The organism is Parvularcula lutaonensis, assembly GCF_014651915.1.
GTDB lineage: Bacteria > Pseudomonadota > Alphaproteobacteria > Caulobacterales > Parvularculaceae > Parvularcula > Parvularcula lutaonensis.
Genome location: NZ_BMXU01000002.1, coordinates 428569 through 481424, shown reverse-complemented (window position 1 = coordinate 481424; position 52856 = coordinate 428569). Strand labels below are relative to the sequence as shown.

The following is a 52856-nucleotide window of genomic DNA, read 5'->3' as shown; positions in this document are numbered from 1 at the left end:
CGGAATCGATGAGGAGGTCACCTTGCGGGCATTGGCTTCGAAAGCCTTCAGGAGCCGCTCGGCGAACTGGATCTCGGTATCGACCCGTCCTTCGAGGAGCACGAAGCTTCTGTTCCGCACCGAGAACGTGCGCGTTGCGGCTTCGGTCTTCTGCTGTCTCACCCTCTCGGCGATATCGCTTTTGGAGATCGCCTGAACACTGGCGGCGCGGAGAAAAGCTTGGCTGAGCGGGCTGGTGAGCGAAAGAGCGTTCATCGTCTCTATCCTTTACTGGGCACTCTTCTGAGTGGCGGCTTGGTTTCCATGCCCGTCATAATTGTCTAAAAATGTGAACATAACGGTATAAAATCACGTCGCCATCGTTAAGGCCCCATTCATCTTCGCATCCAAGGCGCGAAGCGACTTCGGCGCCTGCCAAAGCGGAGGTCGGGCGCAGAGGCCGGATTCGGTTGGGAAACCTTCTCGGCCACCGGAGCAACGTCATTCCCTATCGATGACCGATGCGCGGCGAGGTGGTGCACCGAAAGATCCACGAGGGGATCCTCACGCCCGCGCTGGGGACGTTAATAATTGAGTCTCGAACCTGTCGGGAATCAGCGCCTAAGGTAGGGTCATGCGCGCCTATCACGACCTCCTAGAACGCGTCCTGAGGGACGGGATCACCCGCGACGACCGCACCGGGACGGGCACCAAGTCCGTGTTCGGGCACCAAATGCGCTTTGACCTGCGCGAGGGCTTTCCGCTGGTCACGACGAAGCGGGTGCATCGGAAATCGGTGATCCACGAGCTTCTCTGGTTCCTCCGCGGGGAGACCAATGTCCGCCCGCTGCAGGAGGTGGGCGTCAGCATCTGGGACGAGTGGGCCGACGAGGATGGGGAGCTCGGCCCGGTCTATGGTGCCCAGTGGAGATCCTGGCCTGACTATGATGGCGGTACGGTTGACCAGATCGCCAAGGTGCAGGAGCAGCTCCGCACGAACCCTCATTCCCGCAGGCACATCGTCAGTGCATGGAACCCCGCGCTGGTCGACGACATGGCACTGCCGCCCTGCCATTGCCTGTTCCAGTTCTACGTGGCTGACGGGCGGCTGAGCTGCCAGCTCTACCAGCGCTCGGCGGATATTTTTCTCGGCGTGCCGTTCAACATCGCCTCCTATGCCCTCCTGACCCATATGATGGCGCAGGCCACCGATCTAGAGGTTGGAGATTTCGTGCACACACTGGGCGATGCGCATTTGTACCTGAACCATATCGAGCAGGCGGAGCTGCAGCTCTCGCGCGAACCCCGCGCGCTGCCGACCCTGTCGCTGAACCCTGAGCGGCGGGACGTTCTCGAATTTCAGTACGAGGACATTACCGTCGAAGGCTACGACCCCCATCCGGCGATCAAGGCGCCGATCGCTGTATGATCGGCGACACGGGAAGCGCCAACGCCCCGGTCAGGGTGGCGATCGTGGTGGCCAAAGCCAGGAACGGCGTGATCGGCAGGGACGGCAAGCTGCCATGGACGATGAAGTCCGACCTGCGCTGGTTCAAGAGCGTGACCACCGGAAAGCCGGTCATCATGGGGCGGAAGACTTTTGAATCGATCGGCAAGCCGCTCAAGGACCGGACCAATATCGTCATCACCCGGCAAGGTGACTACGAGGCCGAAGGCGCACTCGTCGTCCACGATTTAGACCGCGCCTTGAGAATTGCCGAAGTTGACGCCGGACAGAACGGACAGGACGAGGTCTGCGTGATCGGCGGTGGGGAGATCTATGAGCAGGTGCTCCCGCTGACCGGGCGGATTTACATGACGGTCGTCGAAACCGAAGCTGATGGCGACGCCGTTTTCCCGGACCTTGATCCCGAGGAATGGCACATCACCCAGGCCGCACAGATCGAGAAGTCGGATAGGGACGATCACGATGCCCGGATCGAGGTCTGGGCGCGGGCACAACCTACCTAAGCCCCTAGCCCCGCCCTCCGAACCAGTTCGGTGTGTTCCGCAGGGCCTCACGGGCATCTCCTGAGGCGAGCGCGGCTTCGGCCTCGTTGAACCGCTCCTGGAATTCGCCGGCCCACCGCGCGTTTGGATTGAGGGCGAGTGTTTCGTCTCTCAGCATACGGAGTTCCTTGATGACGAGATCGCGGCGCTCTCCCTCGGGCAGGAAGGCTGCAATCTCTGTCAGGACTGTCACGAGGTGGAGCGCTGCGTTGCGGTCCGCCGCGGCATAAGGGCGTGAGCGCCTGAAGGCCCGGTCGATGAAATCCGCAAAGGTCACTTCGCTGATCCGCACACGGAGCGGACTTGTACTGTCCTCGTTCTCCTTCTTGCCGAACCCATTGGCGCCGGCGCGAAGCCAGTCGAAGCAGGCTATGGCCGTTTGGGGATCGTTGATGCCTGGCGAGAGAGCCCGCGCCGCAATTTCCACGAGCGTGTCCACCAGGAACAGGACGTTCTGTTCAGGCGTCCGCTGCTGCCCAACGCTGAAGGTTCCCTGCAGTCGCGCCAGTGCATCCTCCGACAGCGGATCATCCTTATTCGTGTAAACGTCCATCAGGACGTCCTCACGGGTGATGAAGTCTCCCGGCCGGTATTGGAGGTCGATCAGGAGGTCTTTTTCTGCCGCGATCTCTTCGATTTGCCTGACGGCAATCGTCGTGATGTAGCCATCCTTTCCAGCAGTCACGCGGCGTCTCTGGCGCCCAGCGCAGGCGACGTCGAACGCCTCCGGCACACCGTGGGCCGGCTCCTCTCCGTCATAGTCATTGGGGAACAGACGGCGGACATCCTCGCGCAGCTCACGCCCGATCTCCGTGGTCAGGTGCTGGATGTCGATCGACTCCGGCACGTGGTGGAAAAAATAGATCAGCATCGCGATCGAAAGGATCGCCAGCATGAGGGTAACGAGAAGCGAGAGATAGGGAACGAAGACCTCATACCCGTCCTCCACGCCGCTGGCGTCGCGAACAGTACCAAGGACGAGCAGGCAGTAGACGAACGTTCCGATGAAGACGCCCAGCGTCACCTGGTTGCCACGGTCGCGCATGAAGTTGCCGATCAGCCGGGGGCCGTAATTCCCGCTGGCGAAGCTCACCGTCGCGATCGTGATCGAGAAGGTGACACCGGCCACACCTATGATGGAACCGGCAATCGTCGTCAGGATCGCCCGCGCACCAGTCGGCTCGGCAACGGAAAGAGGGCCGAAGCCGCGCATGATCGAGGGGTCGAGACGGATATCGATGGCATGGGTCGCATAGGCCAGCACGAAAGCCGCAAAAACCATCAACGACGGCAAGAACCAGTAGCTCGCGCGGAGGTCCTGGATGAACTGCAGAAGGGCACTCCTCATCGCCGGGATGTCTCCCTGCGGAAGGATCAGTCAAGCCGCGATGCGTTCACTCGCTCGGGATCAGGTGCAGCCTCGTCTGTCGTCCATCGAGATAGCGAACGCGCTCACCGTCGAAATAGGCGTCTTCCTCGGCCCGGAACTCCACGTCCTGCCCGCCCCATTCAGGCACGCTGACCGTGGTGTTGAGCTCGATCGACCATGCGGTGTGCGGGCGCAGGGGGCGCTGCCCCATGGGGTGATCGGTGGACTGATCGTCCCACCAGCCGATGGGGCTACCGCCGCCATGCCCGTGATATCCGATGCCATGGGAATAGTAGGAAGGCCGCAGACCGTCCGCGATGGCGGCGTTGCGGGCGAGCGCGAGGATTTCATTGCTCGTCAGGCCCGTCCTGAAAGCCTTGGTCAGGTGGTCCGTCGTTCTGTTCAGGGCGGCGAGCCCTGCGCGGAGACCTTCGGGTGCTTCCGTTTCGCCCGGTCGCAGGACATAGGCGTGCTGTTGCGTGTCGGTGTTGAGGCCGAGATAGGTGATACCGAAATCGACCCAGAGGAGGTCCCCGGGCCTGATGACATCGCCATTGGGAAGGGTCTGGCCAGAATCTGTCGGCGTGTACTGATCGGTGCGCTGGATCTGCACCGAGGGATGGAACCAGACCTCCATGCCAAGCTCGGTCACCTTGTCCCGCATCCACCAGCGGACATCGTCAGGAGTCGTGACACCGGGCGTGATGACCGCGCTCGAGAAAGCCTCGTCAATGATGTCATGGGCGATACGGACAATGCCGGGATAGACTTCCATCTCGGCCGCCGACCGGGTCTCGAGCCAGCCGAGGGCGAGGTCTTCCGCGCTTACCATGCGTCGGCGGTAGCGGCGTGGGAGCGCCTTGGAAAGCTCCTCATACTGCGTATGAGCGATGCCGTCCGCAAGGGAATGAAGAGACGAGGTGTTCACCGCGATTGTCTCGGGGTCGGCCTCCACGATCAGGTCGGCGAGGCGCTGCCACTGGTCGGGCTGCTCCTCGGGATTCCAAGCGGAGGAGAAGAGCGTGCCGACAGGATAACGCGCAACGGCGAAGCGCTCGACGGTTTCTCCGTTATCGGAGAAAACGAGAACCGTCCGTCTGCGGGCCGAAAGCCAGGTCGCAGGCAGCATCGTCTCGACGACGGGGTCTTCGTCATACTCACGAGCAACGAGCACCCACATGTCGATGCCGTATTCGCGCATGAGCGAGGGCACGAGATGGTCGAGGCGACTTTCGAGCCAGGCATCCTCGAGCGCCGCCCTGTCGCGCTCGGTCAGGATCGGCATCCGCTCGGCACGCTCACCGGTGGTGGCTCCCTCGGCATGGGCCGGAGCCATCGCCGCTGCGATAGCCATCAGGAATGAAACTGTTGCGGTGCGGATCATATGCCACCTCCCTGCCCGAATCCGCTGACGCTAACACTGCTCGCCGAGCGGGCAAATGCGGGCGCTCAGGGGATGGCCAGCGCCTCGCGCTCGTGCATGGTCGTGAAGATTTCCGCTTCGAGGAGCCACCTGCCATCGACCTTGCGCCATTTCGCCGTGTAGTCGCCGCCGACCTCGCTGCCGTCAGGTCTCTCGGGCCTGCCGACCCATCTCCCGATTTCTGTCGCGATCGGCTCGACTTTCGAGGCTGCGATGCAGAGCGGCGTTCGCTGGAAGACGATCCTGTTCGGATTCTTGAAGTCCTCGCGCCAGATGGCGAGCTGGGCGTCACGGCCCGAGATCACGCCGCTGTCGGTCCCTGTCACCAGCACGACGTCCTCATCGAGGAGACGTTTGATGACGCCGGTTTTCTTCTCGCGGATCGCCCGGTTGAACGTCGCGCGGGCCGCTGCGGCCGGGTGATCGGTGGAGCAGTCAAAACCCTGGGCAGCGGCAGCGGCAACGAGAAGTTCAAGCATCAGGTCCTCCCGGCGGGCTTCCTAAGCTCAGAGGCCTGTACAGGTGAACCTCACCGCTTTGACCCAAACCGGAATCTTGTGCGGAAGGTTCGGCGCGTCCGACACGACCTGCTCGGTCTTGATGCAGTTCGGGTCGGTCCGGAACGCCAGTTCGCCACGATCATCGCGGATGCGGTAGCGGCAGAAGACTTCATCGACCTGGAAGCACTGATTGCGCAGCGCGAGGGTTTCGATCTTCGACAGCGGCTCGGCAGCGGCGCGGCCCGGCATCGGGCCATAGCTGTCGTCCGGGACAGCGATCAGCGTCTCGCCCGGAAGAGCCCGCAAGACGTCGAAAGCGTCATCGTCATTGGTTCTGAGCCGCTCGTCGAAAATCTTATCGTCGATCTCCCACCGGTTCGAATAGAACTGGATTCGCTGCCAGCGCTCGGTGCCATCGGGGCGCAACTCGACGATTCCGACATAATAGTGCGCGTCGCGCGCGACGAGCTCTGTTTCGACCCAGCGCCGGATGTCGGGGCGGAGGGCGTAAATCACGGACAGCACGCCTGCGACAAGCAGGACGGACTGTCCGATTCCCTGCAAAAACCTCAGCATCTTTGCCCTCCCCAGAGCCCCAAGACCGCGAGGTTATAGCAGATGAAGCCATGAAGCCATCGGATCGATAAAAATGGGCCCTCGCGGCGCATCGGCATCTTCCCTACCGCGGTGCACTCCGCTATCCGCCGGGCCATGGAATTCTTCACGACCCGCGATTGGGGTAATCCGCTCTTAGGCGCCACAACGACGCTTCTCCAAGCGACGATCCTGCTGCTCGCGATCCTGATCAGCCTCGCCTTCCTCCTGCTGTTCGACCGCAAGGTCTGGGCAGCGGTCCAGATGCGCAAAGGCCCGAACGTCGTAGGGGCGTTCGGCCTGCTTCAGTCCTTCGCCGACTTCTTCAAGTTCGCCTTCAAGGAGGTCGTGATCCCCGACGGGGCGGACAAGACGGTGTTCCTGATCGCGCCGATGCTGAGCTTCGTGCTCGCGGTCATCAGCTGGGCGGTGATCCCGGTGGGTGCGGGCCTCGTGGTCTCCGACATCAATGTCGGCATCCTCTATCTGTTCGCCGTCAGCTCGCTGGGTGTCTACGGCATCATCATGGGCGGCTGGGCTTCGAACTCGAAATACCCCTTCCTCGGCGCCCTGCGCTCGGCAGCGCAGATGGTCAGCTACGAGGTCTCCCTCGGCTTCATCATAATCTCCGTCCTGCTGCTCGTGGGTTCGATGAACCTGTCCGAGATCGTCATGGCGCAAGACCGCCCCGGCGGGTTCCTGACCTGGAATTGGCTGCCGCTGTTCCCGCTATTCGTGATGTTCTTCATCTCGGCCCTCGCCGAGACGAACCGCCCGCCCTTCGACCTTCCCGAGGCCGAATCGGAGCTCGTGGCCGGATACCAGGTGGAATACAGCTCGACGCCGTATCTCCTCTTCATGATCGGCGAGTACATGAACATCGTCCTGATGTGCTCGATGACGGTCATCCTGTTCATGGGCGGCTGGCTCTCGCCCTTCGGTAGCTTCCTGGGCCTCGATGCCGCATGGCTCGGACCGTTCTGGTTCGCCATCAAGGTGGTCTTTATCTTCTTCCTGTTCGCGATGGTGAAGGCGATTGTGCCCCGGTACCGCTATGACCAGCTGATGCGGATCGGCTGGAAGATCTTCCTGCCGACATCGATCGCGTATCTCGTCCTTGTCGCCGGCGTGCTGCTCGCCTTCCCGGGCCTCGCCGACTGGTTCCACGGCTGGAGAACGTCATGAGCCGCGTCGCCCAAGCGCTGAAAGGCGCTCTTCTCACCGACTTTCTCGGTGCCTTCTGGCTCGGCCTGAAATACTATTTCCGGCCGAAGTTCACGGTGAACTATCCCTTCGAGCGCGGTGCGATCAGCCCGCGCTTCCGCGGCGAGCACGCCCTGCGCCGCTACCCGAACGGCGAAGAGCGCTGCATCGCCTGCAAGCTCTGCGAGGCTGTCTGCCCGGCCCAGGCCATCACCATCGACGCCGAGCCGCGCGAAGACGGCAGCCGCCGCACGACGCGCTACGACATCGACATGACCAAGTGCATCTATTGCGGCTACTGCCAGGAAAGCTGCCCGGTCGACGCGATCGTCGAAGGCCCGAACCTCGAATTCGCCACCGAGACCCGCGAAGAGCTCTTCTACAACAAGGAAAAGCTGCTCGCGAATGGCGACCGCTGGGAGCGGGAAATTGCCCGCAACATCGAGATGGATGCACCCTATCGCTGATGGCGTGCGGCCAATTGCCTATGCGGGCGTCCCGAACCGGCAGGATAACCGCTGGCGGCGGCATCCTCGCCGGCCTGGGAGCTGTGATCGGGTCATCGTGCTGCTTCCTGCCGGTTCTGCTGGTCAATTTGGGGCTTTCGAGCGCAGTGGTCGGACACCTCGCCCTGTTTGCGCGCTACCAGGAATGGTTCCTCGGTGCCGGGGTCATCTTCGGTGTCTCAGCGCTGGCCTTCGCGGCGGCATCGAAACAGCCGCTTCGTCCCTGGCTCGTTGCAGCCGTCTTCGTCATCGCGCTGCTTCTTGCAACAAGCCTCATCCTTCCGAACTATGAGGGACAGCTTCTGCGTTGGGCATCAGGACGATGAGCACCTTCGAAACACATTCCACCATCACATGCCCCCTCTGTGGCCATGCCTCGAAGGACGAGATGCCGACGGACGCCTGCCAATATTTCTATGACTGCAAAGGCTGCGGGGAAGTCCTCAAGCCTTTGCCGGGGGACTGCTGCGTATACTGCAGCTATGGTGACGTGAAATGCCCGCCTATCCAGCTCGGCAATGACTGCTGTAGCTGATCTCAAGCTCGCCGTCGACGACCTCGGCGGACCGGAGATCTTCCGCTCGTTCCAGGGCGAAGGGCCGATGGCTGGCCGCGTGCGGACCTTCATCAGGCTTTCAGGCTGCAACCTCCACTGCCGCTGGTGCGATACGCCTTACACATGGAACTGGCAGGGTACGGACTACCGCCACACGGACGGCGTGAAGTTCTCGCCTGCCAAGGAGATGACAAGGCTCGACCTGCCCGAGGCGCTGGAGCGGATCATCGCTTTCAACGCTCCCGGTGTCGTCATCACTGGCGGCGAGCCGCTAATGCAGCCACAGCAGGTCCTCGCCCTCGCCCGGGCGATCAAGGGCACGCGGGCTGACCTCTCCGTCGAGATCGAGACCAATGGCACGTTCGCTCCGCACCCGGATCTTATCGAGAGCGCCGACCTCTTCATGGTGTCGCCTAAGCTGAAGCACTCCGGCAATGATCCGGAAGTCCTGTCCCTCGGGATCGAGAACTTTCGCGACATCGAAAACGCGCAGTTCAAGTTCGTCGCCAAGCGCCAGACCGATATCATCAGGGTCAGCCAGGCGACGCGCGGCATCGACTCCCGGCGGGTCTGGATCATGCCCGAGGGCCGGAATGCCCGTGCGCTGAACAATTCATTGCGGAAGATCACCCGGGCCACGCTTCGGCGCGGCTTCAACCTCACAGACCGCCAGCACATCCGCCTCTTCGGCGACAGCCGCGGGACCTAGCCGGACGTCGCCGCTACGGTGCTGGCGGTGGTCGCGGCGATGAGTGCGGCCTGAACTGCGGCGATCGCGGCATGGGTCGCGGACGTGGCGAGGTGCTCGCCTTGGGTGATTTCCTTGATCCGCCGCTTGCGCTCCCCGATCAGGTCCCTGCCGAAGGTGCGGTGGAGGATCCCTGCATGTTTCACCAGCGTGATGAGGACAGCATCGCGTGGCGAGACTTCGCCCTCGCTCGTGATCGTCATCTTGATGCGGGCCTTCACCGCCTCCTCCGCTGCGCGATCCGCAAGCGGATAGACAGTGTACGAGAAGAGGCCGAGCGCCTTCTTCCTCTCGCGGCGGAGGATCCCCTTGTCCACCAATGCGCTGCGGAGGTGTTCGAGGAGCCTTCCTTTTCCGCCAACCGCAGAAACGAGGCTTTGCGGGCTCTTGGAAAAACCGCGGTCATTCATCACGTCGAGAACTGCCGCGAGGTAGGGATGGTCCGGGCGCGATGGATCGACCAGCTCATAGCGCTGCTTTCGGTCCTCGCCAGTGACGGCCACGCGCTCCTCGAGTGCGAACTCGGCCAATGCCGCGCCTGCGGACAGATAGCTGACGAGGGAGGCCCGCTCGCGCCCTGTGTCATCATCGAGGATCAGGAGCAGGAGCTCCTCGGGAAGGTTGAGTTTGTCGCGCATGACGGCTCTCCTGTTGGTGTCTCAGATAACGACCCGGCTGCCTCAATGCGAGATTTGACCTTGCAAGCCCCTAGAAAATAAGCAGTTTTTCGCCGTTGCGCCTCCCCCTGCCACTGGCTACATCCCATATCGATATTCAAGAAATCCCGCCGGTGGGGCGGGAAGGAGGAAGTGCCCGTGAAACGTCTTCTCACCCTTGCAGGCAGTGCGGTGGCCCTGGCGGCCAACGCCTTTGCCCAGGACATCGACATCCCCTTCGAGAAGTTCGAGACCGACAACGGCCTGACGGTCATCGTGCATGAGGACCGCAAGGCCCCCGTCGTCGCAGTCAGCGTCTGGTACAAGGTCGGCTCCAAGGATGAACCCGAAGGCAAGACGGGCTTTGCCCACCTGTTCGAGCACCTGATGTTCAATGGCACCGAGAACTACGACGATGAGTGGTTCAAGCCGTTGCAGGAAGTCGGCGCCACGGGCCTCAACGGCACGACGAACCTCGACCGCACCAACTATTTCCAGACGGTGCCGACCCCGGCCCTCGACCGCATCCTCTGGATGGAATCGGACCGCATGGGCCACTTCCTCGGCGCGGTGACGCAGGAGAAGCTGGATGAGCAGCGCGGCGTCGTCCAGAACGAGAAGCGGCAGGGCGAGAACCAACCCTATGGCCGCGTCTTCACCAACATCCTCGAAGGCCTGTTCCCGGAGGGCCACCCCTACAGCCACTCCGTGATCGGATCGATGGAAGATCTCGATGCCGCTTCGCTCGAAGACGTGAAAGCCTGGTTCGAGGAGTATTACGGCCCGAACAATGCCATCCTCGTCCTTGCCGGCGATATCGATGCGGAACAGGCCAAGCCGCTGGTCGAGAAGTATTTCGGCGATATCGAACCGGGTCCGCCGCTGACCAAATGGGAGAGCTGGGTTCCCGACCGCGAGACGGTCAGCCGCGAGACCATGTATGACCAGGTCCCGCAGGCCCGCATCTACCGCGTCTGGGCAGCTCCGGGCGATGCCGATCCTCAGTCAACGGACCTTGCAATCGCTGCTTCGATCCTCGGTGACGGCAAGAACTCGCGCCTTTACAAGGAGCTGGTTTACGATCGCCAGATCGCAACCGACGTCTCGGTCTTCAACTTCGAGAACATCATGTCGTCGATCTTCGGCGTGGTGGTCTCGGTGAAGGACGGCGAGAGCGTCGAAGAAGTCGAGAAGGCCCTCGACGCTGAAATCGAGAAATTCCTCGCGCGTCCTCCGCGCAAGGACGAAGTCGATCTCGTCTCGACCAAGACCCGCGCGAGCATCATCCGTGGCCTTGAAGAGGTCGGGGGCTTCGGCGGCAAGGCCGTGACGCTGGCCCAGGGCGAACTGGTCGCAGGCGATCCTGGCTTCTTCCAGACCGAGCTCGAAGAGCTCGAAGCCGCCACGGTCCGCGGCGTCCAGAGTGCGGCGCAGAAATGGCTGAAGGACAACTACTACCAGCTCACCGTCTTGCCTTTCGAAAAGGGCGAGGTTGCAGCGACGGGCGTCGACCGTTCGACCGGCCTGCCCGATGTTACCGGCGAGACCGAACTGGACTTCCCCGATGTTCAGACGGCGGAACTGTCGAACGGCGTGAAGGTCGTGCTCGCGCAACGCGACACGATTCCTGTCGTGAACATCGCCGTGCAGTTCGACGCTGGCTATGCCGCGGACCAGGGCGGAAAGCTTGGCCTTGCCAACTTCACCGCGCGCATGCTCGACGAAGGCGCAGGCAAGTATGACGCGCTCGAGCTGGCCGCCGAACTCGAGAAGCTCGGCGCGACACTCGGAGCGGGCTCTAACCTCGATGCGACCACCGTGCAGATGTCGGCGCTCAAGGAAAACCTCCGGCCTTCGCTCGACATTCTCGGCGACGTGATCCTCCGCCCGAAGTTCGACGAAGAGGAGATCGAACGCCAGCGCACGCAGATCCTGACCGGCATCGCACAAGAAAAGTCGAACCCGACTTCGATTGCCATCCGTATGCTGCCGAGTCTCATGTATGGTCCCGACCACGCCTATGGCATGCCGCTGACCGGCTCGGGTACGGAGGACGACGTCCAGTCGATCAGCCGTGACGACCTCGTCAGCTTCAAGAACCGGTGGATGCGGCCCGACAACGCGACGATCTATGTCGTCGGCGACACGACGATGGACGAGATCCGTCCCCTTCTCGAACGCACCTTCGGTGATTGGAAGGCCTCGGGTCCGAAGCCGGAGAAGAACATCGCCGAGGTCGGTTATGCAGAGCCGCAGGTGGTTCTCGTCGACCGTCCCGGCTCGCCGCAATCCTTCATCCTCGCCGGCCATATCGCGCCCCCGACGGGTGTCGAGAACAACATCGAAATCACGGCCATGAACGAGGTCCTGGGCGGTAGCTTCAACGCACGGATCAACTCCAACCTGCGTGAAGAAAAGGGTTGGTCCTATGGTGCCTATTCGACGCTCGTCGGTGCCGAGGGCCAGCGTCCGTTCATCATCATCGCACCAGTCCAGACCGACAAGACCGCCGAGTCGATCGCGGAGATCCTCTCGGAACTGAACGGTTTCATGGGCGAGAACCCTCCCACCGAGGAAGAGCTGAACCGGGTCATTCTCGACAATGTCCGCTCGCTGCCTGGCCAGTACGAAACGTCGCGGGCGGTGCTTGGCAGCCTCCTGTCGAGCGGTCGCTATGGCAGGGATTACAACTATCCGGAAACCCTGCCAGCGAAGTATCGCAGCCTCGACACAGCGGCTATCGAACGGGCCGCTGGCGAGGTCCTGCGGCCTGAAAAGCTCGTGTGGATGATCATCGGCGATGCCGAGAAGATCCGCGACGATATCGAAGCAGCCGGCATCGGCCCGGTCACGGTGATGAGCCTCGACGAACTCTGATACTCAGACAACTGAGAAAAGAGAAGCCTGCCAGGGAAACCTGGCAGGCTATTTTTTTGGCCTGTGCGGCTTGGCGGCAACCGCGGACATTCCGTCAGGTCACGACGCCGCCAGTTCGAGCTCCTGCAGCTTCTTGATCTCGTCGCGGAGTTCTGCGGCCTTTTCGAAGTCGAGATCCGCTGCGGCCTCGCGCATCTGCTTCTCGAGGGCCTTGATGTGGGCCTGCATGTTGGCCCCCGGAGCATATGCTGCACGCTCCTCTGCCATGGCGCCCATGCCACTGGTCAACTTCTGCGACGTGAAGGTCGTACCGGCGGCGGCCTTGGCGCCCTCGTCATCGCTATCGACGATCTCGGCAATCTTCGCCTTCACGGTCTGCGGGGTGATGCCGTGCCTCTCATTATGGGCGAGTTGCTTCTCACGGCGGCGGGTCGTCTCGGCCAGCGCACGTTCCATCGAACCGGTCATGCGATCCGCATAGAGAATGACACGCCCTTCGACGTTGCGCGCAGCGCGACCGATCGTCTGCACCAGTGATGTTTCCGAGCGCAAGAAACCTTCCTTGTCGGCATCGAGAATGCCGACAAACTGGCACTCGGGAATATCGAGGCCCTCGCGCAGAAGGTTGATGCCGATGAGGACATCGAAAACGCCGAGGCGGAGATCGCGGATGATCTCGATACGTTCCACCGTATCGACGTCCGAGTGCATGTAGCGCACTTTCACGCCCTGGTCGTGCATGTACTCGGTCAGCTTCTCCGCCATCTTTTTCGTCAGTGTGGTGACAAGAGAGCGGCCGCCATTCTTTGCGACCCGTTTCACCTCGTCGATGACATCGTCGACCTGGCTGAAGCCGTCCTTCGAAACCGGCCGGATTTCCACCGGGGGGTCCACAAGACCGGTCGGGCGGATGACCTGTTCAGTAAAGACGCCGCCAGTGCGTTCGAGCTCCCAAGGACCCGGCGTGGCCGAGACGTGGATCGTCTGTGGTCGCATGGCATCCCATTCTTCGAACTTCAGGGGCCTGTTGTCCATGCAGCTCGGTAGGCGGAAGCCATACTCAGCCAACGTCCGTTTACGGGCATAGTCGCCCTTGAACATCGCGCCAATCTGCGGGATCGTCACATGGCTTTCGTCTGCAAACAGAAGAGCGTTCTCCGGCAGGTACTCGAACAGCGTGGGCGGCGGCTCGCCCGGCTTGCGCCCGGTCAGGTAGCGCGAGTAATTCTCGATCCCCTGGCAGGAACCGGTCGCCTGCATCATTTCGAGGTCGAACTGGACCCGCTGCTCGAGGCGCTGGGCTTCAAGGAGCTTGCCTTCCTGGTGCAGGATCGGCAGCGTTCGCTCAAGCTCCGCCTTGATCTCCTTCATCGCGCGGGACAGCGTCGGTCGCGGCGTGACGTAGTGGCTGTTCGCGTACAGACGGACCTTCTTGAGGTTCTGGATCTTCTTGCCTGTCAACGGATCGAACTCGACGATCTCCTCGATCTCATCGCCGAAAAGCGTGATGCGCCAGGCAGCGTCTTCATAGTGGGCCGGGAAGATCTCGATCGTATCGCCCCGTGCACGGAAGGTCCCGCGCTGGAAGGCGGCGTCGTTCCGCTTGTACTGCAAGGCCACGAGGTCAGCGAGCAGTGTCTTGCGATCAACAGTCTCCCCTTCCTCGAGGTCAAAGACCATGGCCGTGTAGGTTTCCACAGAGCCGATACCATAGATGCACGAGACCGAAGCGATGATGATGACATCGTCCCGTTCCAGCAGCGACCGCGTCGCGGAGTGGCGCATCCGGTCGATCTGTTCGTTAATCGTCGATTCCTTTTCGATATAAGTATCCGTACGCGGAACGTATGCCTCCGGCTGGTAGTAGTCGTAATAGCTGACGAAGTATTCGACGGCGTTGTTCGGGAAGAACGCCTTGAACTCGCCATAGAGCTGGGCGGCAAGCGTCTTGTTGTGCGCGAGGATCAGGGCGGGCCTCTGGGTCGCCTCTATGATCTTGGCCATGGTGAAGGTCTTGCCCGAGCCGGTCACACCGAGCAGCACCTGGTCGCGCTCATGCAGCTTGACTCCGTCCACCAGCTCTTCGATCGCGGTGGGCTGGTCGCCCGCGGGCTCGTAGTCCGAGACGACCTCGAATTTCCTTCCGCCCTCCATTTTCGAGGGGCGGGACGGCCTGTGCGGCGTCCATTCAGCCGGTTTGAGGCGGCCGTGATAAGTGGCGATGGCTTCCGAGAAGCCCTGGTTCTCCGGGAGGATCTGGTCCGTCATCCGGCCCATTTAGGACCGATCACCTTCTCGCGACAGGGACCAAGAGCTGCACCTTACGAGAAACGAAGAGTTTCGCCCGGTGTTTGGTCACCATGGCCGGAATGGATCCGGCGCAGCCCTTTCTAGGAGGTTTCTCATGCTCGGATGGGCCCTGACCTTTCTTATCATCGCTCTCGTCGCCGCTGCCCTTGGATTCGGCGGTATTGCCGGCGCTGCATCGCAGATCGCCATTGTCCTTTTCTGGGTATTCCTCGCCCTGTTCGCCATCTCGCTGATCATGCGGGTCGTCAAGCGCTGACATCTCTCGATTTTGACGCAGGTGAGAGGCGGAACTTTCCTCGAAGTTCCGCCTTTCCCTTTCACAGGTTCCCAAAAAACGAGGAGGCCCCATGACCGCAGCCCATAAAATTGACCAGCCTGAACACGTCGTCGAAAGCGGCCTTGAGCGCGATGACCGCAAAGAGCTCTGCGAGATGCTCGGTCAGGCGTTGGCGAGCACTTATGTGCTGTATCACAAGACGCACGCCTACCACTGGAATGTCACCGGTCCGCTCTTCTATTCGGTCCATAACCTGACCGAGGAGCAATATCAGGATATGGCGACAGCCATCGATGCCCTGGCTGAGCGCATCCGGTCGCTTGGCTTCGCTGCACCCGTTGGTCTCGCTGGTTATGTCGAACAGAGCACGATCAAGGATGTCACGGGCACGCCAGACGCCGGCACGATGCTCAAGGAACTCGCACTGGACAACCAGCACATCGCCCGTTCGATGCGCCCGATTGTCGAGAAGGCGGAAGAAATCGGCGACACCTTCACCGCTGATTTCATCACCGATCGGATCGGCACCCATGAAGAGTTCGGCTGGATGCTCTCGGCACTCGCCATGGGCGATGATCGCGCGCCGACGCCGTAAGCGCAGCGCCATAGACAACAAGAAAGCGGCACCTTGCCCCGGTGCCGCTTTTTTGTTCGCTTTGCCCGGAACAAGCCAGCAAGCCTTCGCCGGCGCGGCGCAAACCCGGGAGTCGTCATCACGAGAGAGGCGATAAAAAAACGGCGCCGCGGCGCCGTCCAGATCGAGGGGAGTGGTGCTCACGCAGGAGCGGCGATCGATTTCGGCCGCCGCTTGGCGAGAAGCCGATCGATTTCGGCCTTGAGCTCTTCGTCCTTGTAGATCTCGTCCTTGACCGCTCGCAGGTCGAAATTGTTGCGCAAGTAGCGTGCTGCGCGTTCAAGTGGCAGGTCCCTCTCGGCGAGGAACCTCTCCACTGCAATTCGGCGCTCTCCGGACAACTCGCCATCAATATAGGCGTGGACGTCCTGTTCGGTGATCAGGTGGACCTTGTTAGCCATACCTCCATTTACACGGAGGAGGCCATCGAGGTTCCCTCTGTTTCCGAAGTTTCGAGAAGTTCGCGAAGGCGCGAACGGGCGCGGCTCAGGCGAGAGCGGACCGTGCCGACAGGGGCCTCGAGAAGTTCAGCGGCTTCTTCGTATTTGAGCCCCTCGATCGCCACCAGGGAAAGAACGACTTTGTCGTTGTGGGGCAGTCGCCCGAAGCATTCGACGACATCCTGGTAGTGCATCTTATCCTCCTGGAAGGCACTGATCGAGAGTTTCGATTGAGGAGCGTCATCCATGTCCACCGGAATGCCGCGGACCTTGTCCCGACGGATCTGGTTGAGGAAAACGCGGCGGCAGACGGTGAACATCCACGAACGCAGGTTCTGTCCGTCGAAAAGATGTTGCTTCCGCAGGCAGCGCTCCACGCAGTCCTGGACCAGGTCTGCAGCGCGGTCATCATTGCGGGTGAGCGTGTAGGCGAACCGATACAGAGCCGGGAGACACGCGTTCAGCTCGCTCGTCGTAATGGTCTGTTCAGTGGTGTTCATAAGTAACTCCGTTGCCTCAAGTATGAGGAAATGGTTACCGGCCGCTACTCCCCCAGTCAAAAGTTATCGCGTGATGAAACTTAACACCTTCACCATCACCCAACTGTTATTCCACTTCATCCCATCACTGCTCATGCATATGAACACTGTTATGCACTCCATGGTGCTGATGAGGACTAATTGTATTCTGATGCTTCGGACAGAGATGCACAACATGAGTGACATACTCATGTCACTCATGCCGGATGGCAGGGCTGCCGGAACGACGGAAGCCCGGCCGACGTTCCCGGTAAGCTGCTACAGAAGGAAAACCAGCATGACTTTCTTTGGACGCCTGCTCGCCGCCTGCCTGCTGGTAGCCGGCCTTTCGGCCTGCGAGACCATCAAAGGCGCTGGCCAGGACATCGAGAACATCGGTGAAGAGATCGACGAAGAGATCTGAACAAGAGGTAGGGGGCGACAACCCGCCGCCCCCTAATTCTCCAGGCCGGTGATCACGACGGTGAGCCGGTCGCCGTTCTGCTCCCACCGCGCGCCGCCATTGAGGTAGTTGCGAGCAAACAGCTTGATGATGGTCAGTCCGAAGCCGTCGGAGAATTTCTGGTCGGGCAAATGCCCGCCGTCTTCGGTCCACGTAACTTCGAACTCGCGGCCTTTCTTCTTCCAGGAGAGACCAACCGAGCCATCAGCGCCTGACAGCGCGCCGTATCGAACCGCGTTGGTCGCAAGCTCATGCAGGATGAGACCCAGCGCCGAAGCCTGTCCGCCGGAAAGCAGCATCGGCTCGTCACAAATCGTTAGCCTGTGCCCCTCGGCCCGGAAACGGGCGAGGACGCCTGCGGCAAGATTCTGCATCTCGATCGTCTGACGCAGGAGGTGCGGGTTCGCTGGATCGATCCCGGTGTTGGAATAGGCGATGTTGAGCGCCTGGATCCTGCCAAGGGTCGAGGCAGCGAACTCATCCACGTCTTTGGCAAAACGGGAGGACAGCGTGATCAGCGCCGTTACGACCGACATGATGTTCCGCACTCGGTGGTTCAGCTCGAGAACGGCAGTGTCCGCACGGTGGTCAGCGGCTTGGATCGCAGCTGTTGTAGGGCGTAGCTCAGGTGAGATATCGCTGCAGATTCCGCGGATACGCCGCTCACCGTCTCGCTTGTAGGTCTGGGCCCGAACAAGAACCGAGCGAGTGGTGCCGTCATTGCCGACGATCGGAACAACTGCGTTGAGACGGGTCGCGCCCGACCCGAGGCGCCGCACCATAGGCGCAACGGCAAGACGCGCGTCGCGCGAAAGGCGATGCCACAGGCCACGGACAGAGACGGGCTCGGACTGATGCAGTGCATTGAGGGCGAAAGGGTCTTCAACCTTGGCCGACCAGGCGAGGGGTAGGTCGAAACTCGCTATGTCGAAGTCGGAAGCGGTTGCCATCACGCGACCTCGACCATTCAGCTTGAGCTTCGCAGGGCCTTGAGCTTCTGCTGAGCTTCGTCAGGACGCTCCGCCGTGAGCGTCAGGCCGAGCGCGATGAGCTCGCGGACTGCCGATGAACGGTTCTCAGCGCGGTTGTCAAAACGCCAATCGTCAATGTTCTGCAACTCGCTATCGGTTACGAGGATCTGCAGCTTCGAGAGACGCTTTTCTTGCGACGGCATGCGAGAGGTTCCCCTCCTGGGACCAGTTCGATTCGGAAAAGTTCCGTGGTTGGTTGTGATCTCAGGCCCTGCGAGCGTCAAGGCAATGCACGACGGCTGCCCTCACGTTCTCGGGGGTATAGGGTTTGGAGATGACGAAATCGGGTTCGATTTCATCGCCCTGCAGGACGCGGTCTGGAAAGCCAGTGATGAACACCACGGGACAGTCTTGGGACTCGTTGATTTCAACGACAGCATCGATGCCGGTGTTCCGCCCGTCGAGGTTGTAGTCCGCGAGGATGATGTCCGGCTTGCTCCGCGTCGCGACCTTCACCGCCTCCTCCGCGGAAGAAGCCTCTCCGGCAACTTCAACGCCCAGACGCTCGAGAATTCCGCGGATGTCCGCCGCGATCAGCGGCTCGTCTTCCACGACGATGGCACGGGCCTGTTTGTCAATCCTCAGGTCTTCCCGAGCAAGCTTGAGGACCGTCGCCGGGTTCTCGCTGACGCCGACCACTTCGGCGGCCTGCTGCGGCGTCAGCCCCATGACGTCGACAAGCAGCAACAAAAGGCGGGCATCATCGGGCGGCGCCGGCAATGCGTCGATCAGCGCGGCATCGGAAAACAGGACCGGACGGGACGGACGCTCCTGCAAGGCCATGCGCCAGGAGTGCAAGAAGGCGGACATCACATCAACAACGGAAGAAGAAGAACTCGCCGGGTCGATCGAAACGCGCGCCATGGTCATGCGCATGAGTTCGTCACCAATCAGCCGGTCAGCGAACACCGCCCGGGAGAACTGGCGAACAACGCCCAATGGCGGACGGGTCATGATGTTCAACACGCTGGCAACGCCTCTACGACTCGATACTGCGAACGGACCAAATAGAGCTGAGTTCCAGAATGCCGAAGCTTTTTTCAAATCGGAATGTCAAGCGTCCGCCCTTTCCGTCAGCCTCGAGGTAAAGAGGAAGTCTCTTGTTGCGAGCAAAAGGACCCGCACATCCTCTTCATCCAGACCCATGATCTCCGCAGCATCCGCGATCTCGAACTCCTCGATCACCACCAGCGCAAAGGCTACGCGCTGATGGTAAGGAAGAAACGAAAACCGCGCTACGATCGAACGGGGCGGCAGGCCCATGTAGCTCACCGCATCATCTTGCACGGCGTCGAGATGGGACAGCAACTGCCGGAAAGCTTCTCGGAGGATCAGCTCCTCGCCCCCGGAAGCCAGGGGTGTCACTGCTTCCAGCGCATCATAGGCATGACTGCTTGACGGCGCGATGCAGAGAGCGAAGCGGCTCAAACGCGCAAAGATACTGTCCGAGCCCGGATGCGGAGTTTGCTGCATCGTCCCGACATAGGAGAGATGTCCCTGTACGACCAAGGAAAAAGTACGTTCAATCTGAAAGACCTTCAGCTCGGAGCCGTACATTTTCAGGATTGAGATGCAGGTAGAGGGTGCTGAAGTTCGCCAGTTCCTCAAGCGCGGCGCGGTCCTTGAAGGTCACCCGCGACCGGCTGCGCGACAGGAGGTTCGACTTCTCAAGAAAGCTGAAAACGCGGCTGACGTGGACGTAGGACAGGCCGAGCGCGTCGGCGACGTGCATCTGGCCGATCGGCATGTCGAAGCTGTCGCCTGAAGCCTTGCCGATGATGGCGAGGCGGGCATGGAGTTCGAGAAGCAGGTGCGCCACCCGCTCCCGCGCGCTGCGCCTTCCGTTGCGGACGATCTGCTCACGCAGGATCGCTTCTTCCTGCACCGTCGACCACCAGATCCCCGGCGCCAAGGGACTGCCTTCCTTGAAGAGCTTCAGCACCGCGTCGCGGGACACCGCCGCGACCCCCAGCTCGGTGAGAGCGGTGACCGTATGGTCCGCTTTTTGGCCGACGAAGACCTGCAGGTCGAAGAAATCCCCTGGCAACATGAAGTTGACGACCTGTCGACGCCCGTCGCCGAGGTCGATCGATCGCGATGCCCAACCCTCGCTGACGACGAACGCGCTCTCGGGCTTGGCGCCGCGCTCGATCACGGTCTCACCGGGTTCATAAGTGCGTTGCTCGGCGCACACCATCTCCAGCACCTCGGCAAGATCCGGCGAGAGGTCACTGTAGTGGGACAGGCGCTTGAAGAGCGCATCGGTGCGCAGCGGCATCGTGGATCGACTCCAGTTCGTACCGGGAGGGAACACCCGGGATTGCAAATAGGTCGCAGCGCACGGCTGGCGCGCCTTGGCGAGTGGACTTGTCAAAGCAATTTCATCTGATTTGGCAAGAGCTTCGCTCAAACTGCCTTATGATAAGGAAGAAGCAGCACTGCTTCCAAACCGCCCGATAAACCATTTGTGAGAAGGAGCTCCCCGGCATGAGCACGCGCCACGGCACCGGCGATGGCAAGGCCGAGCCCCGTTCCCCTCTCTGCAGAATTTCGCGCGGGGTCGCCGCGCTCGAACGGTCTCTGCAGCCTTTCGAGATCGGCTGCCGCGATACCCTCGCCTTTGTCGCGAATGACAAAGGCGACCATTCCGCCGGGCCTTTTCTCCACGGACAGCTCGGCCTCTCCGCCGTAGCGAAGAGCGTTGTCGAGGAGGTTGCGCAACGCGCGGAGCAAGGACTGCGGCGACGCACGAAGCTGCAATGCCTCGACAGGCCCTCTTGAAACAGGTTGTCCCCGGTAGTCCTCGAGCAGCCGGGCCACGAGAGCCTCGGTACGGACCTCTTCCAACTGGTCGGCGGAGACGCCTTTCGAGAAGGTGAGGATATCGTCGAGGGCCTCGGCGAGTGCTTCGATGCTTGCCGTCATCTCCTCGCGCAGCGTCTCGTCCGCGACGGATTCCACGCGGATGCGCAAGGAGGCGAGCGGTGTGCGCAAGTCATGGCCAAGCGCCCCGAGCATGGCCGCCCGCTCATCCAGCGCTGCCAAGACCCGTTGCTCGAGCTTTGCGATCGCCGATGTCAGGGCACGGATATCCGGCGGACCGCCCTCGGGGAGCGCTGCACCGTCCTTGCCCGTGAGAATGCTGTCTGCGGCGCCCGTGAGCTGGCGCAGGGGCGTGGCCACCGCCCTGCCGACCCAAATCGCGGGAATGATGAGGATCACGCTGAGGATCAGTGTCTGGACAATGATGGGGCCCCACGGGACGTCGCCGCCGGGCGGGAGTGGCCTGCGGTAGGACAGCCACGACCCGGATGAGAGCTCGATCGCACCAATCATCACCTGCCGCTCCCCGCGCTCGACCAGACGGACCGCATGGCCCCTGCCCTGAAACCCCGCTTCCTCCATCGCCTGCCGCAGGGTTTCCTCGGCACGGGGCAGGACCTCACCCGCCGGAGGCGGTCCTTCCTCGAGCCTCACCCCGGGGCGGCGTGCCAGGTTAGGCCCGAGCCGCGGAGCTGCTTCGATGAAGCGGGCACCCTGCACCAGCCGTTCGGCCATGACGGCCTCGGCCCGCTGCATACGGAGGGTTTTCTCGGCAGTCGCCAGAAGGCCGGCATTGACCAGCTGGCCGATAAGCAGCAGCCCCACTGTCAGTATCGTCAGGCGCGTGGCGAGACCGACGCCGCTGAAACTCATCGCGTCCTGACCTTGGCCGCAAGGCTGTACCCGCCGCCCCTGATGGTCTTGATGAGCGCGGGGTTCGCGCTATCGCGCTCGACTTTCTTCCGTAGGCGGCTTACCTGGTTGTCGACCGACCGGTCGAAGACATCGGCGCGCCTGTTCTGGGTCAGCTCAAGAAGATCATCACGGCTCACGACCCTGCCTGCGCGCTCGGCCAGCACCTGCAGCAGGCGGAACTCGCCGCCAGTCAAAGGGATCTCCTCGCCTTCGCGGCCGATGAGCCGCTGGGTCGTCAGCTCCATCGTGAGGTCATCGAAGAGCATCGCTTCAGGCATGCTCTCTGGTGCCTGACGGGCTCCGCGACGGAGCACGGCCTTGATCCGTGCCGTGAGCTCGCGCGGGCTGAAAGGTTTGGTAACGTAATCGTCCGCACCCAGCTCAAGGCCAATGATCCTGTCTGTTTCTTCTGTCCGTGCCGTGAGCATGATGACCGGCAGGTCCTGGGAAGCGGTCAGGAACCGAGCGAGGCTCAGGCCGTCCTCGCCCGGCATCATTACATCCAGAAGTGCCACATCGTAGCGCTTCGAGGCGGCGAGCTTCCGCGCTTCGGAAGCGTCCGCCGCCTCGTCCACCGTGAAGCATTCGCGGCGCAGGAACGAAGCGAGCGGTTCACGGATCGATGGCTCGTCGTCAACGAGGAGGATCTTCACCGCCGATGACGAGACATCCTGCATCGCTTATCCCCTGCGGTCCTTGAAGCGCTTGCGCATTCCTTCACGGGCCTCGGCGCGTTCCTCCTCGGTCAGGATTCCGTCGCCGTTTTTATCGGCCCGATCAAAGCGGGCTTCGGCCTCGGCCTCGAGTTCCTCGAGACTGACGAAACCGTCGCCGTTCTCGTCCTGACGTTCGAACATCCGCTCGGCCATGCGGGCACGGCGCTCTTCGCCGGCCGATGCGACCTCGTCCAGCGAGAGATAGCCATCACCATTGGCGTCGAAACCGGCGAAACGCTCCGCAGCTCGCTCCAGCATGTCTTCCTTGGTGACGTCGCCTTCCATCACGGGCTCGCCGCGCGGAGCAGCGGTCGCGGCAGCGGAGAGAGCAGCAGCAAGGGCCGCGGCGGGGATCAGGGCCATTCTGAGAGTCATGTCGTCTTCCTTCCATTTTCGCGGAACCGAAGCTCCGCCGACAAGACCCATCTTGGATGCCCATGTCACCGGCGCGTCCCGAGAACGGGGGGAAGTGTCGCAAAATGTATCGCGGAAGCTGGTAACGAGGCGATTGACGAGACCGAACTCTCGCGCCATATGCGAGCGCTCTGGCGGAGTAGCTCAGTTGGTTAGAGCAGCGGAATCATAATCCGCGTGTCGGGGGTTCAAGTCCCTCCTCCGCTACCAAAATTCCCCTTTGTCTCGCCTGGGCCATGCTCTCTACCCATGGAGATCGTGGCCGCGAGGCCTATCTCCGCCGCGCGCCATTTTCCTCCCTCATCGGCACATCCTGCAACGCGGTGTGTTGGAGTCTTCATATACAAGGGGTCGCACGCGGCCCGGCTTTTGCTATGGTTTCACTATGGTTTCGACATTCGCCAATGCAGCAGAACGGGCCCACACCGCGGTGGAGGAAATCTGGCATGCCGCCACCCACGGGATCGGCATCGTGCTTGCGGTCATCGCGCTGGTCTTTCTCGTTCTGAAAGCGACCATGCTGGGTGGCGCCAAGGAGATCACCGCCGTCTCGATCTATGGCGGTTCGGCGGTCCTGCTCTACCTCGCTTCGACGGTGTATCACGCAGCCTTCAAGTCGACTTTCCAGCCCTTCCTCGAAGTGGTCGATCACGCCGCGATCTATCTGAAGATCGCGGGCAGCTACACGCCTTTCGCCCTGATCAGCCTGCCGACCGTGTCCGGGACCGCGATCCTGATCACGGTCTGGGCAATGGCCGCGATTGGCATCGTCTTGAAGTTCGTGACGCACTTCATCAGCGACATCCGCAAATATGACTGGATCAGCCTCGCCGGTTATGTCGGCATGGGCTGGGTGGCGATCTTCGTGATCTGGCCGCTGTTCAAGAACCTGCCCCTCGCTGGCTTCCTCTGGCTGGTCGCCGGGGGCGTCTGCTTCACGATCGGGGCTGGGTTCTTCGCTTGGAAATCGCGCCGCTACACCCACGCGATCTTCCACGTCTTCGTGCTGGCGGGCAGCGTCTGCCACTTCGTGGCAATCTACGGCTACGTGCTCGGAAAGCCGCTGTCGTTCTCTGCCTGATTTTAGATCAGGCCCGCCAGCGACAACCCGACGAAGGCGCCAAGAAACACGAGAATGACTGCGGCGCCCTGCAACAAGATGCGCGCCTTGGGCGAATGCGTCGGCCGTGGTCGCAGCGAAGCATCAACCATCGGCGTCACCGACGGGAAGGCAGCGAGCCGCTGCGCACCGGGAAGCTTGCGAACGGCGCGGACGACCGAACGGAGTTTGGACTGCTCGCCTGCCGGCACGTCGATGGCGAGCACGAGCGGCATGCCGTCGCGGCGGTCGAGGGAAACCATTCGGTAGCTCAATCCAGCCTCGGCCAACTTGGCCAGGACCGGCGAATGATCCTTCGCATCCCGCCCGACGGTCGGGATGGAATAGAGAAGGCGCGCATAGGGATAGGGTCCCGAGGCGGGCTCGAGGCCCTCGGCGCGGCCCGCCAGGCCCGGCGTCCTGCGCAGCGGTCCCTGTTCAACCGAATCGTGGCGAACCCGCGGCTTGCGGAAGAACCTCTCGACAGACGCGATGTCATCGGACATCGGCTCACCGCGGGAACGCTCGTCTTTCGGACGCGCGGCGGTTGCGATGAAAGACGTGCGGACCCTGTCGGCTCCGGCCATCTCCGCCTCGAGCACCTTGTAGTCGCTGTCGAAACTGTAGCCGCCATCGCCGAGCGCCTTGTCGAATGACAAGAGCACGCCAATCAGCGGCTTGTTGTGGTTCGCGGCCTTCACCTTCGAGGTGCGCTGCTGGCCATTGGGGCCATAGCTGGTCGAAACCTCGCGGTTCGGATCAAGAAGCCGTGCCGCCTGGGCGAGGCCCTCGCGATAGACGTCATGGCCATCGGGGATGACCTGGACATCGACACCCTTGGCGCGGAGACCCTCGATCGCGGCCGCGCAGTGGCGGATGGCATCGTTGGACGCATACACTGTGCCGACGCGACCGCGATACTTGCGCTGCTTCTCGGCGTTCCATTGGAATGCCTTGGTGCCCGACGCATCGAAACTGTCAGTGAAGCCGGCCTGGTCGATTTCGTGGATGAGATCGGTCGGCACCGCGAGAACGTAATTGCTCTCGGCAACATACTCGCCCAGCACCTGCTGCGGAAAATCCATCAGCGCGCAGAGCGTGTCCGTGTTGAAGCCTTCATGCTCGTCGTAAAGTGGCAGGACGCCGACCTGCGCCTGGCCGGAAACCACCGCCGCAGCGGTCGATTCGGCTGACGCGCGGGGGCTTGTCCACGTCTTGAAGGCCTGGGCAGTGGCCGTGGCGGCAGCAGCCGGCGCTGCGGCCGCGTTGCCGAAGCTGCGCCGCATGCCTGAGCCCATGAGGCTCATCGAAAGATCTGCAGAGCTTATCGGGCGCCCGGAGAGGTCCTGGGACGCCGTGCCTGCCTTGGCCGCGACGCTGTTCTGCCTCTGACGCGCAGGGTTCCGGAAGAGATCGGCAGCGATCTGTTCGGCGACCCAGGCCCCAAGGCCATGACGTTCATCCATGAACGCGACGAACTGATTAGCCACGACGCTGCCCTCCAACCTGAGTGGACAAGTTAACGCGTGAGAAAGGTTTGCGCCAGCCCGCCATCACCGAGGGCTGTTCATTTCCGCAATGGTGCGGCTTTCGACCGTCAGTGAGCGGTGCGGCATACCCCCATGGGGGATATCTGTCGGAGATTATGAGTGAATTTCGACAGCGCCGCGATTCATGCATTGAACGCAACAGAGCTTTGCGTTAACTTCTGTCATTAGAAGAGGGGAAAGCCGCCTGGCGACAATCCCCTCCCGGAAGTCGGAAGACGCCGGCTTCGACGAGAGGGGACCGGCGGTTCGTGGGGGGAGCGGACCGCCGTTTTTTCATTCCATCAGGTTTTTGGCCGACCGACGATGATGACCGGATCAAGCTTGTTTTCGTCTGGAATGGGGCGGAGGAAGAGCCGGCTTCCCTTGAGGTCGATTGCGAAGGCATGGGCTGCCCAGAAGTCCGCGCCAAGGATCACAAGCGGTTCGACATCGCCGTCCTCCGGAATGAAGGCGGGCAGGTCCGCGATGGTCATGGACGCTCCCTGCCAGTCCTGCCCTCCGATCCGCAGGCGGTCAAAGCGGGCCTCTAGCCGAGGCTCAAAGCTCCCGATCGCGCCTTCGACTTCCCAGCGGCGCTGGAGCCGGCGCCGGGCCAGACGCAGGATCGGGTTGGCCCGGACCGCATCCCAGTTCGCGAAGCTGTTCGATGCCCCGGTGTCGACCACCGCGGGCACCGGTCGCCCGCCCATTCTCATGGTCACGGTCGCAAGACGCTTGCTCCGACCCTCCGGAATGCGGCGCTCGAGCCGCAGTTCTTCCCAGTTGGCGAAGGCCTCCGGCATGAAGACGTCATTCGGGATGAAGGTGAGAAGCCCGGTTTCCGGCCGCCAGACCATCGCATATGCGTCGAGAAGATCGAGTCCGACCAGACCTGCAAGCCCCGGCGTGGCACCTGACTGCTCGAGGAGGACTGCCGGGACGTTGAACCGCCTGGATTGCCCGAGGGTGATTTCACCGATCCTGACGACCGGACGCTCCTGCGCTTCGGCAATTCCCCAGACGAAAGCGCGTCCGTCGATCCGGGGCTCCTCGGCAAGAGCGGCAACCGCCCGCGGATAGAGCGCGGTCGCCGTGCTGCCGGTGTCGACGATGAATGGCAGCTCGGGCGAGCCGTCGATGCTGACGGGCACGGTGAAGGCAAGGTCGCCCTGGCCGGAGAGCAGCGAGAAAGCGCCCTCGACGCTGACGGCCGTGTCGACATCGGGACGACTGGCACAGGCCGAAGCGAGAACCGCCAGAAGCTGAACCACTGGCGCCCACTTCCTGCCGGCTTTCCGCCCTCCTCCCATCCATGACCTCACCAACACCGCGATGGTGAGAAGGCAATCGCAGGGGCGATGCCCTCAACGCGGAAGATGACTTTTCTCGCCTGAAGGCAGTTTGGAAAGCTGCACGAGCAGTGCCGGATGCGCGAGCGCTAGAGGATGAATTTCGAAAGGTCCTGCGAACCGGCGAGTCCTTCGAGGGCGTTTTCGACATAGGCGCGGTCGATCGTGACCTCCTCGCCGCTCCGGTCGGCAGCGGTGAAGCTGACTTCCTCCAGCACCCGCTCAAGGATCGTCGAGAGCCTGCGGGCACCGATGTTCTCGACACTCTCGTTCACACGAGCGGCCATGTCGGCAAGGGCGTCGATCCCGTCTTCGGAGAATCTGAGCGTCACGCCCTCAGCCCCGATGAGCGCCTCGTACTGCCTGAGGAGGCTGGCTTCTGTATCCGTCAGGATCGCCCGGAAATCGTCGCGGGTCAGGGAACGTAGCTCGACGCGGATCGGCAGGCGGCCCTGGAGCTCTGGCAGGAGATCCGATGGCTTGGCGAGGTGGAAGGCGCCCGAGGCAATGAAGAGGATATGATCCGTCTTCACAGCGCCGTACTTCGTCGGCACCACCGAGCCTTCGATGAGAGGGAGCAGATCGCGCTGGACGCCCTCGCGACTGACATCGCCTGATCCGCGTTCGGAGGATTTTGCCACCTTGTCGATTTCGTCGAGGAAAACGATGCCGTCGTTCTCGACCGCTTCGAGGGCCTCCTGCTGGATCTTTTCATCGTCGAGGAGCTTGTCGCTCTCCTCCTCGATCAGCGGCTTGTAGGCGTCCTTGACGAACATCTTCCGCTTTTTCCTCTGCTGGCCAAAGGCGCCCTTCATCATGTCCGAGAGGTTGATCATGCCGACCGAGCCACCAGGCAGGCCGGGGATGTCCATGCTCGGAAATCCGCCGCGACCATTGTCGACGACCTCGATCTCGACTTCGGTTTCGTCGAGAAGGCCGTCGCGGAGCTTGCGGCGGAAGCTTTCCTTCGTCGCCTCGCCTGCGTGCTCACCGACCAGTGCCTCGATCACACGAGCCTCCGCTGCGTCCTGCGCGCGGGTGCGGACTTCCTCTCTTCTCCGCTCACGGACGAGCTGGAGCGCCACTTCCACGAGGTCGCGCACAATCGAGTCGACGTCGCGGCCGACATAACCCACTTCGGTGAACTTGGTCGCCTCGACCTTCACGAAAGGCGCACCGACCAGCTTTGCGAGGCGGCGCGAAATCTCGGTCTTGCCCACCCCGGTCGGCCCGATCATCAGGATGTTCTTCGGCGTCACCTCATTTTTGAGGGAGCCCGTGAGCTGTCGCCGACGCCAGCGGTTCCTGAGCGCCACGGCGACGGCGCGTTTGGCGTCTTTCTGGCCGATGATGAAGCGGTCGAGTTCGGAAACGATCTCGCGGGGAGTAAGGTCAGACATGTTTGTTCCGTACCAGTCCTGTTCAGCGCGCGGATGACAATGCGCGGTCGAGAATGAACGCCAACCCGACGCCCAGCGTGTAGGCCACCAGGTCGAGGGGATCATAAGTGTTGCCGAGCGCAAGACGCGCCCCACGTCCCTCGCCAAGGCCAAGTTGGCCGGCGAGGTCGATGACCTGGCCAAACTCTATCCCGAAGGCGACGATCAGTGTCAGGACGGCTGCCAGGGCCTTCGGCATCATGGTGACAAGCCGGATGAGGGCGTAGAGCCAAATGACAACGAGAAGGTCGCCGCCATGGGTGCGGACGAGACCCTCACCGAAGACAGCGATGGCCGCGAGGATGACCGAAAGGATGCCGACGACGAGAAGATAGAGGAGCCTCACGACGCGATTACCTCGACCGTGTGTTTGTCATTCGTATAGACGTCGATCTTACCCGCAAGAGCGAGCCCCTTCCGGACGATCTCTTCGGCAGACAGGTCCGTGTTCTGAAGGAGCGCAAGCGCGCCTGCGAGGGCGAAATTGCCCCCGGACCCGATGGCGATGCAATCACCCTCCTCCATGTTCTCCGGCTCGATGACGTCGCCGAGGCCCGAGAGCATCAAGGTCGTCTCCTCATTGGCGACGATGAGCAGCGCTTCCAGTCGGCGCAGTGCCCGGTCGGTGCGCCAATCCTTGGCAAGCTCGACACAGGCGCGGGTGAGCTGCGTCGGATACTGCTCGAGCTTTGCTTCGAGGCGTTCGAGAAGGGCGAAGGCGTCCGCCGTTCCGCCCGCGAAGCCCGCGATGACCCTGCCGCCTGCGATCCGGCGCACCTTGCGCGCATCGCCCTTGGAAATGGTCTTGTCCATCGACACCTGGCCGTCGCCCCCGACTGCCACCTGCCCGCCGCGCCTCACCGCTAGGATCGTCGTCATGGCTCGGGCTCCTTCCCGTTAACGCTTTGAACTGGCCCTCAATTGGGATGGCCGATGCGATTCGCCAGCCCTTCGGGACAAAACGGCCCCTAGCGCCCCTGCAGAAAAAATGCAGCCCGCTCGGTTTGTTTTTCAAACATGTCTCTTGAACCTCCGATTGGTTTGTTTTACAAACTACATTGCGACAACGAGAGGAGACCCCACCATGATCGCTTCCATCCTGTTCCTGATGGCCCCGCTGACCGTCATCGTCGAAGATGTTCAGAGCACCGAAGGCCAGATTTACGTGTCCGTGCAGACCGAAGCGGATTTCGGACAGCAACGCGGCACCGCAGGCACCATCGTCGATCCGGAGACTGGCAATATGCAGTTCGACTTCGACGTGCCCGTCGGCACTTATGGCGTCTCGATCTGGCATGACGACAACGCCAACGGCCAGTTCGATTTCCAGGAAAACGGCTGGCCGCTTGATGCCTATGGCGTCTCGAACAACGGTCAGTATACGTTCGAGGACGCCGCCGTCGAGGTCGGCGAGAACGGTGCGATCGTCCGTATCGACATGACCTACCCCCGCCAATAGCCGCCGGTCCCGGCACCTTCTCGGGGAGGTGCCGACGGTCGACTGCCTCGGCTTCAAAGGCCCTCGCGATCGTCGCAGATCAGCCAAAGCGGGCGGGGAAGACATGCTCCCCGTCTGCCCCAAGCTCGAGCGGCTCGGCCCAGACGACCTCGTCCCGCCTCAGCTTGCGGTAGAGATGCGGGAACAGGGCCCCGCCGCGCGAGGGCTCCCATTTAAGGTCCTCACCGAAATCGTCAGCCTCCAGAGCGACGAGCATCAGGTCATCGTAGCCGGCAAAGTATTTGGCCACGGTCTCGCGGGTCTGCTCGGCGGCGGAGATATGGATGTAGCCGTCCTGAAGGTCGATCGGTGCTCCGGCAGTCTCGCCATCGCGCTCCAGAGCTTCCCACTCGGCCCTGCGGAAAATTTTATAGATCAGCATTGCCCCTCCTCTCTCTGACTGGCCGATGCGTCAAACATAACTGAACCGACAGTTTGGAGAGCGCCGCGACGCAGACTAGCCTTCACTTATGATCGAGCACCGCCAGAAGACCTTCGTCGTCACCGGGGCGAACACCGGCATTGGCTACGGAACCGCCAAGGCCCTCGCCAGGACCGGCGGCAAGGTCATCATCACCGCGCGCAGCAGCGATAAGGGCGAGGCGGCGCTAACCCGTCTCAAGGAAGAGACAGGCCACAAGAACTTCGCGTTGCAGCTACTTGATCTCGGCGACCTCGCCTCGATCCGGGCCGCTGCCGAAGCGCTCAAGCACGAGGACCGCATCGACGTCCTCGTCAACAATGCCGGGCTCGGCACGGCGAAGGGCGGCACCACGAAGGACGGTTTCGAGCTCATCATGGGCGTGAACCACATCGGCACCTTCGCCTTCACCGAAGCCCTGATGCCGAAGATCCGCGCGACCACGCGGGAGAGAGGCGAGGCCCGGATCATCAATCTCAGCTCCGCCGCCCACCAGTTCGCGCGCAAACTCGACCCCGAGAACCTTCTGCCGGAGAAGCGCGGGATCTCCCGTGATGCCTACTCCGAGAGCAAGATGTGCAACCTGCTCCATGCGCGGGAGATGGCGCGGCGCTACGGCATGGTCGGGATCCGCGCCCATGCGGTGCATCCGGGCTTCGTCAACTCGGACTTCGGCCGGAAGAACCACTTCCCCGGTGCTTGGCAGGCGCTGTTCCTGTTGACCAAGCCGATGCAGATCACGCCCGAAAAGGGCGCAAAGACGACGCTCGCAGCCGCCCTCTCCGATGATGGCGCCTGGAACAACGGGCTCTACTGGGAGAAGGAAAAGCCGGCCACCCCAACCCTGCCGAGTGATCCGGATCGTGTCGCCCGCGCCATGTGGGATGAGACCGAACGCCTCCTCGCCGAAAAGGGTTTTGTCATCGAACACGAGGAAGACGAGGACGAGGCGCGATTTGCGGGCCAGACCAGCTCGCTCTTCCCGAACGGGCTCTGACCAGGCTGCGACTTGAGGGCGCTGGGCAAGGCGCCGAAAAAGAGTACCCTTAGTGTTGTCATCTTCGCGTGCCAGAATGCGATGCAATCAAGGGCTCTCGTGGAGAACACAAGGCCTGAACCTCGGGAGGTCGCGCCTATGTTTCGACAGAACGTCGCTTTTACGGCATTCGTCCTCACGCTATGCGCATGCGCCAGCATGGCGCCTCAGAAGAACGCGGCCTTGGCCGTCGAAACCCTCGAGGCGCTGCCGCCACAGAGCTACGCACTCCAGCCCGATACCGCCCGTATGGGCTTCCAGGTGCGCTCGTTCACGCCGGGCGGGGTGAAGGGCGAGTTCGAGGCCTTCTCGGGCGACGTCACCATCATCGACGCCTCGGCACCGGAGGTGTCGGTTCGCGCTGTCGTCGACCTGGACACGATCGAGCTTGGCAGCGAGATGTATGAGAACATCGTCAAGTCGGAGGCGTGGTTCGACGTGGCCGCGCATCCGCAGGCGATCTTCGAGGGCGTTCTGACCGAGTGGCGCGAAGGCGGCATCGGCTCGGTGGACGGGCAGATCACCATCCGCGGCATCACCCAGCCTGCAGCATTCGATATCAGCCTGTCCTGCGATGGCGTCGCGGCCTGTCCCCAAGAGGCCGTGGGCTTCGGAGGCGAGATCGAAATCAGCCGCTCGTCCTTCGGCATGAAGGCTTTTCCTGGTGTCGTGGGCGACCGCGTGAGGCTGTCGATCTCGGGCGAGCTCAGCGCCGTGGCCGCGGAACGGCTGGCAGCGGCGCCCTGACACGCTGGACCTTGTTCATTTCCGTCTGCTAGCAGCGCTCTCTCCTGAAGGAGCGTGAGCAAGTGACCGGCACCCCGCGTACCGCTGAGCGGCACCGCAAGACCAAAGAGACCGACATTACGGTCCGGCTGAACCTCGATGGCGAGGGCAAGGCCGACGTCCAGACGGGCATCGGTTTTCTCGATCACATGCTGGAGGGCTTCGCCAAGCACGCGCTCGTCGACCTCCACGTCCGCTGCAAGGGTGACCTGCACATCGACGGTCACCACACGACGGAGGACGTTGGCATCGTCATGGGCCTCGCGGCCGCGGACGCGGTGGGCGACATGAAGGGAATCACCCGCTTCGGCCATGCCTACATCCCCATGGACGAGACGCTGACCCGCGCGGCCATGGACTTCGCCATGCGGCCCTACCTGGTCTGGAAGGTGGATTTCTCGCGCGACAAGATCGGCGACATGGACACCGAGCTCTTCAAGGAGTGGTTCCAGGCCTTCGCCACCAATGGCGGCATGTGCCTGCATGTCGAGAATCTCTATGGCGAGAACAACCACCATATTGCGGAGAGCTGCTTCAAGGCGTGCGCGAGGGCGTTCAAGATGGCCGTGAGCCTTGATCCGAGGCAGGCCGGTGCCGTGCCTTCGACCAAGGGATCGCTCGGCTCCTGAACTTCTGCCCAGAGCACAAACTTGCGCTTGCATGATGGTTAACGCGAGGTATGGTCCGCTTGCTGCCGAGGGGCAGTTAGGAAACGCCAAAAGGGATAACCTCCACCATGTTCGCATCGATCTTCGCGTCGCTTCTTGCGATGGCCACCGTTCAATCTGCTGACGATCTGGAAGCAGCCTGCCAAGCCTACCAGGCCGAGTATGGCGGCGAGTCGGACTGCAGCTGCCTCGCTGAGAAAGCCGCTGGCGACGAAGACCTGCTCGCCGCTTTCAACGAGATCCAGTCACCGGAAGACCTGGCTGACGCACCGTCGGAAGTGATGGAAGCGATCGAGGACTGCTCGTAAGCACTCTCCAGAGGCGATACGCCTCGGGAGGCGCGCCGCTTATCGGCGCGCCTTTTTTCTTGCGCCGCAGCGAGGGCGCGCTAACCGCTCGGCCATGCCTGTTGTCTGCCTCATCGACTATGGCGCCGGTAACCTCCATTCGGCGAAGCGCGGCCTCGAGCGCGCGGCACCCTCGCCCGACTGGCGGGTGGAAGTCAGCGCCGATCCCGAGACCCTACTTGCCGCTGACCGGCTTGTGCTGCCTGGCGTGGGCGCCTTTGCCAGCTGTGCTGCCGGACTGCGCGCACGCGACGGGGTCGAGCAAGCCATCCACGAAGCGGTCTCGAAACAGGCAAAGCCCTTTCTCGGCATCTGCGTGGGGATGCAGCTCCTCGCCGATCGCGGTCTTGAGCATCAGATCACGGAGGGCCTTGGCCTCATCGCCGGAACGGTGCGCGCCTTGGACGCCAAGGGCCTGCGCGTGCCGCACATGGGTTGGAACGATGTGCGGGCGCGCAAGGAGCATCCCGTCCTGCCTGCAGACAGCGACGCCTATTTCGTTCACTCCTACGTCTTTGAATGCGAAGACGAGGATGCCGTGATCGCCACCTGCGACTATGGCGAGACCTTCCCCGCCGCCGTGGCCAAGGACACGGTGATCGGCGCCCAGTTCCACCCGGAGAAAAGCGGCGCATACGGGCTATCCTTCCTCAAGAATTTCCTGGAGTGGCGACCATGACCGGATTCCAGCTCTGGCCAGCCATCGACCTCAAAGAGGGCAAGGCCGTGCGGTTGCTGCGCGGTGACATGAACACGGCCAAGACCTATGCGGACGATCCGGCACAGCAAGCCTGGACCTTCCGCGATGCCGGATTTGACCGCCTTCACATCGTCGATCTCGACGGCGCTTTCGCCGGCAAGCCTGCCAATGCGGAAGCGGTGGAGCGCATCCTGCGCGAAACCGATGCCACGGTGCAGCTCGGAGGCGGCATCCGCGACCTTCAGACGGCAGAGCGATGGCTCAAGCTCGGCGTGACCCGCGTCATCCTTGGCACCGCTGCCGTAAAGAACCCGGAGTTCGCCCGACAGGCTGCGGAGGAGTTCCCGAACCGGGTTGTGATCGGCCTTGATGCCAAGGACGGCTTTGTTGCCACCGAGGGCTGGGACGAGGCGAGCCAGGTCACGGCCGAAGAAGTCGCGAAGCGCTTCGAAGACGCACCTGTCGCAGCCATCGTCTACACCGACATCGCCCGCGACGGCGCACTCGAAGGACCCAATATCGAGGCCACACGGGCCCTCGCCCGCACCACGCCCATCCCCATCATCGCCTCGGGCGGTATTTCGTGTGCGGAGGACATCACGGCGCTATCCGAGTGCTACAATGACGGTGTCATCGGCACCATCATCGGCAAGGCCCTTTACGAGGGCCGCGTCACGCCCCTCGGCGCACGGGAGGCGGTCAAGGCATGACGCTGAAGACCCGCCTGATCCCCTGTCTCGACGTCAAGGACGGCCGCGTGGTGAAGGGAGTCAATTTCGTCGATTTGCGCGACGCAGGCGACCCCGTCGAAGCCGCCGCAGCCTACGCCGCCGCGGGTGCGGACGAGATCTGCTTCCTCGATATCACCGCGAGCCACGAGGATCGCGGCACCCTGCTCGAGACCGTCACCCGCACGGCAATGGAAGCCCTCTGCCCCCTGACGGTTGGCGGCGGCGTTCGGTCTGCGGATGATGTGCTGGCCCTTCTCAAGGCAGGCGCCGACAAGATTGCGATCAACTCCGCAGCGGTGCGTGACCCATCCGTGCTGACCGAGGGCGCCATGGCGGCGGGCAGCCAGGCCGTGGTCTGCGCCATCGACGCGAAGAATGTCGCCCCGGGCAAGTGGGAAATCTTCACCCATGGGGGGCGGAAGCCGACCGGCATCGACGCCGTCGAATTCGCGCGCGAGGCGGAGCGCAGGGGCGCGGGAGAAATCCTGCTGACTTCGATGGACCGGGACGGTGTGAAGACCGGCTATGACCTCGAACTCCTCCGTGCCGTGACGGACGCAGTCAACATTCCGGTCATCGCATCAGGCGGCGCAGGCGAACTTCAGCATCTCAGCGACGCCGTCACCGAAGGCGGCGCGTCTGCCGTTCTTGCCGCATCGATCTTTCACTTCGGGACGTACACGATCGAAGAGGCAAAAAGAGCCATGCAGGAGGACGGCATTCCCGTGCGTGTCACATGGTAGGCAAGATCGGTCCCGCCCTCGACGCCCTGACCAGGCGCATCACTGCGCGCAAGGGTGATGATCCGGAAAGCTCCTACACGGCGAAACTCCTGTCCGATGGCCGGGAGAAATGCGCCAAGAAGCTCGGCGAAGAAGGCGTCGAGGCAGCCCTCGCCGGGGCCAAGGGTGACAGGAAAGAGCTCGTCGCAGAGAGCGCCGATGTTTTCTATCACCTCGCCGTCCTGCTCGAAGCCAATGGCGCGAGCTTCGATGACGTCGCCGACGAGCTGGACCGTAGGGCAGGCGTGTCGGGCATCGCGGAAAAGGCTTCGCGCAAGCGCCGATAGGCTTTGCCGAAAAGGCTAGGCGCAGCCGGATCAGGCGTTAGGCTCTCCTTCCAGGGAAAGAGAGGTGGCTGTGCTGCGAGCGAGCTTTGTATCCGCGATGCTTTTGTTGGTCGCTTGTGCGACGGAAGCTCCTTCGCAGAAGGCAGATGAGCGCGATCCGGCATTCGCCGTCTTCACGCCCGCGCCAAAGAACACCTCGGACCTCGACTATGCAATCGTCGATGAATTCCTGACCGCTTATGTCGTCGAGACCGGACGCTCCTTGCGGATCCGGGCACCGTCAGTAGACACGCCGACGGGCACAAGGGTGCGCTATGGCCACACGTCTCCCTTGCGTCTTGAAGGAAACAAGATCCTGTTTTCGGAATTTCTTCCGACCACGAAGCACAATGTCGCCGACTGGGTAGAGAGCCTCGTGGAGATCGGCAATACGCGCGACCTGACCGCACTGCCGCGCAACGAGCAGCTTGCCTACTGGTTCAACCTGCACAACCTGCTCGTCATCCGTGAGATCGCACGGACCTACCCCGTTCGTTATCCTTCCCGGATCGAGCCTCTGGGTGATGGTGCCAGTTTGCACGACGCAAAGCTGGTGACGATCAAGGGGGTACCATTGTCGCTGAGGGACATCCGCACAAGGATTGTCTACACCAACTGGTCAGACCCCCGCGTGATCTATGGCTTCTTCCACGGCGACCTCGGTAGCCCGAACATCCGGCGCGAGGCGTGGAAGGGCGCGACCATGTCTGCTGACCTCACCGACAATGCGAAGGAATTCGTCAACTCGCTGAGGGGAGTGCAGAACACCTTCGGTCCGACACTGGTCTCACGCCACTACGCCGAGGCACGGCCCTATCTCTTCCCTGACTGGCCCGAAGACCTGCGCGACCACCTCCTCGCCTATGCCGAGGAGGAGGTGGCGGCGATTGTGCGGACAACGGAGGAGTTCGGATTTGCCGAGTATGAAGACCGGGTTGCCGACCTCATGGGCGGCATGAACGGCCCGGTGGTCGAACCGCTGACGGACAATCTCGATGGCCTGGGCTTCGGACCGCCGGGGCAGCAATTCCAGAAGCAGTCGATGTACCGGGAGTACAGGGAAAAGCAGATCCAGCTCATCCGGAAGTTGCGTCGCCGGGGCGCGACAGTCACGATCGTCGATGAACGGACCACCGACCCCGGCGAGGAAGTTCAGTAGGCTTACGCGACGAACCCGTGCTCCTCGGCCAGCTCGCGGAGGTTCTTCTCCGGGCGTGCGCCGTAGTGGCTGATCACTTCCGAAGCCGCCAGAGAGCCCAGCCTCCCGCACTCTTTCAGAGGCATGCACTTGGTGAAGCCGTAGAGCCAGCCCGCCGCATACGCGTCGCCCGCGCCGGTCGTGTCGACCAGTTGCTCCGGAGCGATGGCGTCGACCTTCTCGATCTCGCCTTCAGGGCCAAAGACGTAGGAGCCATCGCCGCTCATCGTCACGACGCCCCACTTCGACAATTCGCGCATGGCCTGCGCCGCTTCGAGCGGGTCGGACTTTCCGGTGAGCTCGATGGCTTCGTCCTTGTTGGCGAAGACGATGTCGATCTTCTCGCTGATGAACTGGCGTAGCGGTTCGAGGTGGCGCTGGACCATGCCGCTGTCCGCCAGTGTGATAGCCGTGAAGCGGCCTGAATCCTTGGCGCGGTTCGCGGCTTCGACACAGGTGGCACGGCTCGCTTCAGTTTCGAAGTGATAGCCTTCGATGAAGAAGACCTGCGCCTCCTCCACGTCACCGGGCTGGAGGTCTTCGATGCGAATGTCGCCGGCGACGCCGAGAAAGGTCTGCATGGAACGCTCGGCGTCCGGGGTGACAGCGATCAGGCAGCGACCGGTCGGCGTATCGCCCTTGCGCGCTGGCGTATCGAACTTGACCCCGACCGAGCGCATTGATTCGCGGTAGGTGGTCCCAAGCTCGTCATCGGCGACAGTGCCGATGAAGCGCGCGGAGCCGCCGAGGCTCGCAATGCACGCCAGCGAGTTGCCGGCCGATCCGCCAGCGACCCTGTGCGTCGTCGCGCCGAACGCATCGGTGAGCATCGCCGCGCGATCTGCATCGATCAGCGCCATGCCCCCGCGAATGATGTCATACCTGTCGATAAACGCGTCATCGACCTCGCCGAGGACATCGACTATCGCATTACCAAGTGCAGCGACCTGGACTTCGCCCATGATGGATTCCCTGTTTCGAAACCCGCGGATTAACGGCGGAGCATGGCTCCTGTCCATGGCCCTCGTCCTTACGGCCTGTGCAGGCTCGGGGCGCGATGCGGGCGGCTCGGATCCCCTGGGCGCGCTCATCGGCAGGGAGACAGGGCAGCAAGGCTCGTCCGCGGGCCTGCGGCCGGGTCCGGACGCTTCGACCTTTATCGGTCGGGAAGTCGCGCAGCTCGAGGCCCTTGTGGGTCGCCCGGCCCTCATCCGCCGCGAGGGGCTTAACGAATTCCGCCGCTATGACCTTCCCCGTTGCCGCGTCATCGCCATCGTCGCCCCGGCAGGCGGCATGGTGCAGACCCTGACCACCGGCCCGCTGGTTTCAGGCGATGCGCCGCCCAGCTTCCCCAGTTGCACTGCCGGGCTTTGACGGCCCGGCTCTCTCCAGATTTTTAAACAGCGCGAAGCCAAGCCGGGCTAGGTTTCCGGGATGAGCGAAACCCAGGCAGCCGCAGCCCCCGCCGAACATCCCGACAAGGGTTGGTTCTGGCGCACCGTTCGCCCCTACACGAAGCCCGAAATGGCGGCGATGCTGATGCTCGGCTTCGCCTCGGGCTTGCCGCTTTATCTCGTCTACCAGAAAACCGCGTTCTGGCTGCGCGAGGAGGGGGTCGAGCTATCGACCATTGGGTACTTCTACTGGCTGGGGCTCTTCTATTCCTTCAAATTCGTCTGGGCGCCGATCATCGACAGGTTGCGCCTGGGACCGCTCACCGATCGGCTGGGCCACAGGCGGTCATGGATGGTGACGTCGATCCTCGGAACAGTCCTCGGACTCATCCTTATAGGCACCAGTGACCCGTCCGAGGGCCTGACCCAGACTGTCCTCGGTGCGATGCTGCTCGCCTTCTCGGGCGCAACGCTGGACGTCTCGATCGACGCATGGCGGATCGAAAGCGCGCCGTCCGAAGCGCAGGCCAGCATGGCCGCCTCCTACTCGCTCGGATACCGCGGTGCCCTGATCTTCTCGGGCCTTGCACTCGTCATAGCAGGGATTGCATCGTGGCTCGTCAGTTACCTGGTCATGGCCGCAGCCATGGGCCTCACCGCGGCGCTGGTTCTCATCATCCGTGAGCCGAAGTCCATCAAGAAAACGGTCCGGCTCGGCGAGCTGCCGCTTTTTGCAGGCCCGCCACAGGCCGTTGCAGTCGCGCTTGGGCTCTTCGCGGTCGCCAAGGTGCTCGCGTGGATGAATGCATGGGACATTCTCATCAACGCAGTGGCGTTCACCGCCCTCGCAGGACTCGCGCTCGGGCGCTCCGTTTTCAAGGGCACCAGAACGCCACTTGCGTGGCGCGCGCTCATCGCGGGACTTGGCGTTCTCACGGTTTATTCTGGGCCTGTCCTGGAGGGCCTCGGCGTGCTGCCTGAGAACGAGCAGTTCGCCAAGCTGGTCGTCGTCCTGCTGACAGTCGCGGCGATCATCGGGCTTGCCTGTGCGGTCGTCGGTGCCTCGCGGTCGGCCGGTGGCCAGCTCTCACTGACTGACGAAGGCATTCCGCGGGGACGTGTCTTCGTCCTCTATGCCACGCCGTTCCTTCAGATCTGGGACAGGTTCGGAAAGGTGCTGATCCCGATCTTCATCCTTGTCCTGATCTACAGGCTTTCCGATTTCACCATGGGCGTGATGGCGGTGCCGCTCTACGCCGATCTTGGCTTCGAGAAGGCTGTGGTGGGCGGCATCCAGTCGGTGCCAGGCGTGATCGCGACCTTCTTTGGACTGTTCCTCGGCGGCGTCGCGGCGACAGCCTTTGGCCTGACCCGCAGCCTCGTCCTTGGCGCTGTCCTGACCCTCGTCACCAATGGTGCCTACGCCTGGTTCGCAGGGGTGGCGACGTCGGAAGATGTCGATCTTCTTCTTTATGCGATCTGTGCGGACAATATCGCTGGCGGCTTCGTCACGACGGTCTTCATCGCCTATCTCTCGAGCCTCGTGGATCCCGCCAATGCAGCGACGCAGTACGCATTGTTCAGCTCTGTCTACGCCATTCTCAACAAGTTCGTGGCAGGCTTCTCGGGCATGATGGTCGAGGCGCTTGGCTGGGTGAATTTCTTCCTTCTCACCGCAAGCTACGCCATCCCCGCAGGACTGCTCGTGATCCTCGTCGCGCATCTCCAAAAACGCTATCCGCCCAAGGAGATCGTTGCGCCGGAGCCTGAGACCGCATGACCACCCCCGTCGTCGGAAGCGTCGAGACCGGCGCAAAGCCGCGCCGTTCCCTGCCTGCGCTGTTCAACGGCGCAGGGCTGTTCGTCATGGTCGGTTTTGTCCTCTGGATCGGGCAGGGCGTCCTGATCCCCCTGGTCATTGCTGCTTTCCTCAGCTTCCTGATCGTTACCGTGAAGAGGCGCATCGAACGCCTCCCGGTGCTCGGCGCACTGCTGCCGGAAGGCGCAGCTTTCACACTGGCCTTCGCCGCGATCGTGTTCGTGCTTTTCGTGCTGGTTGCAATCATCAGGACCAATATCGAGGCGGTCATCGCGGCAGCACCGAGCTACAATGCCCGCCTGGTCGAGATCTGGTCGGGGTTCAACGCCTATGCGATGAGCCTGCCTGGCATCGGCCCGGATCTCGAAAGCGCCCTCGACACTCTGCAGGATAACGCAATAGCGGTCGTCCAGGGCTATCTCGGCAATTTCGCTTCGATTGCGAGCGGTGCAATCGGCAGCCTGGTCACCGTTCTCCTCTACACGGCTTTTATGCTGGTCGAGCGGGGGCAGTTCATGAAGAAAGTCACGCGGATCGCAGGCCCGCACGGTGCCGAACGCCTGGTCTCGGATGTCATTGACGATATCGGCCGCCTCGTCCGCGAATATATCTCCGTGAAGACGCTCACAAGTCTGATGGTCGCGATGATCTCCTTCATCATCATGACCTTCTTGAGCATCGACTTTGCAGGTTTCTGGGCGCTACTGATCTTTGCGCTCAACTTCATCCCGGTCATCGGTTCGATCATTGCCGTGATGCTGCCGACTGTCCTGGCGCTGGTGCAGCCAGGTGGCGGGGTGACCTTGTTCATCCTCACTGGTGTGCTGCTCACCACGGCACAGCAGGTCGTCGGCAGCCTGATCGAGCCCAGGATGATGGGGCGGTCGCTGAACCTCTCGCCGCTTGTCATCCTCCTCAGCCTTGCAAGCTGGGGCTCCCTATGGGGGATTGCCGGGATGTTCCTCTGCGTACCGATGACGGTCGCGATGATGATCATCCTGGCGCAATTTGACGCGACCCGCCCCGTGGCCATCCTTCTCTCGGACGATGGCGAGGTCGAACCGCTCAAGCGCGGCGAGAGCCGCTAGGCGTCCCGGCGCTCACCCAGCGCCGCCAGGGTCAGGCCGGGAAGCGCCGCGAAGTTGCTGAGATAGCGCGACCGCACGGCAGGTTCCTTCACCGCCCGGTATGCCCACTCAAAGCCGGTTCTTGAGAGGATCTTCGGCGCGGGGACCGTATCGCCGGAGACGTGCCTGACCACCGCGCCGAGATGGGCCAGGACCGGAGCGTTGAGCCTGTCGAGATTGCGCTCGATCCACGCTTGGGCCTTCACGGCACCGAGGGCGAGGACGAGCATGTCCGCCTCCATGGCATTCAGGGCTTCGATATGGCGGTCAGCACTCAGGTCATCGACTGATCCATGACCCGGATTGTACCCTCCCGCACCGATCAGCGGCGTCTCGGACCGGTTGAGAGCCTCAGATGCCCTGACGGCTTCGTCATTCTCCGCCCCGAAGAAGCCGATCCGCAAAGCGCCGCCTTCGCCGGCCATCAGTCGCTCGAAGATCTCGACCCCCGTCACCCGGTGAGGGAGAGGCTTCCCGGCGAGTCGGGAGAGAATCATCACCGGGGCACCATCACAGGTGACCAGGTCCGAATTCATCAGTGTTCGCCTGAAATCCTCATTGGCCCGCGCCAACACGACCCAGTCGAGATTGGCGGTGGAGATCCACAGCCTATCTTTCCTCGCGGCAGCTTCGGCGATCCGTTCACAGATGGCCTCGCCCGACAGGTGGTCGAAGGGGATGCCCAGCAGCTCCGTCGTTTTCCTGTCAGTCACGGGACACCGCCTCGCTCAACACCGGGGCCAAGGCCTCCGCTTCCGCCGCCCTACGCTCTGACCGGCGCCAGGCAAGTCCGAGATCCCGCGAAGGGACAGAACCGTCGGGATCGCGGATCGGCACGATGGCCAGCCCTTCGGCCAAACCCTGGTCGAGGGCGAGTTTCGGGAGCAGGGTGATGCCAAGCCCCGACTTCACCATCTGGACAAGCGTGAAAAGAGAGGTCGCTGCAAATGCGCCCCCTGCCTGCCGCTCGGGCAACCTGCAGGCGGACAGCGCGTGGTCGCGCAGGCAATGGCCATCTTCGAGCAGCATCAGCGGCTCTCCCAAAAGTTCATTCGTCACCACCTTCTCACGGTCCGCAAGCGGATGGTCTTTCCTGCAGACGAGGTAGAACGGATCCTCGGCAAAGACGCGGCAGTCGAGCCCCTCGCTTTCCACCGGCAGGGCCAGGACGGCCGTATCCAGCTGCTCGGTGCGAAGGAGCTCCACCAGGTTCGCTGTCAGATCTTCGCGCAGGAAGAGTTTCAACGCCGGAAACGCTTTTTCGATCGCGGGCATCGCATCGGGAAGGAGGAACGGCCCGATCGTCGGGATCAGCCCGAAGCGATAGTCTCCCTCCAGCAGTGGCTTCGTGGTGGAGGCGGCGCGGACCAGCTCACGGGCATCGGCAAGAAGGTCTTCTGCCTTGCGGCGCACCGCCTCCCCGGCCTGGGTCAGGGCAAAGCCTTTGGCCGAGCGATCGACCAGCGTGGTTTCGAGGGTCGCCTCCAGTTCCTTGATCCCCGAGGACAAGGTGGACTGCGAGACGAAACACGCCTCTGCGGCCCGGCTGAAGCTCCCGGTGCGGCAGAGTGCCTCGAAAAACTGGAGTTGGCGAAGGGTCGGCAGGTGCTGCATGCGCTATCGATAATTCCGATGAAGTGGGACAGCAATATCAATTTGCCTCTCGCCCCCGCTTGGACCATTTCATGGCCACGGGTCGGCGCAGCGTCGGCCCCGAAACGAACGCAATCAAAGCGCAATCATAATGGAGACCCGAATGCTCGGTGTTGGTGACCGCATCCCTGACTTCAAAGTCGTCGGCGTGAAGCCGAAATTCATGCATCACGAAGAAAACGGTGAGAGCGCCTTCGAGGACATCACCCAGGACAGCTTCCCGGGTAAGTGGAAAGTCATCTACTTCTACCCGAAAGACTTCACCTTCGTGTGCCCGACCGAGATTGCCGAGTTCGGCCGTCTGGCGAAGGAATTCGAAGACCGTGACGCAGTGGTGATGGGCGGCTCATCGGATAACGAATTCGTCAAGCTCGCATGGCGCCGTGACCACCCGGACCTCGCAGAGCACCCGGCCTATCAGTTTGCCGACACCACTGGCAGCCTGATCGATGGCCTCGGCATCCGCTCGGAGGAAGGCGTTGCCCTTCGCGCGACGTTCATCGTCGACCCGCATGGCATCATCAACCATGTCTATGTGAATAATCTCAATGTCGGACGGAACCCGCAGGACACTCTGCGCGTTCTCGATGCACTTCAGACGGACGAGCTCTGTCCCTGCAACCGCCCTGTCGGCGGTGAGACGCTCTAACCCTCTGAAGCCATAGACCGGTTCGCACCTGCCCTGCCCCTTAGCGAGCCCGGTTCTGAGCGCTGGCCCGGATACCTTCCCCCCTGCCCTGATGTCCGGGCCAGCGCTGCCCCCCTCTCACACACGTTTTCCTGGAGGTGACACATGTCGCTCGAAGCCCTGCGTGAGCAGCTCCCTGACTACGCCAAAGACATCAAACTCAATCTCGGCAATCTCGCCAGCGAAGACATCCTTGACGAGCAAAAGCGCTGGGGTACGTTCCTGTCCTGCGCCATCACGGGCCGGAGTCCGGACGTGATCAAGGCTATCGCGGCCGAGGCCGAATCCAGGCTCTCGCCCGAGGCGGTCCGCGCCGCAAAGGCCGCTGCCGGCATCATGGCCATGAACAACGTCTTCTACCGCTTCGGTCACGAAGCCGGGAACGAAGTTTACAAGACCATGCCCGCAAAGCTCCGTATGACGATCATTGGTAATCCCGGAGTTGACAAGGTCGATTTTGAGCTCTGGTCGCTCGCTGTTTCCTCGATCAACGGCTGCTTCATGTGCGTCGATTCCCATGAAGCGATCGTGCGCAAGGCAGGCGTGACATCGGAACAAATCCAGGCAGCCGTCCGGATCGCAGCGGTGGTTCAGGCCGCGAGCACCATCATCGAGGGTGAGAAGGCCCTTGCCGGCTGACGGTTCAGGCCCTCCCGCCTAGCGGCCTTCGGCGCCGTTCGCTCCGGAGGCCATGATGCCGGTAGGCGACACCGGCTCGGCGAGCGCACGCGCGAGGCGCGCGGATCCCTCGTCCGATGTTTCCGCAAGGATCATGCCCGCCGTCGCCGGAGGAAGTTCGGACAAGACAGCCGCGGCCTCGCTGACCGGGAGAGCTTCGAGAAAGCGCGCGGCCTTGTGGGGAGGCATGGAAGCCGCCATCGACCGGATTTTCCGGCGCTGTGCAGCATCCGCTTCCGAAGGCCCGTCCTTTTCCGTGACGCGAGGCTGTGTGACACGGGCAGGCGCCGCAAGGGTTACTCTGCCAGATCGATCCTCTGTAGGCCGACCTTCGGGAGAGGGATCAATCTTTATTTCGACATAGGGTTCGCTCGCCGCAGGCTTACCCATCAGAATACCTGCCATTCGCAGGGGTCCGCCGAGGTGACTCACCGCAGCCACGATGAAGAGCGCCGCGATAATAGCGAGGATATCCGGCCTATTCACCGACAGCCCTCAGGAACGGGTTATTGGAAAGCGAGCCGGTGGCGGACGCAGCGTCAGGGGCCGTGCGCAGGTTCAACCCGCTATCCACCGGGCTTTCCTCGCCATGCAGGCGACGGAGCCTGGTCGCCACCTCCAGCGCCTTCGTCAGGGCGTGGATTTCCATTTCAGCCTTGTGGACCAGAGGCGTGAGTGCCTGTTCCGTGAGCTGACGGGCTTCGGTGCAGCGCCGCATGTGTTGCCCCATCTGCCCCTCGATCGCATCGAGCAGATCATCCACCTCCTGGCGTTTGACCTGGAGATCACCATAGCGGGCATCGAGAGCGGCTAGGCTTTCCTTCACCTGGTCCCGGATCTCCGCTGCCGCGCTCTGGGAGAGCCTGGTCGCCTCTGTCAGGCGCTTGATCGCCTCTCCCACGCCGCGATCGGCGCGCTGGAACCGCTTGAGCTGCTGGTGGAGGCGCAGGCAATAGAGCGCCGCGCCGAGAGACGCCATGACAAGAATTGCGTCCGTGTAAAGAGCGAAGTTCTGTTCCATCACCAACCTCAAAGAACAATAAATTCGGTAATCAGCACGCCGCGGTAGGCATCGCCGAGGACATCCTGGGCCCGGGATTCAAGGGCCGAGCGGATCATCGGGAGACCCTCGGTCGACCGGAGCGCGGCCGCGTCGATGACCCGCATCGCCGCGATGAAATCGTTGCGCAGAACAGGCTTCAACTGCTCCGCTGTGTCAGGATCCACCGTCATCACCGCCACGCCAATGTTGAGCCTGGGCAGGGCCGGGCGGATGTCCCGACTATCAGCCAGTGAGACGACGAAGACGTCGAGGTTGACGATCGCGACCTGTTCTTTCGCTTCCGCCTCGACAATCACCTCTTCACCGGCTGGCTCGCCGCCTGCGATCATGCCGGGAACGTCGAAGTAAAACGCCGCTCCCGCCGCCGCAGCAACGAGCGGAAGGCCGAACAGGAGCGGCTTCATCAAGCCTCCGCCTTTTTTGGGTTCGTCGATTTCGGCCTCTTCGGACATGGCAACCTCACCTGTTCACCATGCCGGTATTGCAACCATAGGTAAACACTCTCTTAAGAATTTGGTGACCATATCCACCTCAGGTTGAAGGTGCTCAGGGTATGGATACTCTCCTCGAACGATTCAAAGGCTGGACTCTCCGCCAACGAATTATCGCCATTGCCGGGGCAAGCGTCGCGCTGGTCCTGGTTGCTGTCATGGTGCGCATGGTCAGCAAGCCGGACATGGCTCTCCTCTACGCAGGCCTTGACGACGCGGCGGCCGGTGACATTGTCGCCGCGCTCGACGCTGCGGGGACAAACTACGATGTCAGGAATGGCAGCATCTACGTGCCCGCCAAGGACCGCGACCGCCTTCGTCTGACGCTCGCCCAGCAGAGCCTGCCCGCCCCGGCGAACGAAGGCTACGAACTCCTCGACAGTCTCGATGGCTTTTCCACGACCTCCGAGATGTTCTCCGCAACCTACTGGCGCGCCAAGGAGGGCGAGATCGCCCGCACACTGATGACTATTCCCGGCGTCAAGGCCGCGCGCGTTCATATCGGCACACCCCAGCGCGGGGCTTTCGGCCGCCGTGATGACAACAGGACGGCATCTGTCACCCTCACCGCGCCCGGCGGCCTTTCAGACGGGCAGGTGAGGGCCATCCGCTACCTCACGGCTCTCGCTGTGCCGAAACTTGCCGCGAGCGATGTCGCAGTGATCGACGTGGCCCGCGGCCTTCTAACTACGGATGATGCCGAGGTCGCTTCTGGCTCGGATCGCCGCGCCGACGAGCTCGAGCGGAGCCTCCTTGCCCTCCTGGAAGCCCGTGTCGGACCAGGCAATGCACGGGTGAGCGTAGCCATGGACATCATCAGGCGGCGCGAAGAGATCGAAGAACGCGCCTATGACCCCGACAGCGCCGTCGTGACTGCGCGCAGTCGCGAGGAAGCGCGCAGTACCGACGAAAACCGCAATGGCCCGGTCACCGTCGCATCCGACCTGCCCGAGGACGTTGTGGAACCCGAAACCAAGGCATCGGTGGACCAGGAACTCCGCGAGGAGGTCGCCTTCGCCGTGAGCTCCACGGATCGGCGCATCGAGCTCATGCCTGGCGGTATTGAGCGCCTGTCGGTCGCAGTCCTCATCAACCAGCCCGTGGACGAAAACGGCGAACCGCTTCCACGCTCTGCGGAGGAAGTCGATGCCCTGAGAGCATTGGTTGAAGCTGCTGCCGGGATCAACGAACAGCGGGGCGATACTCTGACCGTCCGTTCACTCCCTTTCGAGGCTCCTGTTCTGGACGAACCCGTCGAAGCCCCCGGAATGCTCGCACAGTTGCCGGTCTCCCGCATGGTGGAAATCGGCGCGGCCAGCCTGACCCTCCTCGCCTTCGGCCTGTTCGTCCTGAAGCCGATCATGACGAAACCCGGAGGATCCGCATCTGCTGAGATCATCGCTGGCGAGCTGGACTTCGAGAGGCCCTCCTCGGCCGAGCAGGACCCGCTCCTTCTCCTCCGTAGTCGGAGCGCTGAGCGGCCCGATGCTGCAGCCACCCTTCTCAATGCCTGGCTCGACGACAAGGAGGAAGCCGCATGACTGCTGAACCGAACCCCGCTCCCGAAACCCCTGCACTCCCGGAGAACATCTCCAGCCTCAAGATTGAGCTTTCGGTCCGGGTAGGGACGAGCGTCATGTCCCTCCGTGACCTGACGTCGCTGTCGGAAGGTGCCGTGGTCGCCCTTCGGGAAAGTGCGGATCGTCCGCTGGAGCTCTGCGCCAATGGCCACGTCATTGCCCGAGGCGAACTGGAAGAGGCCGAGAATGGCGAGGGCTTGAGACTGAGGATCACTGAAACGAAAGGGTTTCCGAGACAATGAGGTGGTTCCTGCCGATCATTCTCGCGTTACTCGCTGTCGGGACAGCAAACGCGCAGGAAGCGAGCCAGCCAGTGGCATCCGAGGTCGAAGCGTTCATTGAAGACAGCCGGTCGCTGAGGCAGACGCTGATCCCGACTGTAGCCCTGGTGACGCTGCTGTCGGTCGCGCCGGGCATCGCCATGATGATCACATGCTTCCCGTTTATCGCGATCATCTTTTCCTTCCTGCGTCAGGCGCTGGGTTTGCAGACGGCGCCGCCCGCCATGATGATGACCAGCCTCGCTATTTTCCTGACCTATTTCATCATGGAGCCAGTCTTTTCCGACGCATGGACCACCGCGGTGAAACCCGCGCTCGACGGGGAGCTGAACGAGATGGACGCCGCCGGCATTGCTATTGTTCCGTTTAGGGATTTCATGGAAACGCGCGTATCCGAGGACACGCTCTTCCGACTGGCTGATGCGGTCGAACGCCCCATAGCAGACGTTCCTTCTGCTGATCTTTCCCTGCTCATCCCGTCCTTCATGTTGTCGGAGATCACGCGGGCCTTTCAGATCGGGTTCGCCATCTTCCTTCCGTTCCTGGTGATCGACCTCGTCGTTGCATCGGTGCTGATGGCAATGGGGATGATGATGGTACCGCCCGCCGTTGTCGCCCTGCCCTTCAAGCTTGCCTTCTTCGTTTTGGCTGATGGCTGGGTGAACATCACTGAGGCATTGTTGAGAGGATACCTGCCATGAGCGAGACATCCCTTCCTGCCGAGCCCCAGCGAAGCGCTGTTCCCGGCACCATTCTACGCGGACCGGAGCGCGCCGCCGTCATCCTGTCGCTGCTCGAGCCGGAAGTGGCGCGCGGACTGGCCGCCCATTTCGATGAGGGACGTATCGAGCGCGCTGTGGCGACGTTCGAAAGCCTGGGCATGGTGGCCAAGCGCGATCTCCTCGAAACCGTTGCGCAGTTCATAGCCGCACTTGATGGACCTGTCCCGGTGGTGGCTGGTGGCCAGAAGAAAGCCCGCGCCCTCGCAAACGCCCTGACCGCGGCCAATGAGGACGATCCGCAGGCAAAGCAACTCGACAAGCCGGAGCTCGAAGGTTCCCTGGCCGATGCTTCCGACGCCGAGGCCGTGTGGCAACATGTCCGGCAGCTCTCGCCAGAGCAGCTCGCGGCGCTGCTCAAGGGGGAGCGGCCTGCCCTTCTCGCTGCGGTCCTGCAGCGCGTCAGCCGCCTCGCCGCTGGCACGGTTCTCGAGACGCTTGATCCTGCTGTCGCCACGGAGGTCGTCCGCCTGATCATTGACGGCAGGACACCCGCCCCGCGGACATATGACGCCATCGCCCATGTCCTGAAACGACAGGCCGACAGGATCACGGGTCCTGTGGAGGAAGCACGCGACGCAACGCGGGAGCTGGCCGAAGCGTTCAACACCATGCCCGCAGCGGCGCAGGATGCGATCCTCCAGCCTTTGCGCCAGGACCTGCCAGACCTGACCCAGAAGCTCGAGAACCGCCTCCTGCGCTTTGCCATCCTGCAGGAACGCCTGCCAAAAACCGTCGTGCCGACCATCTTCCGCGAAATCGACGACAAGGTCATCGACAAGGCGCTCAAACATGCCTTGCAACACCATCCGGATACAGCGGAGTTCCTGCTGGCCAGCATCTCCCAACGTCTCGCCGAGCAGATCAGGGAGCGCGTCGAGGAACTGCCGCCAGTCCCGCCCGCTGAGGGCGAAGCAGCGCAGACCGAGATCATGCGTACACTTATCAGGTGGGCGGAGGAGGATCGCTTCACCTTCAAACCGCCTCCCGACGAAGCTATGGAATGACCACCCGGACGAGGCGAGCCTGGCCGATCACGCCGTCGAAGTGGTTGTCTGCCGAATCGCGGAGGCTGAAGGTGAGATTCTTCCGGGCTGCCCTTGTCGCCCCGACGGTCATCCCACTCGGTTGGCCTCGGGCCAATCGATTCGTACAAGGATCGGTTACCCAGGCATGGAGACCGTAATGGGTGATCGGCAAGGAACCATCCGGTGACAAGGGGACCGAGAAATCAACTTCCGTATGCCTGAAGCGACGAGACAACTGGTTGATCTTGGGAAGATCTGCCGAAGCGGCGATCGCGACCAAGGACTTGGCGTACTTCATGCCGTTGGCTCCGTCCTTGACTGGGTCCACGCCTCGATGTCGTCCCGCAGGACCGCAGGCGCGTCTGTCGTCGAAAACATGACAAGGCCGAAGAGCGCCCCATCGATCTTCTTGTTCGGGCTCACCCGCTGGTCACCGATCACAAGCTTCGTCGTCCGTGTCGGGACGGGTGCTGCCAGGGCTTTCTGCTTCGATGCACCACCTGCAACGGAGAGGTGCTGGTGGGTAAGCGAGCAGCGAACCGTCAGACTGGCATTATCAGACGGCGCCGAGGAGCTCAGGAAGCTGCTCGAGCCGTTGGTCATCGGGGTGTACATGGACCAATTCGGGTTCGATCGGGCGAAATAACCCATGGACGGTTGCCCGCTGTCCATGGCACCCAGCATCACGCCGTTGCCAAAGCGCTGCATACCTACAAAAATCGAGAACTCCGGTCCCATTGGCAACGGGTCCGTCACCAGCGTGTCGTCTACGCCGTCAAAACGCAGTCCGACCTGGCCACCGATAACCTCGAGCCGCGGTCGCGCCGCATCGCTTCCGGCCCGCGCATCGAGGCCGTTTCCAGAAAGGTCGCGGATCAGTCCGACCACGTCACCGACTTGCGGCGAGGGCCCGGATCCGTCGCGCGCAATCGACATGGAGGAGAGATCTGAAGGGTCGTACCAGACGCCCGTCTCGCCATTCTGGAAGAACGGATTTGGGGGAGGCGGGGGTGGAGCGGCAGTTGGCAGGCCTCGGCCAGCGCTGAACCCGTGGGTCAGTCCAAGGCGCATCACGCGAGGCCGACAATACCTGTCGCGGTCGTTCCTGTGGCAAGGATTCGCGTGGCTAGAACAGCGTACTGAACACCTGACTGGAGACTCGGAAGGGTGGCAGTGTCACCGCCCGTCGTCATCACGGAAACGTCACCGCCGGTCGTGACCATCAAGCCACGGATGGGCGTGATGAGGTCAGCGGCGTCGTCGGGGCCCACACTGAAAGCACGGCTGGGCGGACTCTCGAGGCCCGGCCGGAGGGTTGTGAGGTCGGTCATAGGTTATCCCTGCTAAAATCTTCGTCGGCACACAGCCTAACTGCGCTGGATCGGGCGGGGATAACTCTTGCGCGTATAGGTCGCTCAGGCGTCGAGGAGCCTCTGCACACGCGCGTCGAAGTCTGGGGGCGCTTCGTCGATGGCGAGGGTCTTGTCGCGGGAGGTCTGGCCCCTGGCGACGGTGACGGCGCGCGGCGGCAGGCCCAGCGCCTCGGCCACAGCCGCGCAGACGGCCTTGTTCGCCTTGCCGCCCTCGGGAGGCTGGCTTACCCGGACGATCAGTCGCGCGCCGGAGGGCGCATCATAGCATCCGCCCACGGAAGGCCTCTTCGCACCGGGCGTGACACGGACGGGGAGAAGACGGGCAGCCATGGCGGGTCCCTACGGCAACAACAATCGCCAGGCCAGAGCCCGGCGGGTTCGGCCTCGAGGGGGATGACCCCCTCTTGTCCGCCCCGCCGGCACGCCGTGCCTGAGTTGGGCTCATGGACCAGCAGGCGAACAAGGAGAAAGGGACCCCTCCGGCGTATCCGCCGAACCCCGCTCCTGCTGACACTGGGAGAATAGCGCAGGTTGGTGGGGCGGGGATAAGTTATTACTCGGGGATTAGTCGCTGCGAACGACTTCTAGCTGAAATTTGCTACCAGAGGGGCCGCTCAAGCGAATTCACGCACAGGCATCTCATCCCAAGTTTGGCCTCGATACTCCCGACCAGTCTTCTTTTTGTTCACGCCACCCCATTGCTTGAAAAAGAAGCTCACCCCGGACGCTCGGCACAAGTCGTAGATTCGATTGACCCAAGCCTCACTCATTGGGCGGGAGTTGGGGCCCGACTCGCCACCAACAATTGCCCAATCGATTCCGCTGAGGCTTACACGCCCAACATCCCCGATCAGTGGCTCAAAGGAAACGAACCGCACTTCTGCAGGGCATTGGCGAAGAAAACGAATGCGATCTTTCACACGAGCGTCTTCTACCGAAGTGCCTATCCAGACGTTGCGCGCGACTGCGCGTTGTCGGCTAATCAGAAACTCACGCATTCTGTCTGGCCGCTTGGTTAGAAGCTGGAATGTGTGGCGGCTTTCAACTTCCATGACTGACCACACCTGTTCGATGAATTCGAATGGGACATTCGGATGGAACAGATCTGACATCGAATTTACGAACACGATCCGCGGCTTTTTCCACGAACGCGGCAGTTCGAGCGCATGCTCGACTAGGTTGACATTTCCGGTCCAAACATGTCGCCGACCAGATTTTCTTGTCAGATTACGATAACTTGGATGGTCCATCGACTGCAATCTTGCCGCCATCCGCATCGCGTAGCAGTTGGTGCATCCCGCCGACATGATCGAACAGCCTGTCACCGGGTTCCAAGTAACTTCAGTCCACTCAATGTCAGATATCGTTGCCATCACGCGTTCTTATAGACTGCACTGACCAGTCTTCGACAAAGTCCAATGGCTTTCGGTTCCGGATTCGCCGAGGCAAAAATCAATGAGTACCAATGCCGTCCATTAGGACCAAGCGGTAGCCAGCCATCGTGGACATAGCCCGAGAATTTGCTCTGTATACGCTCAAGCATATACTCAGTTGCTGAGTCTGGCGTTACGAGCCTTTCGGACTGGTTAACAGATCCGAACAAATCCTCAACCTGCGATTCTCGCGTGAAACGCTCAGCCCAGTCAGAAGTTCCGTATAGAGAGTTCAGCGAGTCCACGTGAGTGGGATGGATCTGACCATCACGGGACACTTGACGAAAAACGCCCAAGCCCGCTGGAAACAGGTACCAAAGATCGATCGCCTTGGTGTCAGCGATCATCTCCAGGGTTTCGAACGAAATCTGATTCCCATACGGATCGAAGAACATAACAGTTCTTGTCGTCCTGAAATCAGTGCTTTGACAGAAATCACGGACAGCTTCATTGGCGTCTTTCCTGAGCAAGGTGCTTTTTTCCGACAAGCCAACGTCATCGACACGCTGCTTGAGCGCCGTCAGTTTCCGGCCGTTCTTTTCAGAGAACACGTATCGATCGAACGCCGGGCGTGTTTGCAGTGCCCGCTCTGCCGATC

The 52856-nt window shown here is 62.2% G+C and carries 66 protein-coding genes and 1 tRNA gene (2 of these 67 only partly in view); 32 read left to right on the top strand and 35 right to left on the bottom strand.

Features of this window, described 5'->3' with window-relative positions; genetic code table 11:
• A protein-coding gene (locus tag IE053_RS10675; protein WP_189575800.1) for a hypothetical protein crosses the window boundary here: on the bottom strand, nucleotides 1-255 show its 5' end (the start). 1002 nt of this gene lie to the left of the window's left edge; only the first 255 of its 1257 coding nucleotides appear in the window; its start codon is at nucleotides 253-255; the stop codon falls past the left edge of the window.
• Nucleotides 256-613: 358 nt separating this feature from the next.
• Between IE053_RS10675 and IE053_RS10670 the strand changes: the two genes are divergently transcribed.
• Nucleotides 614-1408: a thymidylate synthase gene (locus tag IE053_RS10670; protein WP_189575798.1), complete on the top strand. Its 795-nt coding sequence runs from the start codon at nucleotides 614-616 to the stop codon at nucleotides 1406-1408.
• Complete coding sequence (locus tag IE053_RS10665) at nucleotides 1405-1950, top strand: dihydrofolate reductase (protein ID WP_189575796.1); 546 nt, start codon at nucleotides 1405-1407, stop codon at nucleotides 1948-1950. The genes IE053_RS10670 and IE053_RS10665 overlap by 4 nt, the downstream gene beginning before the upstream one ends.
• A gap of 4 nt (nucleotides 1951-1954) precedes the next feature.
• Here IE053_RS10665 and IE053_RS10660 read toward each other — a convergent pair whose 3' ends face one another.
• The 4 genes from IE053_RS10660 to IE053_RS10645 form a co-directional block, all read right to left on the bottom strand.
• Nucleotides 1955-3337, bottom strand: coding sequence for a DUF2254 domain-containing protein (locus tag IE053_RS10660; protein WP_189575795.1), 1383 nt, complete (start codon nucleotides 3335-3337; stop codon nucleotides 1955-1957).
• 46 nt (nucleotides 3338-3383) lie between these two features.
• Nucleotides 3384-4742 carry a M24 family metallopeptidase gene (locus IE053_RS10655; protein ID WP_229786175.1) on the bottom strand — a complete coding sequence of 453 codons (1359 nt, stop codon included), beginning with the start codon at nucleotides 4740-4742 and terminating at the stop codon, nucleotides 3384-3386.
• Nucleotides 4743-4807: 65 nt separating this feature from the next.
• Entirely contained in the window at nucleotides 4808-5260 is a 453-nt protein-coding gene (locus IE053_RS10650) for a nuclear transport factor 2 family protein (RefSeq protein ID WP_189575793.1), read from the bottom strand.
• A gap of 27 nt (nucleotides 5261-5287) precedes the next feature.
• Nucleotides 5288-5857, bottom strand: a complete 570-nt coding sequence (locus IE053_RS10645; RefSeq protein WP_189575791.1) for a hypothetical protein — start codon at nucleotides 5855-5857, stop codon at nucleotides 5288-5290.
• 135 nt (nucleotides 5858-5992) lie between these two features.
• Here IE053_RS10645 and nuoH point away from each other — a divergent pair, with 135 nt between their 5' ends.
• From nuoH to IE053_RS10625, 5 genes are read left to right on the top strand one after another with little or no spacing between them, the layout of a single operon-like run.
• Nucleotides 5993-7060, top strand: a complete 1068-nt coding sequence (gene nuoH / locus IE053_RS10640) for an NADH-quinone oxidoreductase subunit NuoH (RefSeq protein ID WP_189575789.1) — start codon at nucleotides 5993-5995, stop codon at nucleotides 7058-7060.
• Entirely contained in the window at nucleotides 7057-7545 is a 489-nt protein-coding gene (gene nuoI / locus IE053_RS10635; protein WP_189575786.1) for an NADH-quinone oxidoreductase subunit NuoI, read from the top strand. The genes nuoH and nuoI overlap by 4 nt, the downstream gene beginning before the upstream one ends.
• Before the next feature lie 20 nt (nucleotides 7546-7565).
• Nucleotides 7566-7910 (top strand): hypothetical protein, encoded by a 345-nt coding sequence (locus IE053_RS10630; RefSeq protein WP_189575784.1) that lies wholly within the window; start codon nucleotides 7566-7568, stop codon nucleotides 7908-7910.
• Nucleotides 7907-8119 (top strand): GDCCVxC domain-containing (seleno)protein, encoded by a 213-nt coding sequence (locus IE053_RS14635; RefSeq protein WP_308430436.1) that lies wholly within the window; start codon nucleotides 7907-7909, stop codon nucleotides 8117-8119. The genes IE053_RS10630 and IE053_RS14635 overlap by 4 nt, the downstream gene beginning before the upstream one ends.
• Nucleotides 8103-8849, top strand: a complete 747-nt coding sequence (locus IE053_RS10625) for a 7-carboxy-7-deazaguanine synthase QueE (RefSeq protein WP_189575783.1) — start codon at nucleotides 8103-8105, stop codon at nucleotides 8847-8849. Before IE053_RS14635 ends, IE053_RS10625 begins: the two co-directional genes overlap by 17 nt.
• On the opposite strand, the gene IE053_RS10620 is transcribed toward IE053_RS10625, so the two are convergent.
• A complete protein-coding gene (locus IE053_RS10620; RefSeq protein WP_189575781.1) occupies nucleotides 8846-9526 on the bottom strand; it encodes a GOLPH3/VPS74 family protein in 681 nt (226 codons plus the stop codon). The two genes, IE053_RS10625 and IE053_RS10620, sit on opposite strands and share 4 nt — an antisense overlap.
• Nucleotides 9527-9703: 177 nt before the next feature.
• Between IE053_RS10620 and IE053_RS10615 the strand changes: the two genes are divergently transcribed.
• The gene (locus IE053_RS10615) at nucleotides 9704-12421 is read left to right on the top strand and encodes a M16 family metallopeptidase (RefSeq protein ID WP_189575779.1); all 2718 of its coding nucleotides are present in this window, start codon (nucleotides 9704-9706) and stop codon (nucleotides 12419-12421) included.
• A 99-nt stretch (nucleotides 12422-12520) separates the two neighbouring features.
• Here the strand turns inward: IE053_RS10615 and uvrB are convergent, their stop codons facing one another.
• Nucleotides 12521-14689, bottom strand: coding sequence for an excinuclease ABC subunit UvrB (gene uvrB / locus IE053_RS10610; protein WP_308430435.1), 2169 nt, complete (start codon nucleotides 14687-14689; stop codon nucleotides 12521-12523).
• Nucleotides 14690-14825: 136 nt separating this feature from the next.
• Here uvrB and IE053_RS10605 point away from each other — a divergent pair, with 136 nt between their 5' ends.
• Nucleotides 14826-14987 (top strand): DUF1328 domain-containing protein, encoded by a 162-nt coding sequence (locus IE053_RS10605; protein WP_189575777.1) that lies wholly within the window; start codon nucleotides 14826-14828, stop codon nucleotides 14985-14987.
• Nucleotides 14988-15078: 91 nt separating this feature from the next.
• On the top strand, nucleotides 15079-15603 hold the full coding sequence (locus tag IE053_RS10600) for a Dps family protein (RefSeq protein ID WP_189575775.1): 525 nt from the start codon (nucleotides 15079-15081) through the stop codon (nucleotides 15601-15603).
• A 179-nt stretch (nucleotides 15604-15782) separates the two neighbouring features.
• Here the strand turns inward: IE053_RS10600 and IE053_RS10595 are convergent, their stop codons facing one another.
• Nucleotides 15783-16043, bottom strand: coding sequence for an anti-sigma factor family protein (locus IE053_RS10595; RefSeq protein ID WP_189575773.1), 261 nt, complete (start codon nucleotides 16041-16043; stop codon nucleotides 15783-15785).
• Between the two features lie 8 nt (nucleotides 16044-16051).
• Nucleotides 16052-16582 carry an RNA polymerase sigma factor gene (locus IE053_RS10590; protein WP_189575771.1) on the bottom strand — a complete coding sequence of 177 codons (531 nt, stop codon included), beginning with the start codon at nucleotides 16580-16582 and terminating at the stop codon, nucleotides 16052-16054.
• A 214-nt stretch (nucleotides 16583-16796) separates the two neighbouring features.
• On the opposite strand from IE053_RS10590, the gene IE053_RS10585 reads away from it, so the two are divergent.
• A complete protein-coding gene (locus IE053_RS10585; RefSeq protein WP_189577040.1) occupies nucleotides 16797-17024 on the top strand; it encodes a hypothetical protein in 228 nt (75 codons plus the stop codon).
• Nucleotides 17025-17056: 32 nt separating this feature from the next.
• Here the strand turns inward: IE053_RS10585 and IE053_RS10580 are convergent, their stop codons facing one another.
• From IE053_RS10580 to IE053_RS10545, 8 genes are all read right to left on the bottom strand, one after another.
• Complete coding sequence (locus IE053_RS10580) at nucleotides 17057-18013, bottom strand: sensor histidine kinase (protein WP_189575769.1); 957 nt, start codon at nucleotides 18011-18013, stop codon at nucleotides 17057-17059.
• A gap of 17 nt (nucleotides 18014-18030) precedes the next feature.
• Nucleotides 18031-18237 carry a hypothetical protein gene (locus IE053_RS10575; RefSeq protein ID WP_189575767.1) on the bottom strand — a complete coding sequence of 69 codons (207 nt, stop codon included), beginning with the start codon at nucleotides 18235-18237 and terminating at the stop codon, nucleotides 18031-18033.
• Between the two features lie 61 nt (nucleotides 18238-18298).
• Nucleotides 18299-19060 carry a response regulator gene (locus IE053_RS10570; RefSeq protein ID WP_189575765.1) on the bottom strand — a complete coding sequence of 254 codons (762 nt, stop codon included), beginning with the start codon at nucleotides 19058-19060 and terminating at the stop codon, nucleotides 18299-18301.
• Between the two features lie 87 nt (nucleotides 19061-19147).
• Nucleotides 19148-19603, bottom strand: a complete 456-nt coding sequence (locus IE053_RS10565) for a hypothetical protein (protein WP_189575763.1) — start codon at nucleotides 19601-19603, stop codon at nucleotides 19148-19150.
• Between the two features lie 13 nt (nucleotides 19604-19616).
• Nucleotides 19617-20372, bottom strand: coding sequence for a Crp/Fnr family transcriptional regulator (locus IE053_RS10560; RefSeq protein ID WP_189575761.1), 756 nt, complete (start codon nucleotides 20370-20372; stop codon nucleotides 19617-19619).
• Between the two features lie 128 nt (nucleotides 20373-20500).
• A complete protein-coding gene (locus IE053_RS10555) occupies nucleotides 20501-21790 on the bottom strand; it encodes a sensor histidine kinase (RefSeq protein WP_189575759.1) in 1290 nt (429 codons plus the stop codon).
• Nucleotides 21787-22509 carry a response regulator gene (locus IE053_RS10550; protein ID WP_189575757.1) on the bottom strand — a complete coding sequence of 241 codons (723 nt, stop codon included), beginning with the start codon at nucleotides 22507-22509 and terminating at the stop codon, nucleotides 21787-21789. The genes IE053_RS10555 and IE053_RS10550 overlap by 4 nt, the downstream gene beginning before the upstream one ends.
• Before the next feature lie 3 nt (nucleotides 22510-22512).
• Nucleotides 22513-22923, bottom strand: a complete 411-nt coding sequence (locus tag IE053_RS10545) for an EF-hand domain-containing protein (protein ID WP_189575755.1) — start codon at nucleotides 22921-22923, stop codon at nucleotides 22513-22515.
• Between the two features lie 172 nt (nucleotides 22924-23095).
• On the opposite strand from IE053_RS10545, the gene IE053_RS10540 reads away from it, so the two are divergent.
• Nucleotides 23096-23172: transfer RNA gene (locus IE053_RS10540), tRNA-Met, on the top strand.
• 175 nt (nucleotides 23173-23347) lie between these two features.
• The gene (gene trhA / locus IE053_RS10535; RefSeq protein ID WP_189575753.1) at nucleotides 23348-24043 is read left to right on the top strand and encodes a PAQR family membrane homeostasis protein TrhA; all 696 of its coding nucleotides are present in this window, start codon (nucleotides 23348-23350) and stop codon (nucleotides 24041-24043) included.
• Nucleotides 24044-24045: 2 nt separating this feature from the next.
• On the opposite strand, the gene IE053_RS10530 is transcribed toward trhA, so the two are convergent.
• From IE053_RS10530 to hslV, 5 genes are all read right to left on the bottom strand, one after another.
• On the bottom strand, nucleotides 24046-25527 hold the full coding sequence (locus tag IE053_RS10530; RefSeq protein ID WP_189575744.1) for a hypothetical protein: 1482 nt from the start codon (nucleotides 25525-25527) through the stop codon (nucleotides 24046-24048).
• Between the two features lie 365 nt (nucleotides 25528-25892).
• Nucleotides 25893-26861, bottom strand: a complete 969-nt coding sequence (locus tag IE053_RS10525; protein WP_189575742.1) for a retroviral-like aspartic protease family protein — start codon at nucleotides 26859-26861, stop codon at nucleotides 25893-25895.
• Between the two features lie 167 nt (nucleotides 26862-27028).
• Nucleotides 27029-28339 (bottom strand): ATP-dependent protease ATPase subunit HslU, encoded by a 1311-nt coding sequence (gene hslU / locus IE053_RS10520; protein ID WP_189575740.1) that lies wholly within the window; start codon nucleotides 28337-28339, stop codon nucleotides 27029-27031.
• A gap of 22 nt (nucleotides 28340-28361) precedes the next feature.
• Complete coding sequence (locus IE053_RS10515) at nucleotides 28362-28724, bottom strand: ribosomal maturation YjgA family protein (RefSeq protein WP_189575738.1); 363 nt, start codon at nucleotides 28722-28724, stop codon at nucleotides 28362-28364.
• Nucleotides 28721-29257 (bottom strand): ATP-dependent protease subunit HslV, encoded by a 537-nt coding sequence (hslV, locus tag IE053_RS10510; RefSeq protein WP_189575737.1) that lies wholly within the window; start codon nucleotides 29255-29257, stop codon nucleotides 28721-28723. The genes IE053_RS10515 and hslV overlap by 4 nt, the downstream gene beginning before the upstream one ends.
• Before the next feature lie 205 nt (nucleotides 29258-29462).
• On the opposite strand from hslV, the gene IE053_RS10505 reads away from it, so the two are divergent.
• Nucleotides 29463-29837, top strand: coding sequence for a DUF2141 domain-containing protein (locus IE053_RS10505; RefSeq protein WP_189575735.1), 375 nt, complete (start codon nucleotides 29463-29465; stop codon nucleotides 29835-29837).
• Nucleotides 29838-29916: 79 nt separating this feature from the next.
• On the opposite strand, the gene IE053_RS10500 is transcribed toward IE053_RS10505, so the two are convergent.
• Nucleotides 29917-30258, bottom strand: coding sequence for a DUF952 domain-containing protein (locus IE053_RS10500; RefSeq protein WP_189575733.1), 342 nt, complete (start codon nucleotides 30256-30258; stop codon nucleotides 29917-29919).
• 88 nt (nucleotides 30259-30346) lie between these two features.
• Between IE053_RS10500 and IE053_RS10495 the strand changes: the two genes are divergently transcribed.
• The 9 genes from IE053_RS10495 to IE053_RS10455 all read left to right on the top strand — a co-directional run bounded on the left by IE053_RS10495 (nucleotide 30347) and on the right by IE053_RS10455 (nucleotide 36832).
• On the top strand, nucleotides 30347-31294 hold the full coding sequence (locus IE053_RS10495) for an SDR family NAD(P)-dependent oxidoreductase (protein ID WP_189575731.1): 948 nt from the start codon (nucleotides 30347-30349) through the stop codon (nucleotides 31292-31294).
• 138 nt (nucleotides 31295-31432) lie between these two features.
• Nucleotides 31433-32080 carry a YceI family protein gene (locus IE053_RS10490; protein ID WP_189575729.1) on the top strand — a complete coding sequence of 216 codons (648 nt, stop codon included), beginning with the start codon at nucleotides 31433-31435 and terminating at the stop codon, nucleotides 32078-32080.
• A 62-nt stretch (nucleotides 32081-32142) separates the two neighbouring features.
• A complete protein-coding gene (gene hisB, locus IE053_RS10485; RefSeq protein WP_189575727.1) occupies nucleotides 32143-32748 on the top strand; it encodes an imidazoleglycerol-phosphate dehydratase HisB in 606 nt (201 codons plus the stop codon).
• Nucleotides 32749-32855: 107 nt separating this feature from the next.
• A complete protein-coding gene (locus IE053_RS10480; RefSeq protein WP_189575725.1) occupies nucleotides 32856-33095 on the top strand; it encodes a hypothetical protein in 240 nt (79 codons plus the stop codon).
• Between the two features lie 94 nt (nucleotides 33096-33189).
• Nucleotides 33190-33813 (top strand): imidazole glycerol phosphate synthase subunit HisH, encoded by a 624-nt coding sequence (hisH, locus tag IE053_RS10475; protein WP_189575723.1) that lies wholly within the window; start codon nucleotides 33190-33192, stop codon nucleotides 33811-33813.
• Nucleotides 33810-34544, top strand: a complete 735-nt coding sequence (gene hisA / locus IE053_RS10470) for a 1-(5-phosphoribosyl)-5-[(5-phosphoribosylamino)methylideneamino]imidazole-4-carboxamide isomerase (protein ID WP_189575720.1) — start codon at nucleotides 33810-33812, stop codon at nucleotides 34542-34544. Before hisH ends, hisA begins: the two co-directional genes overlap by 4 nt.
• The gene (gene hisF, locus IE053_RS10465) at nucleotides 34541-35308 is read left to right on the top strand and encodes an imidazole glycerol phosphate synthase subunit HisF (RefSeq protein WP_189575718.1); all 768 of its coding nucleotides are present in this window, start codon (nucleotides 34541-34543) and stop codon (nucleotides 35306-35308) included. The genes hisA and hisF overlap by 4 nt, the downstream gene beginning before the upstream one ends.
• On the top strand, nucleotides 35302-35634 hold the full coding sequence (locus IE053_RS10460) for a phosphoribosyl-ATP diphosphatase (protein WP_189575716.1): 333 nt from the start codon (nucleotides 35302-35304) through the stop codon (nucleotides 35632-35634). Before hisF ends, IE053_RS10460 begins: the two co-directional genes overlap by 7 nt.
• Before the next feature lie 97 nt (nucleotides 35635-35731).
• Nucleotides 35732-36832, top strand: a complete 1101-nt coding sequence (locus IE053_RS10455) for a DUF547 domain-containing protein (protein ID WP_189575714.1) — start codon at nucleotides 35732-35734, stop codon at nucleotides 36830-36832.
• Nucleotides 36833-36834: 2 nt separating this feature from the next.
• Here IE053_RS10455 and IE053_RS10450 read toward each other — a convergent pair whose 3' ends face one another.
• Nucleotides 36835-37833: an adenosine kinase gene (locus IE053_RS10450; protein WP_189575712.1), complete on the bottom strand. Its 999-nt coding sequence runs from the start codon at nucleotides 37831-37833 to the stop codon at nucleotides 36835-36837.
• Here IE053_RS10450 and IE053_RS10445 point away from each other — a divergent pair.
• From IE053_RS10445 to IE053_RS10435, 3 genes are read left to right on the top strand one after another with little or no spacing between them, the layout of a single operon-like run.
• Nucleotides 37832-38245: a hypothetical protein gene (locus IE053_RS10445; protein ID WP_189575710.1), complete on the top strand. Its 414-nt coding sequence runs from the start codon at nucleotides 37832-37834 to the stop codon at nucleotides 38243-38245. The genes IE053_RS10450 and IE053_RS10445 overlap by 2 nt on opposite strands.
• A 60-nt stretch (nucleotides 38246-38305) precedes the next feature.
• Complete coding sequence (locus tag IE053_RS10440) at nucleotides 38306-40045, top strand: AmpG family muropeptide MFS transporter (protein WP_189575708.1); 1740 nt, start codon at nucleotides 38306-38308, stop codon at nucleotides 40043-40045.
• Complete coding sequence (locus IE053_RS10435; protein WP_189575706.1) at nucleotides 40042-41172, top strand: AI-2E family transporter; 1131 nt, start codon at nucleotides 40042-40044, stop codon at nucleotides 41170-41172. The genes IE053_RS10440 and IE053_RS10435 overlap by 4 nt, the downstream gene beginning before the upstream one ends.
• Here the strand turns inward: IE053_RS10435 and IE053_RS10430 are convergent.
• Both IE053_RS10430 and IE053_RS10425 read right to left on the bottom strand, forming a co-directional pair.
• The gene (locus tag IE053_RS10430) at nucleotides 41169-41924 is read right to left on the bottom strand and encodes a WecB/TagA/CpsF family glycosyltransferase (RefSeq protein ID WP_189575704.1); all 756 of its coding nucleotides are present in this window, start codon (nucleotides 41922-41924) and stop codon (nucleotides 41169-41171) included. The genes IE053_RS10435 and IE053_RS10430 overlap by 4 nt on opposite strands.
• On the bottom strand, nucleotides 41917-42825 hold the full coding sequence (locus IE053_RS10425) for a hydrogen peroxide-inducible genes activator (RefSeq protein WP_189575702.1): 909 nt from the start codon (nucleotides 42823-42825) through the stop codon (nucleotides 41917-41919). Before IE053_RS10425 ends, IE053_RS10430 begins: the two co-directional genes overlap by 8 nt.
• Before the next feature lie 142 nt (nucleotides 42826-42967).
• Here IE053_RS10425 and IE053_RS10420 point away from each other — a divergent pair, with 142 nt between their 5' ends.
• Together IE053_RS10420 and ahpD are read left to right on the top strand one after the other, a co-directional pair.
• Complete coding sequence (locus IE053_RS10420) at nucleotides 42968-43513, top strand: peroxiredoxin (protein WP_189575700.1); 546 nt, start codon at nucleotides 42968-42970, stop codon at nucleotides 43511-43513.
• Between the two features lie 144 nt (nucleotides 43514-43657).
• On the top strand, nucleotides 43658-44191 hold the full coding sequence (gene ahpD / locus IE053_RS10415) for an alkylhydroperoxidase, AhpD family (RefSeq protein ID WP_189575698.1): 534 nt from the start codon (nucleotides 43658-43660) through the stop codon (nucleotides 44189-44191).
• 18 nt (nucleotides 44192-44209) lie between these two features.
• Here the strand turns inward: ahpD and IE053_RS10410 are convergent, their stop codons facing one another.
• The 3 genes from IE053_RS10410 to IE053_RS10400 are packed head-to-tail and all read right to left on the bottom strand — an operon-like array spanning nucleotide 44210 to nucleotide 45745.
• Entirely contained in the window at nucleotides 44210-44716 is a 507-nt protein-coding gene (locus IE053_RS10410) for a MotE family protein (RefSeq protein ID WP_189575689.1), read from the bottom strand.
• Entirely contained in the window at nucleotides 44709-45251 is a 543-nt protein-coding gene (locus tag IE053_RS10405; RefSeq protein ID WP_189575687.1) for a hypothetical protein, read from the bottom strand. Before IE053_RS10405 ends, IE053_RS10410 begins: the two co-directional genes overlap by 8 nt.
• Nucleotides 45252-45259: 8 nt before the next feature.
• Nucleotides 45260-45745 (bottom strand): flagellar basal body-associated FliL family protein, encoded by a 486-nt coding sequence (locus IE053_RS10400; RefSeq protein ID WP_189575685.1) that lies wholly within the window; start codon nucleotides 45743-45745, stop codon nucleotides 45260-45262.
• A gap of 101 nt (nucleotides 45746-45846) precedes the next feature.
• On the opposite strand from IE053_RS10400, the gene fliF reads away from it, so the two are divergent.
• From fliF to IE053_RS10380, 4 genes are read left to right on the top strand one after another with little or no spacing between them, the layout of a single operon-like run.
• Nucleotides 45847-47325 carry a flagellar basal-body MS-ring/collar protein FliF gene (fliF, locus tag IE053_RS10395; RefSeq protein WP_189575683.1) on the top strand — a complete coding sequence of 493 codons (1479 nt, stop codon included), beginning with the start codon at nucleotides 45847-45849 and terminating at the stop codon, nucleotides 47323-47325.
• Entirely contained in the window at nucleotides 47322-47606 is a 285-nt protein-coding gene (locus IE053_RS10390; RefSeq protein ID WP_189575681.1) for a FliM/FliN family flagellar motor switch protein, read from the top strand. Before fliF ends, IE053_RS10390 begins: the two co-directional genes overlap by 4 nt.
• The gene (fliP, locus tag IE053_RS10385) at nucleotides 47603-48346 is read left to right on the top strand and encodes a flagellar type III secretion system pore protein FliP (RefSeq protein ID WP_189575679.1); all 744 of its coding nucleotides are present in this window, start codon (nucleotides 47603-47605) and stop codon (nucleotides 48344-48346) included. Before IE053_RS10390 ends, fliP begins: the two co-directional genes overlap by 4 nt.
• Nucleotides 48343-49431, top strand: coding sequence for a FliG C-terminal domain-containing protein (locus IE053_RS10380; protein ID WP_189575677.1), 1089 nt, complete (start codon nucleotides 48343-48345; stop codon nucleotides 49429-49431). The genes fliP and IE053_RS10380 overlap by 4 nt, the downstream gene beginning before the upstream one ends.
• On the opposite strand, the gene IE053_RS10375 is transcribed toward IE053_RS10380, so the two are convergent.
• From IE053_RS10375 to tcmP, 6 genes are all read right to left on the bottom strand, one after another.
• Nucleotides 49421-49750: a hypothetical protein gene (locus tag IE053_RS10375; RefSeq protein ID WP_189575675.1), complete on the bottom strand. Its 330-nt coding sequence runs from the start codon at nucleotides 49748-49750 to the stop codon at nucleotides 49421-49423. The two genes, IE053_RS10380 and IE053_RS10375, sit on opposite strands and share 11 nt — an antisense overlap.
• Nucleotides 49747-50388 (bottom strand): hypothetical protein, encoded by a 642-nt coding sequence (locus IE053_RS10370; RefSeq protein WP_189575673.1) that lies wholly within the window; start codon nucleotides 50386-50388, stop codon nucleotides 49747-49749. The genes IE053_RS10375 and IE053_RS10370 overlap by 4 nt, the downstream gene beginning before the upstream one ends.
• 134 nt (nucleotides 50389-50522) lie before the next feature.
• Nucleotides 50523-50783, bottom strand: coding sequence for a spike base protein, RCAP_Rcc01079 family (locus IE053_RS10365; RefSeq protein WP_189575671.1), 261 nt, complete (start codon nucleotides 50781-50783; stop codon nucleotides 50523-50525).
• Between the two features lie 84 nt (nucleotides 50784-50867).
• Entirely contained in the window at nucleotides 50868-51155 is a 288-nt protein-coding gene (locus IE053_RS10360; protein ID WP_189575669.1) for a DUF167 domain-containing protein, read from the bottom strand.
• A 284-nt stretch (nucleotides 51156-51439) separates the two neighbouring features.
• On the bottom strand, nucleotides 51440-52198 hold the full coding sequence (locus IE053_RS10355; protein WP_189575667.1) for a DUF5131 family protein: 759 nt from the start codon (nucleotides 52196-52198) through the stop codon (nucleotides 51440-51442).
• On the bottom strand, nucleotides 52198-52856 hold the 3' portion of the coding sequence (tcmP, locus tag IE053_RS10350; RefSeq protein ID WP_189575665.1) for a three-Cys-motif partner protein TcmP. It continues 208 nt past the right edge of the window; the window shows 659 of its 867 coding nt (coding positions 209-867); its start codon lies off the right edge, out of view; it ends in the stop codon at nucleotides 52198-52200. Before tcmP ends, IE053_RS10355 begins: the two co-directional genes overlap by 1 nt.

Coding starts and splice junctions, on each gene's coding strand:
- IE053_RS10425 (WP_189575702.1), bottom strand. CDS start 42,825: ATGCAGCACCTGCCGACCCTTCGCCAACTCCAGTTTTTCGAGGCACTC.
- IE053_RS10505 (WP_189575735.1), top strand. CDS start 29,463: ATGATCGCTTCCATCCTGTTCCTGATGGCCCCGCTGACCGTCATCGTC.
- hisH (WP_189575723.1), top strand. CDS start 33,190: ATGCCTGTTGTCTGCCTCATCGACTATGGCGCCGGTAACCTCCATTCG.
- IE053_RS10380 (WP_189575677.1), top strand. CDS start 48,343: ATGAGCGAGACATCCCTTCCTGCCGAGCCCCAGCGAAGCGCTGTTCCC.
- IE053_RS10460 (WP_189575716.1), top strand. CDS start 35,302: ATGGTAGGCAAGATCGGTCCCGCCCTCGACGCCCTGACCAGGCGCATC.
- IE053_RS10630 (WP_189575784.1), top strand. CDS start 7,566: ATGCGGGCGTCCCGAACCGGCAGGATAACCGCTGGCGGCGGCATCCTC.
- IE053_RS10355 (WP_189575667.1), bottom strand. CDS start 52,198: ATGGCAACGATATCTGACATTGAGTGGACTGAAGTTACTTGGAACCCG.
- IE053_RS14635 (WP_308430436.1), top strand. CDS start 7,907: ATGAGCACCTTCGAAACACATTCCACCATCACATGCCCCCTCTGTGGC.
- IE053_RS10440 (WP_189575708.1), top strand. CDS start 38,306: ATGAGCGAAACCCAGGCAGCCGCAGCCCCCGCCGAACATCCCGACAAG.
- hisF (WP_189575718.1), top strand. CDS start 34,541: ATGACGCTGAAGACCCGCCTGATCCCCTGTCTCGACGTCAAGGACGGC.
- IE053_RS10580 (WP_189575769.1), bottom strand. CDS start 18,013: ATGGCAACCGCTTCCGACTTCGACATAGCGAGTTTCGACCTACCCCTC.
- hslV (WP_189575737.1), bottom strand. CDS start 29,257: ATGACGACGATCCTAGCGGTGAGGCGCGGCGGGCAGGTGGCAGTCGGG.
- IE053_RS10545 (WP_189575755.1), bottom strand. CDS start 22,923: ATGACTCTCAGAATGGCCCTGATCCCCGCCGCGGCCCTTGCTGCTGCT.
- IE053_RS10360 (WP_189575669.1), bottom strand. CDS start 51,155: ATGGCTGCCCGTCTTCTCCCCGTCCGTGTCACGCCCGGTGCGAAGAGG.
- nuoI (WP_189575786.1), top strand. CDS start 7,057: ATGAGCCGCGTCGCCCAAGCGCTGAAAGGCGCTCTTCTCACCGACTTT.
- IE053_RS10550 (WP_189575757.1), bottom strand. CDS start 22,509: ATGCAGGATGTCTCGTCATCGGCGGTGAAGATCCTCCTCGTTGACGAC.
- IE053_RS10670 (WP_189575798.1), top strand. CDS start 614: ATGCGCGCCTATCACGACCTCCTAGAACGCGTCCTGAGGGACGGGATC.
- IE053_RS10490 (WP_189575729.1), top strand. CDS start 31,433: ATGTTTCGACAGAACGTCGCTTTTACGGCATTCGTCCTCACGCTATGC.
- uvrB (WP_308430435.1), bottom strand. CDS start 14,689: ATGACGGACCAGATCCTCCCGGAGAACCAGGGCTTCTCGGAAGCCATC.
- IE053_RS10645 (WP_189575791.1), bottom strand. CDS start 5,857: ATGCTGAGGTTTTTGCAGGGAATCGGACAGTCCGTCCTGCTTGTCGCA.
- IE053_RS10590 (WP_189575771.1), bottom strand. CDS start 16,582: ATGAACACCACTGAACAGACCATTACGACGAGCGAGCTGAACGCGTGT.
- IE053_RS10660 (WP_189575795.1), bottom strand. CDS start 3,337: ATGAGGAGTGCCCTTCTGCAGTTCATCCAGGACCTCCGCGCGAGCTAC.
- IE053_RS10560 (WP_189575761.1), bottom strand. CDS start 20,372: ATGCCGCTGCGCACCGATGCGCTCTTCAAGCGCCTGTCCCACTACAGT.
- hslU (WP_189575740.1), bottom strand. CDS start 28,339: ATGTCTGACCTTACTCCCCGCGAGATCGTTTCCGAACTCGACCGCTTC.
- hisA (WP_189575720.1), top strand. CDS start 33,810: ATGACCGGATTCCAGCTCTGGCCAGCCATCGACCTCAAAGAGGGCAAG.
- IE053_RS10480 (WP_189575725.1), top strand. CDS start 32,856: ATGTTCGCATCGATCTTCGCGTCGCTTCTTGCGATGGCCACCGTTCAA.
- IE053_RS10605 (WP_189575777.1), top strand. CDS start 14,826: ATGCTCGGATGGGCCCTGACCTTTCTTATCATCGCTCTCGTCGCCGCT.
- IE053_RS10405 (WP_189575687.1), bottom strand. CDS start 45,251: ATGGAACAGAACTTCGCTCTTTACACGGACGCAATTCTTGTCATGGCG.
- ahpD (WP_189575698.1), top strand. CDS start 43,658: ATGTCGCTCGAAGCCCTGCGTGAGCAGCTCCCTGACTACGCCAAAGAC.
- IE053_RS10595 (WP_189575773.1), bottom strand. CDS start 16,043: ATGGCTAACAAGGTCCACCTGATCACCGAACAGGACGTCCACGCCTAT.
- fliF (WP_189575683.1), top strand. CDS start 45,847: ATGGATACTCTCCTCGAACGATTCAAAGGCTGGACTCTCCGCCAACGA.
- IE053_RS10495 (WP_189575731.1), top strand. CDS start 30,347: ATGATCGAGCACCGCCAGAAGACCTTCGTCGTCACCGGGGCGAACACC.
- IE053_RS10450 (WP_189575712.1), bottom strand. CDS start 37,833: ATGGGCGAAGTCCAGGTCGCTGCACTTGGTAATGCGATAGTCGATGTC.
- IE053_RS10655 (WP_229786175.1), bottom strand. CDS start 4,742: ATGATCCGCACCGCAACAGTTTCATTCCTGATGGCTATCGCAGCGGCG.
- IE053_RS10530 (WP_189575744.1), bottom strand. CDS start 25,527: ATGGATGAACGTCATGGCCTTGGGGCCTGGGTCGCCGAACAGATCGCT.
- IE053_RS10625 (WP_189575783.1), top strand. CDS start 8,103: ATGACTGCTGTAGCTGATCTCAAGCTCGCCGTCGACGACCTCGGCGGA.
- IE053_RS10650 (WP_189575793.1), bottom strand. CDS start 5,260: ATGCTTGAACTTCTCGTTGCCGCTGCCGCTGCCCAGGGTTTTGACTGC.
- IE053_RS10390 (WP_189575681.1), top strand. CDS start 47,322: ATGACTGCTGAACCGAACCCCGCTCCCGAAACCCCTGCACTCCCGGAG.
- fliP (WP_189575679.1), top strand. CDS start 47,603: ATGAGGTGGTTCCTGCCGATCATTCTCGCGTTACTCGCTGTCGGGACA.
- trhA (WP_189575753.1), top strand. CDS start 23,348: ATGGTTTCGACATTCGCCAATGCAGCAGAACGGGCCCACACCGCGGTG.
- IE053_RS10620 (WP_189575781.1), bottom strand. CDS start 9,526: ATGCGCGACAAACTCAACCTTCCCGAGGAGCTCCTGCTCCTGATCCTC.
- nuoH (WP_189575789.1), top strand. CDS start 5,993: ATGGAATTCTTCACGACCCGCGATTGGGGTAATCCGCTCTTAGGCGCC.
- IE053_RS10435 (WP_189575706.1), top strand. CDS start 40,042: ATGACCACCCCCGTCGTCGGAAGCGTCGAGACCGGCGCAAAGCCGCGC.
- IE053_RS10665 (WP_189575796.1), top strand. CDS start 1,405: ATGATCGGCGACACGGGAAGCGCCAACGCCCCGGTCAGGGTGGCGATC.
- IE053_RS10365 (WP_189575671.1), bottom strand. CDS start 50,783: ATGACCGACCTCACAACCCTCCGGCCGGGCCTCGAGAGTCCGCCCAGC.
- IE053_RS10500 (WP_189575733.1), bottom strand. CDS start 30,258: ATGCTGATCTATAAAATTTTCCGCAGGGCCGAGTGGGAAGCTCTGGAG.
- IE053_RS10455 (WP_189575714.1), top strand. CDS start 35,732: ATGCTTTTGTTGGTCGCTTGTGCGACGGAAGCTCCTTCGCAGAAGGCA.
- IE053_RS10585 (WP_189577040.1), top strand. CDS start 16,797: ATGAGTGACATACTCATGTCACTCATGCCGGATGGCAGGGCTGCCGGA.
- IE053_RS10400 (WP_189575685.1), bottom strand. CDS start 45,745: ATGTCCGAAGAGGCCGAAATCGACGAACCCAAAAAAGGCGGAGGCTTG.
- IE053_RS10375 (WP_189575675.1), bottom strand. CDS start 49,750: ATGAAGTACGCCAAGTCCTTGGTCGCGATCGCCGCTTCGGCAGATCTT.
- IE053_RS10600 (WP_189575775.1), top strand. CDS start 15,079: ATGACCGCAGCCCATAAAATTGACCAGCCTGAACACGTCGTCGAAAGC.
- IE053_RS10445 (WP_189575710.1), top strand. CDS start 37,832: ATGATGGATTCCCTGTTTCGAAACCCGCGGATTAACGGCGGAGCATGG.
- IE053_RS10420 (WP_189575700.1), top strand. CDS start 42,968: ATGCTCGGTGTTGGTGACCGCATCCCTGACTTCAAAGTCGTCGGCGTG.
- IE053_RS10370 (WP_189575673.1), bottom strand. CDS start 50,388: ATGTCGATTGCGCGCGACGGATCCGGGCCCTCGCCGCAAGTCGGTGAC.
- IE053_RS10555 (WP_189575759.1), bottom strand. CDS start 21,790: ATGAGTTTCAGCGGCGTCGGTCTCGCCACGCGCCTGACGATACTGACA.
- IE053_RS10575 (WP_189575767.1), bottom strand. CDS start 18,237: ATGCCGTCGCAAGAAAAGCGTCTCTCGAAGCTGCAGATCCTCGTAACC.